The sequence below is a fragment of the Streptomyces sp. NPDC030222 genome (genome assembly GCF_055573115.1).
In genome coordinates this window covers 220,030-274,926 of the sequence record NZ_JBVICA010000004.1, presented here as the reverse complement: position 1 = coordinate 274,926, position 54,897 = coordinate 220,030, and the positions used below count along the sequence as shown (strand labels likewise).

At 71.6% G+C, this 54,897-nt stretch carries 53 protein-coding genes, 1 pseudogene and 1 riboswitch (1 of these 55 only partly in view); of the genes and pseudogenes, 26 read left to right on the top strand and 28 right to left on the bottom strand.

Annotation, left to right across the window (positions count from 1 at the left end; translation table 11 throughout):
* From ACZ4Z5_RS08180 to ACZ4Z5_RS08150, 7 genes and pseudogenes are all read left to right on the top strand, one after another.
* Nucleotides 1-897, top strand: partial view of a LacI family DNA-binding transcriptional regulator gene (locus tag ACZ4Z5_RS08180; RefSeq protein ID WP_468258756.1) — the 3' portion only. The gene continues 168 nt to the left of window position 1, outside the view; 897 of the gene's 1,065 nt are visible here — the last part of the coding sequence; its start codon lies beyond the left edge, outside the window; the stop codon is at nt 895-897.
* Between the two features lie 123 nt (nt 898-1,020).
* Nucleotides 1,021-2,265 (top strand): sugar ABC transporter substrate-binding protein, encoded by a 1,245-nt coding sequence (locus ACZ4Z5_RS08175; RefSeq protein ID WP_468258368.1) that lies wholly within the window; start codon nt 1,021-1,023, stop codon nt 2,263-2,265.
* Nucleotides 2,266-2,466: 201 nt separating this feature from the next.
* A complete protein-coding gene (locus ACZ4Z5_RS08170; protein ID WP_468258753.1) occupies nt 2,467-3,453 on the top strand; it encodes a carbohydrate ABC transporter permease in 987 nt (328 codons plus the stop codon).
* Nucleotides 3,450-4,349, top strand: a complete 900-nt coding sequence (locus ACZ4Z5_RS08165) for a carbohydrate ABC transporter permease (RefSeq protein ID WP_468258366.1) — start codon at nt 3,450-3,452, stop codon at nt 4,347-4,349. The genes ACZ4Z5_RS08170 and ACZ4Z5_RS08165 overlap by 4 nt, the downstream gene beginning before the upstream one ends.
* 740 nt (nt 4,350-5,089) lie before the next feature.
* A complete protein-coding gene (locus ACZ4Z5_RS08160; protein ID WP_468258364.1) occupies nt 5,090-5,626 on the top strand; it encodes a glyoxalase superfamily protein in 537 nt (178 codons plus the stop codon).
* A gap of 327 nt (nt 5,627-5,953) precedes the next feature.
* Complete coding sequence (locus ACZ4Z5_RS08155) at nt 5,954-6,280, top strand: hypothetical protein (RefSeq protein ID WP_468258361.1); 327 nt, start codon at nt 5,954-5,956, stop codon at nt 6,278-6,280.
* A 43-nt stretch (nt 6,281-6,323) separates the two neighbouring features.
* A pseudogene (locus ACZ4Z5_RS08150) lies at nt 6,324-6,560 on the top strand (transposase); the annotation flags it as partial.
* Nucleotides 6,561-6,633: 73 nt separating this feature from the next.
* On the opposite strand, the gene ACZ4Z5_RS08145 reads toward ACZ4Z5_RS08150, so the two are convergent.
* Both ACZ4Z5_RS08145 and ACZ4Z5_RS08140 read right to left on the bottom strand, forming a co-directional pair.
* Nucleotides 6,634-8,037, bottom strand: a complete 1,404-nt coding sequence (locus ACZ4Z5_RS08145; RefSeq protein ID WP_468258358.1) for an NADP-dependent succinic semialdehyde dehydrogenase — start codon at nt 8,035-8,037, stop codon at nt 6,634-6,636.
* 165 nt (nt 8,038-8,202) lie between these two features.
* Nucleotides 8,203-8,703 carry a MarR family winged helix-turn-helix transcriptional regulator gene (locus tag ACZ4Z5_RS08140; RefSeq protein WP_468258355.1) on the bottom strand — a complete coding sequence of 167 codons (501 nt, stop codon included), beginning with the start codon at nt 8,701-8,703 and terminating at the stop codon, nt 8,203-8,205.
* A gap of 100 nt (nt 8,704-8,803) precedes the next feature.
* Between ACZ4Z5_RS08140 and ACZ4Z5_RS08135 the strand changes: the two genes are divergently transcribed.
* From ACZ4Z5_RS08135 to ACZ4Z5_RS08125, 3 genes are all read left to right on the top strand, one after another.
* Complete coding sequence (locus ACZ4Z5_RS08135; protein ID WP_468258353.1) at nt 8,804-9,217, top strand: organic hydroperoxide resistance protein; 414 nt, start codon at nt 8,804-8,806, stop codon at nt 9,215-9,217.
* A 280-nt stretch (nt 9,218-9,497) separates the two neighbouring features.
* Nucleotides 9,498-9,965 (top strand): DUF3574 domain-containing protein, encoded by a 468-nt coding sequence (locus tag ACZ4Z5_RS08130; RefSeq protein ID WP_468258350.1) that lies wholly within the window; start codon nt 9,498-9,500, stop codon nt 9,963-9,965.
* 13 nt (nt 9,966-9,978) lie between these two features.
* Complete coding sequence (locus ACZ4Z5_RS08125; protein WP_468258348.1) at nt 9,979-10,689, top strand: YoaK family protein; 711 nt, start codon at nt 9,979-9,981, stop codon at nt 10,687-10,689.
* 544 nt (nt 10,690-11,233) lie between these two features.
* On the opposite strand, the gene ACZ4Z5_RS08120 is transcribed toward ACZ4Z5_RS08125, so the two are convergent.
* From ACZ4Z5_RS08120 to ACZ4Z5_RS08110, 3 genes are read right to left on the bottom strand one after another with little or no spacing between them, the layout of a single operon-like run.
* Nucleotides 11,234-12,460 carry an FAD-dependent oxidoreductase gene (locus ACZ4Z5_RS08120; RefSeq protein WP_468258345.1) on the bottom strand — a complete coding sequence of 409 codons (1,227 nt, stop codon included), beginning with the start codon at nt 12,458-12,460 and terminating at the stop codon, nt 11,234-11,236.
* Entirely contained in the window at nt 12,457-13,866 is a 1,410-nt protein-coding gene (locus tag ACZ4Z5_RS08115) for an FAD-dependent oxidoreductase (protein WP_468258342.1), read from the bottom strand. The genes ACZ4Z5_RS08120 and ACZ4Z5_RS08115 overlap by 4 nt, the downstream gene beginning before the upstream one ends.
* On the bottom strand, nt 13,863-15,317 hold the full coding sequence (locus ACZ4Z5_RS08110; RefSeq protein WP_468258339.1) for an FGGY family carbohydrate kinase: 1,455 nt from the start codon (nt 15,315-15,317) through the stop codon (nt 13,863-13,865). Before ACZ4Z5_RS08110 ends, ACZ4Z5_RS08115 begins: the two co-directional genes overlap by 4 nt.
* 468 nt (nt 15,318-15,785) lie before the next feature.
* On the opposite strand from ACZ4Z5_RS08110, the gene ACZ4Z5_RS08105 reads away from it, so the two are divergent.
* Entirely contained in the window at nt 15,786-16,775 is a 990-nt protein-coding gene (locus tag ACZ4Z5_RS08105; protein WP_468258751.1) for a hypothetical protein, read from the top strand.
* Nucleotides 16,776-17,013: 238 nt separating this feature from the next.
* The gene (locus ACZ4Z5_RS08100) at nt 17,014-18,630 is read left to right on the top strand and encodes an amino acid permease (RefSeq protein WP_468258337.1); all 1,617 of its coding nucleotides are present in this window, start codon (nt 17,014-17,016) and stop codon (nt 18,628-18,630) included.
* A 57-nt stretch (nt 18,631-18,687) separates the two neighbouring features.
* Here the strand turns inward: ACZ4Z5_RS08100 and ACZ4Z5_RS08095 are convergent, their stop codons facing one another.
* The 5 genes from ACZ4Z5_RS08095 to ACZ4Z5_RS08075 all read right to left on the bottom strand — a co-directional run bounded on the left by ACZ4Z5_RS08095 (nt 18,688) and on the right by ACZ4Z5_RS08075 (nt 21,818).
* A complete protein-coding gene (locus tag ACZ4Z5_RS08095) occupies nt 18,688-19,470 on the bottom strand; it encodes a metallophosphoesterase family protein (protein WP_468258334.1) in 783 nt (260 codons plus the stop codon).
* Nucleotides 19,467-19,724, bottom strand: coding sequence for a hypothetical protein (locus ACZ4Z5_RS08090; protein ID WP_468258332.1), 258 nt, complete (start codon nt 19,722-19,724; stop codon nt 19,467-19,469). The genes ACZ4Z5_RS08095 and ACZ4Z5_RS08090 overlap by 4 nt, the downstream gene beginning before the upstream one ends.
* Nucleotides 19,721-20,422 carry a nucleotidyltransferase family protein gene (locus ACZ4Z5_RS08085; protein WP_468258329.1) on the bottom strand — a complete coding sequence of 234 codons (702 nt, stop codon included), beginning with the start codon at nt 20,420-20,422 and terminating at the stop codon, nt 19,721-19,723. Before ACZ4Z5_RS08085 ends, ACZ4Z5_RS08090 begins: the two co-directional genes overlap by 4 nt.
* A gap of 151 nt (nt 20,423-20,573) precedes the next feature.
* Entirely contained in the window at nt 20,574-21,041 is a 468-nt protein-coding gene (locus tag ACZ4Z5_RS08080; RefSeq protein ID WP_468258327.1) for an NUDIX hydrolase, read from the bottom strand.
* 471 nt (nt 21,042-21,512) lie between these two features.
* On the bottom strand, nt 21,513-21,818 hold the full coding sequence (locus tag ACZ4Z5_RS08075) for a hypothetical protein (protein ID WP_468258325.1): 306 nt from the start codon (nt 21,816-21,818) through the stop codon (nt 21,513-21,515).
* A 451-nt stretch (nt 21,819-22,269) separates the two neighbouring features.
* On the opposite strand from ACZ4Z5_RS08075, the gene ACZ4Z5_RS08070 reads away from it, so the two are divergent.
* Nucleotides 22,270-24,291 carry an oxidoreductase gene (locus ACZ4Z5_RS08070; RefSeq protein WP_468258322.1) on the top strand — a complete coding sequence of 674 codons (2,022 nt, stop codon included), beginning with the start codon at nt 22,270-22,272 and terminating at the stop codon, nt 24,289-24,291.
* Between the two features lie 22 nt (nt 24,292-24,313).
* Nucleotides 24,314-24,946: a PadR family transcriptional regulator gene (locus ACZ4Z5_RS08065; protein ID WP_468258320.1), complete on the top strand. Its 633-nt coding sequence runs from the start codon at nt 24,314-24,316 to the stop codon at nt 24,944-24,946.
* Nucleotides 24,947-25,357: 411 nt separating this feature from the next.
* On the opposite strand, the gene ACZ4Z5_RS08060 is transcribed toward ACZ4Z5_RS08065, so the two are convergent.
* The 3 genes from ACZ4Z5_RS08060 to dhaK all read right to left on the bottom strand — a co-directional run bounded on the left by ACZ4Z5_RS08060 (nt 25,358) and on the right by dhaK (nt 27,491).
* Complete coding sequence (locus ACZ4Z5_RS08060; RefSeq protein WP_468258317.1) at nt 25,358-25,789, bottom strand: PTS-dependent dihydroxyacetone kinase phosphotransferase subunit DhaM; 432 nt, start codon at nt 25,787-25,789, stop codon at nt 25,358-25,360.
* A gap of 3 nt (nt 25,790-25,792) precedes the next feature.
* A complete protein-coding gene (gene dhaL / locus ACZ4Z5_RS08055) occupies nt 25,793-26,404 on the bottom strand; it encodes a dihydroxyacetone kinase subunit DhaL (RefSeq protein WP_468258315.1) in 612 nt (203 codons plus the stop codon).
* A gap of 94 nt (nt 26,405-26,498) precedes the next feature.
* Nucleotides 26,499-27,491 (bottom strand): dihydroxyacetone kinase subunit DhaK, encoded by a 993-nt coding sequence (gene dhaK, locus ACZ4Z5_RS08050; RefSeq protein WP_468258312.1) that lies wholly within the window; start codon nt 27,489-27,491, stop codon nt 26,499-26,501.
* A 150-nt stretch (nt 27,492-27,641) separates the two neighbouring features.
* Here dhaK and ACZ4Z5_RS08045 point away from each other — a divergent pair, with 150 nt between their 5' ends.
* The 3 genes from ACZ4Z5_RS08045 to ACZ4Z5_RS08035 all read left to right on the top strand — a co-directional run bounded on the left by ACZ4Z5_RS08045 (nt 27,642) and on the right by ACZ4Z5_RS08035 (nt 30,440).
* Nucleotides 27,642-27,941, top strand: coding sequence for a DUF1876 domain-containing protein (locus ACZ4Z5_RS08045; RefSeq protein ID WP_468258309.1), 300 nt, complete (start codon nt 27,642-27,644; stop codon nt 27,939-27,941).
* 353 nt (nt 27,942-28,294) lie between these two features.
* Entirely contained in the window at nt 28,295-29,353 is a 1,059-nt protein-coding gene (locus ACZ4Z5_RS08040; RefSeq protein ID WP_468258306.1) for a right-handed parallel beta-helix repeat-containing protein, read from the top strand.
* Nucleotides 29,354-29,411: 58 nt separating this feature from the next.
* A complete protein-coding gene (locus ACZ4Z5_RS08035) occupies nt 29,412-30,440 on the top strand; it encodes a methyltransferase (protein WP_468258303.1) in 1,029 nt (342 codons plus the stop codon).
* A 70-nt stretch (nt 30,441-30,510) separates the two neighbouring features.
* Here ACZ4Z5_RS08035 and ACZ4Z5_RS08030 read toward each other — a convergent pair whose 3' ends face one another.
* The 7 genes from ACZ4Z5_RS08030 to ACZ4Z5_RS08000 all read right to left on the bottom strand — a co-directional run bounded on the left by ACZ4Z5_RS08030 (nt 30,511) and on the right by ACZ4Z5_RS08000 (nt 35,752).
* A complete protein-coding gene (locus ACZ4Z5_RS08030; protein WP_468258301.1) occupies nt 30,511-30,843 on the bottom strand; it encodes a TcmI family type II polyketide cyclase in 333 nt (110 codons plus the stop codon).
* Nucleotides 30,844-30,867: 24 nt separating this feature from the next.
* Complete coding sequence (locus ACZ4Z5_RS08025; RefSeq protein WP_468258299.1) at nt 30,868-31,341, bottom strand: SRPBCC family protein; 474 nt, start codon at nt 31,339-31,341, stop codon at nt 30,868-30,870.
* A 1-nt stretch (nt 31,342) separates the two neighbouring features.
* Nucleotides 31,343-31,597 carry an acyl carrier protein gene (locus ACZ4Z5_RS08020; RefSeq protein ID WP_468258296.1) on the bottom strand — a complete coding sequence of 85 codons (255 nt, stop codon included), beginning with the start codon at nt 31,595-31,597 and terminating at the stop codon, nt 31,343-31,345.
* Nucleotides 31,598-31,614: 17 nt separating this feature from the next.
* Nucleotides 31,615-32,865 (bottom strand): ketosynthase chain-length factor, encoded by a 1,251-nt coding sequence (locus tag ACZ4Z5_RS08015; protein WP_468258293.1) that lies wholly within the window; start codon nt 32,863-32,865, stop codon nt 31,615-31,617.
* The gene (locus ACZ4Z5_RS08010) at nt 32,862-34,130 is read right to left on the bottom strand and encodes a beta-ketoacyl-[acyl-carrier-protein] synthase family protein (RefSeq protein ID WP_468258291.1); all 1,269 of its coding nucleotides are present in this window, start codon (nt 34,128-34,130) and stop codon (nt 32,862-32,864) included. The genes ACZ4Z5_RS08015 and ACZ4Z5_RS08010 overlap by 4 nt, the downstream gene beginning before the upstream one ends.
* The gene (locus ACZ4Z5_RS08005) at nt 34,127-34,570 is read right to left on the bottom strand and encodes a cupin domain-containing protein (RefSeq protein WP_468258289.1); all 444 of its coding nucleotides are present in this window, start codon (nt 34,568-34,570) and stop codon (nt 34,127-34,129) included. Before ACZ4Z5_RS08005 ends, ACZ4Z5_RS08010 begins: the two co-directional genes overlap by 4 nt.
* A 78-nt stretch (nt 34,571-34,648) precedes the next feature.
* Nucleotides 34,649-35,752, bottom strand: a complete 1,104-nt coding sequence (locus ACZ4Z5_RS08000; protein WP_468258286.1) for a TcmI family type II polyketide cyclase — start codon at nt 35,750-35,752, stop codon at nt 34,649-34,651.
* Between the two features lie 275 nt (nt 35,753-36,027).
* On the opposite strand from ACZ4Z5_RS08000, the gene ACZ4Z5_RS07995 reads away from it, so the two are divergent.
* Nucleotides 36,028-37,668 carry an FAD-dependent oxidoreductase gene (locus tag ACZ4Z5_RS07995; protein WP_468258284.1) on the top strand — a complete coding sequence of 547 codons (1,641 nt, stop codon included), beginning with the start codon at nt 36,028-36,030 and terminating at the stop codon, nt 37,666-37,668.
* A gap of 493 nt (nt 37,669-38,161) precedes the next feature.
* Here ACZ4Z5_RS07995 and ACZ4Z5_RS07990 read toward each other — a convergent pair whose 3' ends face one another.
* The 5 genes from ACZ4Z5_RS07990 to ACZ4Z5_RS07970 form a co-directional block, all read right to left on the bottom strand.
* Nucleotides 38,162-41,929 carry a hypothetical protein gene (locus ACZ4Z5_RS07990; protein WP_468258281.1) on the bottom strand — a complete coding sequence of 1,256 codons (3,768 nt, stop codon included), beginning with the start codon at nt 41,927-41,929 and terminating at the stop codon, nt 38,162-38,164.
* A 319-nt stretch (nt 41,930-42,248) separates the two neighbouring features.
* Nucleotides 42,249-43,103 carry an energy-coupling factor ABC transporter ATP-binding protein gene (locus ACZ4Z5_RS07985; RefSeq protein ID WP_468258278.1) on the bottom strand — a complete coding sequence of 285 codons (855 nt, stop codon included), beginning with the start codon at nt 43,101-43,103 and terminating at the stop codon, nt 42,249-42,251.
* Nucleotides 43,100-43,849 (bottom strand): cobalt ECF transporter T component CbiQ, encoded by a 750-nt coding sequence (gene cbiQ, locus ACZ4Z5_RS07980; protein ID WP_468258276.1) that lies wholly within the window; start codon nt 43,847-43,849, stop codon nt 43,100-43,102. Before cbiQ ends, ACZ4Z5_RS07985 begins: the two co-directional genes overlap by 4 nt.
* A gap of 6 nt (nt 43,850-43,855) precedes the next feature.
* Nucleotides 43,856-44,278 carry an energy-coupling factor ABC transporter substrate-binding protein gene (locus tag ACZ4Z5_RS07975; protein WP_468258273.1) on the bottom strand — a complete coding sequence of 141 codons (423 nt, stop codon included), beginning with the start codon at nt 44,276-44,278 and terminating at the stop codon, nt 43,856-43,858.
* Nucleotides 44,275-44,979 carry an energy-coupling factor ABC transporter permease gene (locus ACZ4Z5_RS07970; protein ID WP_468258748.1) on the bottom strand — a complete coding sequence of 235 codons (705 nt, stop codon included), beginning with the start codon at nt 44,977-44,979 and terminating at the stop codon, nt 44,275-44,277. Before ACZ4Z5_RS07970 ends, ACZ4Z5_RS07975 begins: the two co-directional genes overlap by 4 nt.
* 30 nt (nt 44,980-45,009) lie before the next feature.
* A riboswitch (cobalamin riboswitch) is annotated at nt 45,010-45,238 on the bottom strand.
* 154 nt (nt 45,239-45,392) lie between these two features.
* Here ACZ4Z5_RS07970 and ACZ4Z5_RS07965 point away from each other — a divergent pair.
* Nucleotides 45,393-45,596: a hypothetical protein gene (locus ACZ4Z5_RS07965; protein ID WP_468258270.1), complete on the top strand. Its 204-nt coding sequence runs from the start codon at nt 45,393-45,395 to the stop codon at nt 45,594-45,596.
* A gap of 320 nt (nt 45,597-45,916) precedes the next feature.
* Here ACZ4Z5_RS07965 and ACZ4Z5_RS07960 read toward each other — a convergent pair whose 3' ends face one another.
* The gene (locus ACZ4Z5_RS07960; RefSeq protein ID WP_468258267.1) at nt 45,917-46,336 is read right to left on the bottom strand and encodes a CBS domain-containing protein; all 420 of its coding nucleotides are present in this window, start codon (nt 46,334-46,336) and stop codon (nt 45,917-45,919) included.
* 233 nt (nt 46,337-46,569) lie between these two features.
* On the opposite strand from ACZ4Z5_RS07960, the gene ACZ4Z5_RS07955 reads away from it, so the two are divergent.
* Entirely contained in the window at nt 46,570-47,784 is a 1,215-nt protein-coding gene (locus tag ACZ4Z5_RS07955) for an acyl-CoA dehydrogenase family protein (RefSeq protein WP_468258264.1), read from the top strand.
* A gap of 418 nt (nt 47,785-48,202) precedes the next feature.
* Here the strand turns inward: ACZ4Z5_RS07955 and ACZ4Z5_RS07950 are convergent, their stop codons facing one another.
* Together ACZ4Z5_RS07950 and ACZ4Z5_RS07945 are read right to left on the bottom strand one after the other, a co-directional pair.
* Nucleotides 48,203-48,595: an archease gene (locus ACZ4Z5_RS07950; RefSeq protein WP_468258262.1), complete on the bottom strand. Its 393-nt coding sequence runs from the start codon at nt 48,593-48,595 to the stop codon at nt 48,203-48,205.
* Between the two features lie 171 nt (nt 48,596-48,766).
* Complete coding sequence (locus ACZ4Z5_RS07945) at nt 48,767-49,534, bottom strand: SpoIIAA family protein (protein ID WP_468258259.1); 768 nt, start codon at nt 49,532-49,534, stop codon at nt 48,767-48,769.
* Between the two features lie 511 nt (nt 49,535-50,045).
* On the opposite strand from ACZ4Z5_RS07945, the gene ACZ4Z5_RS07940 reads away from it, so the two are divergent.
* The 6 genes from ACZ4Z5_RS07940 (at nt 50,046) to ACZ4Z5_RS07915 (ending at nt 54,787) form a co-directional block, all read left to right on the top strand.
* Entirely contained in the window at nt 50,046-50,267 is a 222-nt protein-coding gene (locus ACZ4Z5_RS07940; protein ID WP_468258745.1) for an archease, read from the top strand.
* Nucleotides 50,264-50,626 carry a DUF5335 family protein gene (locus ACZ4Z5_RS07935; protein ID WP_468258256.1) on the top strand — a complete coding sequence of 121 codons (363 nt, stop codon included), beginning with the start codon at nt 50,264-50,266 and terminating at the stop codon, nt 50,624-50,626. Before ACZ4Z5_RS07940 ends, ACZ4Z5_RS07935 begins: the two co-directional genes overlap by 4 nt.
* A 373-nt stretch (nt 50,627-50,999) precedes the next feature.
* The gene (locus ACZ4Z5_RS07930; protein ID WP_468258254.1) at nt 51,000-52,424 is read left to right on the top strand and encodes an RtcB family protein; all 1,425 of its coding nucleotides are present in this window, start codon (nt 51,000-51,002) and stop codon (nt 52,422-52,424) included.
* A 261-nt stretch (nt 52,425-52,685) separates the two neighbouring features.
* Nucleotides 52,686-53,321 carry an MBL fold metallo-hydrolase gene (locus tag ACZ4Z5_RS07925; protein ID WP_468258251.1) on the top strand — a complete coding sequence of 212 codons (636 nt, stop codon included), beginning with the start codon at nt 52,686-52,688 and terminating at the stop codon, nt 53,319-53,321.
* Nucleotides 53,322-53,581: 260 nt separating this feature from the next.
* Nucleotides 53,582-54,049 (top strand): Hsp20/alpha crystallin family protein, encoded by a 468-nt coding sequence (locus ACZ4Z5_RS07920; RefSeq protein WP_468258248.1) that lies wholly within the window; start codon nt 53,582-53,584, stop codon nt 54,047-54,049.
* A 294-nt stretch (nt 54,050-54,343) separates the two neighbouring features.
* Nucleotides 54,344-54,787 carry an avidin/streptavidin family protein gene (locus ACZ4Z5_RS07915; RefSeq protein ID WP_468258245.1) on the top strand — a complete coding sequence of 148 codons (444 nt, stop codon included), beginning with the start codon at nt 54,344-54,346 and terminating at the stop codon, nt 54,785-54,787.
* The last annotated feature ends 110 nt before the right edge of the window (nt 54,788-54,897 follow it).

Here is a 54,897-nt window from a genome sequence, read left to right as displayed (position 1 = left end):
ATGGGCTACCGCCCCAGCCGCGCCGCACAGACGCTGCGCACCCGTTCCAGCAAGCTCATCGGCTACGGCATCCGGCCCACCCCGCCCGGCACCACGGCCCCGGTCATGGACCGATTCCTGCACGCCCTGTCCGAGGCCGCCGACGAGGCCGGTTACCGGATCTTGCTCTTCGCCGCACGCGCCGGCGGCGCGAGCCTCGAGGGCTACGAGGAACTGCTCGACAGCCATGATGTCGACGGCTTCGTGCTCAGTGACACCGAACGCAACGACCCGCGCCAGGCCTGGCTGGCCAAGCGGGGCGTGCCGTTCGTGGGCTTCGGCCGGATGTGGTCGGCGCGGCAGATCGGCGACTGGGTCGACGTGGACGGCGCTTCGGGCACCGACGCGGCGGTGGAGCACCTGGTCGCCCTCGGGCACCGCAGGATTGCGTTCCTCGGCTGGCCGCGCGGCTCCGGTGTCGGCGACGACCGCGCCGAGGGCTGGCAGCGGGCCATGCGCCGGCACGGACTGCCCACCCGCGGGCGGCGCGGGCAGAGCGTGAACGACATCGACGCGGCCCGCGCCGCTGCGAAACCGCTCCTGGACGCAGGCACGACCGCCGTGATCGCGGCCAGCGACATGCTGGCGCTTGGCTGCTATCAGACGCTGCGCGAGCGCGGCGCCCTCCCCGGGCGGGACGTCGCCGTGGTCGGCTTCGACGACTCGCCGACCGCCGAGATCCTCTCGCCCGCTCTGACCTCCGTCGCCCAGCCGCTGGAGGAAGCCGGCCGTCAGTGCGTGAGGCTGCTGCTGGCCCGCATGGCCTCCCCCGACGCCCCACCCGAGCGGCTCCTGCTGGAGCCGTCCCTAATCGTCCGCGACAGCACCACCACGTCAAGGTCCACCGTCGCCGAGTAGGCACCTGCCGCCGGCCGGTCCCTCACCCAGTTCCGCCCTCCTCGACCCCCACACCCCGGGCCCACGCCCCTGTGCCGCCCGGGTGGAGCCGCCTCGTACCACCCCGAACCCTCGGAGGAATCCATGGTCAACCGTACGGCCGCCGCCGCCCTCCTGGCCTGTGCGGCACTGCTGACCGCCACCGGCTGCTCGTCGAGTTTCGACAGCAGCAAGGAGACGGTGCAGAACACCAGCTCCAGCCAGCACCTCACCGTGCTGATAGCCACCTCGGGCGAGGCCGAGACCAGCGCCGTCAAGCAGGCGGCAGCCGCCTGGGCGAAGAAGTCCGGCAACACGGTGACCGTGGAAGTCGCCAAGGACATGAACCAGCAGCTCGCCCAGTCCTTCGCCGGACACAAGCCGCCGGACGTCTTCTACGTCAACTCCGACCAGTTCGCGAACTACGCCAAGGCCGGCTCCCTGTACGCGTACGGGGACGACATCAAGGACGCGGACGACTTCTCCGCCCAGCTGCGCGCCTCCTTCACCCACGACGGGAAGCTGGTGTGCCTGCCGAAGGACACCTCCACCCTCGCCCTCGCCGTCAACACCGGGCTGTGGAAGAAGGCCGGGCTGACCGCGAAGGACTACCCGAACACCTGGGCCCAGCTCAAAACGGTCGCCGCCAAGCTGACCAAGGGCGACGTCACCGGGCTGGTCATCAATGGCGAGTACGCGCGGGTCGGCGTCTTCATGAAGCAGGCAGGCGGCTGGATCACCAACCCCGACCAGACGAAGATGACCGCCGACAGTACGCCGAACACCGAGGCCCTGGACTACGTGCAGTCGCTGCTGGAGTCCGGCGCCCTGAAGTACGCCAAGCAGGTCGACACGGGCTGGGGCGGCGAGGCCCTCGGCAAGGGCAAGGCTGCCATGACCATCGAGGGCAACTGGCTCACCGGCGGGATGAAGGCCGACTACCCGGACGTGAAGTACACGGTGGTCCCGCTGCCCGCCGGTCCTGCCGGGAAGGGCACGCTCGCCTTCAGTACCTGCTGGGGCGTGGCCCAGGCAAGCGCCCACCGGTCGGCCGCCGTGGACCTGGTGAAGTACCTCACCACTGCCGCGCAGATGGTCAAGAACGCGGACGCCTTCGGCGTGATGCCCTCCCGTACCAGCGCCCTCGCCGAGTACGCGAAGAAGAACCCTTCCGCCGAGGCATGGGCCGAGGCCACCGCCTACGCGCAGGGCCCGGTGACCGTCGGCGGCTTCGACAAGGTCCTCACCCAGTTCAACACCGACCTCGCCGCACTGAGCACCGGCGACCCGAAGAAGATCCTCGCCGACCTGCAGCGCAACGGCGAACAGGCCCTGGCGAAGGGCAACTGAGCATCCATGTCCCCGCGTACGTCACAGCACCCCCGCCCGGCCCCGCGTTCCCGCGCGGGCGGGGGTCCCCGTACGGCCGTCTCGCCGGGCGCCCCTGACACGCCCGGCGAGACGGGCCCAGCCGCGGCGCCCCGCGCCAAGCCCGCCCCGCGCGTGGGGCGCCGCGCCGAAGCCGCATGGGGCTGGCTGTTCGTCAGCCCCATGGTGCTCATCCTCGGCCTGTTCCTGGTGCTGCCGATCCTGATGGCCCTGTGGGTGAGCCTGCTGGACTGGGACGGGCAGTCCAACCCGTTCAGCGGACAGACGGAGTTCGTCGGCCTGGACAACTACCGCACACTGTTCACCGAGGACGGCCTGGACCGCACACTGTTTGCGACCTCGCTGCGCAACAACGCCTACTACGTGCTGCTGACCGTGCCGATCCAAACAGGCCTCGCACTGACGCTGGCCCTGATCGTCAACCAGAGGCTACTGCGCGGCCGGAGCGCACTGCGCACCACGTTCTACTTCCCCTCGGTCACCAGCTCCATCGCCGTCTCCACCGTCTTCCTCTTCCTGTTCCAGGGCAGCGGCGCCGTCAACATGCTGCTGTCGTGGATCGGGGTGAAGGGCCCCAACTGGTTCGCCGACCCCCGCGGCGTGCTGTCACTACTCCTCGGCACCCTCGGAGTCTTCGACCCCGACAAGCCGTCGGGCCCTCTCGCCGACCACTCCTTCATGGGGCTGTCCTGGTACGAGTGGCTGTCCGGGCCCTCCGTCGCGATGTGCACGATCATCCTGCTCGCCGTGTGGACAACCTCCGGCACCTTCATGCTGATCTTCCTCGCGGCGCTTCAGAACATCCCGCGCGAGCTGGAGGAGTCGGCCGCGCTGGAAGGGGTGGGCCGCCTCCAGATGCTGCGGTATGTGACGCTGCCGGCACTGCGGCCCGTGCTCTTCCTCGTCCTGACCCTGGGCCTGATCTCCACCTGGCAGGTCTTCGACCAGGTGTACGTGATGAGCCAGGGCAGCCCGGGCAACACGACACTGACGCCGGCCTACCTGTCGTACTCGGCTGCCTTCGACGACGCCGATTTCGGGCAGGGCGCGGCCATCGCGTTCGTGCTGCTCGCGCTGATCCTCTGTATGACCGCCGTCCAGCGCTGGGCGCTGCGGGAGCGCGGCGTCCACTCCAGGAGGCACCGATGAACACGAACGCCGCGGCCCGACAGACGCAGGGGCGTCCTGTCCTCGGCCGATTTCCTCCGCTGCTACGGCTGCTGGGATACGCCCTGGTGGTGGCGCTCGGGTTGTTGTACCTGCTGCCGTTCGTGCTCCAGTTGGTGACCGGGTTCAAGACGGACCCGGACGCAGCCGCACATCCCCTCGGGCTGATCCCGACCACGCCGACGACGGCCGCCTACCAGCGGCTGTTCGGACTGGGCCGGGCCGGGGACGGGGTACCGTTCGTGCGCTGGCTGGGCAACTCGGCCTTCGTATCGGTCGTGGTGACGGCCGGCCGCGTGCTCTTCGCCTCGATGGCCGGGTACGCGCTGGCACGACTGCGCTTCCCGGGCCGTACGCTGCTGTTCGGCCTCGTGCTCACAGTGATGGCGGTGCCGGGCGTGGCCCTGCTCATCCCGAAGTTCCTCGTGCTGAACACCTTCGGGCTGTTCGACACCTACACCGGCATGATCCTGCCCCTGCTGGTGGATGCGGGGTGCATCTTCATCATGAAGCAGTTCTTCGAGTCCATCCCGCGGGAGGTCGAGGAGGCCGCGCGAGTGGACGGGGCCGGGGTGTGGCGCATCTTCCGGTCCGTGGTGCTCCCCATGGCCCGGCCCGCGCTGATCACCGTGACAATCCTGTCGTTCCAGGGCTCGTGGAACGAGTTCACCCACTTCCTGGTGGCCACCCAGTCCGGCCAGTACGAGACACTGACCACGGGGCTCGCGCGATTCGTCTCGGGCGGACTTGGCGGCGGTACGCAGTACCCGCTGAAGCTGGCGGCGGCCCTGCTGTCGACGCTGCCGGTGGCGGCGCTGTTCTTCTGCTTCCAGCGCTACTTCGTGCAGGGAGCCAACTCGGGGGCGGTCAAGGAGTAGCCGAGGGCAACGTGCCGCAGAACTCCACCTCCGGCCGGCGCCTCGCGCGGGCAGGGACGTGGGCGCCGACGGCACCCGTCCCGCGCGCACCTCGACTCATTCCCCACCGTCGACCGACACCCCTGCTCCGCCCCCAACACACCAGCGAAGGCCGCCCACCAAGCTCAAGCAGTGGCCGGCACAGCAGGAGGACCATGCCCGCACGCCGCATACTGAGCAGGTGGCGGACGGCCAGACCGGCGAACAGCAGCGCCCAGAAGCCGACCTCACAGGCCACGATCAGCGTGGCGATCACGATGAGGCCCTCCTTTCATTCGGATCCGGCCTGTCGGCCGGCGCGCGCCCGATCGTCGTCGTGAGTGACGAACCGCGGCTACATCCTTCGATGTAGCCGCAGCTCACTCCAGGCGAGGAGGCCACGGGCCCGCCCCAGAGTGTTTGATGGGGTGATGAACCTCCCCCGCGCCCCTACCGCGACGATTCCCGCTGATCCTGATCCGTTCGAGCCAGCTGCGAGGGCGGGATCGGGCTCACCTCCCAAGCCTCGCCGACACGAGGCTCGCCAAAGAGACTTCAGCTGTGCATATAGAGGTACAAGGTTCGATGTGGCCTGCCGCCCGCGCCGGTTCCCGGCTTGGTGAACACATCCTCATCTGGTCACCAGTCATGCCGCGACGCACGGTGCCCTCTTCAGTAACGCGGGCACTGACGACACGGCACCGGGACATGCAGGCGAACTCATGACCACGACACTGACCGACGCCAAGCGCGCAGCGCGTGTTCTGCGCGATGACCTGATCCGAATCGGCGTGGCGAACGTCACCCACAGCCAAGCGCTGGAATTCGTCGCCCACCAGCTGGGCCATCGGGACTGGAACACCGCCTCTGTAGCCCTCGGCAGCACCCCCGGCTCAGGTATGCACGGCCCCGTTCCGGTCCTGCGTATCCAAGGATGGACAGCTGCCCGAGAGTTCTACGTCGACTATCTCGGATGTGCCGTCGAGTGGGAGCACCGATTCGAGCCTGGTATGCCGCTGTACGCACGGCTTCGCCGCGAGCTGATGGTCCTCGACGTGTCCGAGCACCACGGGGACGGAACCCCCGGCTCGGTCCTCTGGGTTCCGGTCGACGACATCCGCAAGCTGCACCGGGAACTCTCCGGCAAATCCTACGGGCGGGTGCGACCGGGAATCGACAACGACGCGCCCGGTGGTCCGACCATGGAAATAACCGATCCCTTCGCCAACGTGATCAGGTTCTGCGAAGCAGCCGAATGAGTCCCCGGGTGTGACTACCCGGCAGCTGCACCAGGGTGCGCAGGAAGCGGTCCTCGCGACGGTCAACACCTGCCGAAGAACCGGATGACGCGTACGCGGCTTAAGGATCAAGCTGAGCGGTCGACTTGTGGGGCGGTGCCGGATTGCACAGGCCGCGGTCCGGGCGAGCGCGTACGGACGGCGACCGTTACGAGCACAGACCTGCGATTCCCGGGCAACGGCTGGGCGGACCGCCTGCGTCTTGGCTGATGTTGCAGGGCTCGGCGTCTGCTGCCGCCGGTGGCGGTAGTCCGCCAGCGGTGCATTGAATACTTGAGGATGAGGAACGTGAGCAACAAGGCCGACGAGACGGGCGCCAGGACTCCGCAACAGCAAGAGTCGCCGGCGGAGGGGGCCTGGGAATTCCTGTGGGGGTCGCCTGGCCTGTTCCTGCTGGTGTCGATGGCGCTGTTCATCGCGCGACGCAATGAGCAGCAGGTGCAGATGGCGTGGAACCTCTATCTTCTCGCCTGGGCTCCTCTGGTGGTGATGGGCATGGTGAGCCTGCTGATACGTAAGAAGCCGCACATGCCCAGCCTCAAACTCAGTCTGCTGCTGCTGGTGGCCCTGGGGGCATACAACCTGCTACGGCATCACGACGGCTTCCCGTACTGACCGATCGTTTCAGAATGAGTCCGAGCGTCGGGTCTTGTGTTCAATGATCTTGATGGGCAAGGTTCCAGGGGTGCCTGCTGATCTTGTTCCTGACGGCGTGTGGGAGCGGGTGGCTCCGCTGCTGCCACCCGTTCCCGAGCGGAGCCGCCGCTGTCCGGGGCGGCTGCGTGTTCCTGACCGTGCCGCCCTCGCCGGCATCCTGTACGTGTTGCGGACCGGTGTGGCCTGGAGTGACGCGGAGACCGTGGGCCGCTCCGGGGTGACGGCCTGGCGCCGGCTACGGGACGCCGATGCCCGCCTCGTCGTCGCGGCCGGCCGACTGCTGCCGGCGACCACGGCGACCGCGAGGAGCCTCAGGCGTCCGGCGTGGGACCGTGCCACACCGTCGTGGTGTTGCAGAACTCCCGGATGCCGTGCCCCGACAGCTCCCGTCCGTATCCCGAGCGCTTCACGCCCCCGAAGGGCAGCGCGGGGTGGGACGCGGTCATCCCGTTGAAGAAGACGCCCCCGGCCTGCAGATCCCGTACGAACCGGGACACCTCGGCCTCGTCGCGGGTCCATACGTTGGAACTCAGCCCGAACGGTGTGTCGTTGGCGAGGGCCACCGCCTCGTCCAGGTCGGCGACCCGGTACAGCGTGGCGACGGGGCCGAACGTCTCCTCCTGGTGGATGCGCATGTCGGGGGTGATCCCGGACAGCACCGTCGGCTCGTAGAACCAGCCGCCCTCCAGTCCCTCGGGCCGACGTCCGCCGCACAGGGCCCGGGCACCCTTGTCCAGCGCGTCGTCCACCAGTTCCTCCAGGTCGGCCCGCCCCCGCTCACTGGCCAGGGGGCCGACGTCCGTCGACTCCTCCATCGGGTCGCCGACGGTCAACTCCCGCATCCGGGCGGTGAACCGCTCGGTGAAGGCGTCGTACACGTCGGTGTGGACGATGAACCGCTTGGCCGCGATGCAGGACTGCCCGTTGTTCTGCACCCGTGCCGTCACCGCGGTCCGCGCGGCACCGTCGAGGTCGGCGGACGGCATCACCACGTACGGGTCGCTTCCGCCCAGCTCCAGCACGGTCTTCTTGACCTCGTCCCCGGCGATCGACGCGACGGAGCGGCCGGCGGGCTCGCTGCCGGTGAGCGTCGCGGCGGCCACCCGGGGGTCGCGCAGGATGCCCTCGACGGCGTCGGAACCCACCAGCAGCGTCTGGAAGCACCCCTCCGGATAGCCGGACCGGCGGAAGAGGTCCTCCAGATAGAGGGCCGTCTGCGGCACGTTCGACGCGTGCTTCAGCAGGCCCACGTTGCCTGCCATCAGCGCCGGTGCCGCGAAGCGGACGACCTGCCAGAGCGGGAAGTTCCAGGGCATGACCGCGAGCACCACACCGAGCGGCCGGTAGTGCACGGCCGCCCGGGACGCGCCGGAGTCCTTGACGTCGTCGGGCGACGGGTGCTCGTCGGAGAGCAGCTGCTCGGCGTTGCGTGCGTACCAGCGCATGGCCTTCACACACTTGGCCGCCTCCGCCCGCGCACCGGTGATCGGCTTGCCCATCTCGGTGGTCATCGTCCGCGCGATCTCCTGCTGGTCCTCCTCCAGCAGGTCGGCGGCGCGGTCGAGCAACCGTGCCCGTTCGCCGAAATCGGTGGTCCGGTACGACAGGAAGGCCGCGTATGCCGTGGCCAGGCGCTGTTCGATGTCCGCGGGACCCAGTGCCTCGAACGTGCGCAGCGTCTCGCCGTTCGCCGGATTGACCGTCGCGATGGGCATGGGTGCGTCCTCCTCGACTCGGTACTCCGACCCTGCCGCGCCCGGGGAAGGGCCGCAACGCGAGGCCCGCAGAGGGCTTACGGGCGGTGTTGCGCATCCCTCGCGCCGACAGCACCCTGCTGCGGCGGCAGCAGGTCTGACATCGGCCGTCGCCGTCGCGGGCGGTCAGTCTCCGGCGATGCAGCCGCCCGGTTCGAGCGCGGCGGCGTCCGCGGAGTCGAGTGCCGCGGTCAGCGCGTTCAACCGCTGTCGCAGGTCACCGAGCTCGTCCAGGGACAGACCGGTCGCGGTGCTGATCCTGCGCGGTACGTCCAGGGCCTGCTCCCGCAGGGCGACACCGGAGGCGGTGAGGCGCACCGTCACCGAGCGCTCGTCCTCGGGGCTGCGTCGCCGCTCCACGTGTCCCGCCGCTTCCAGACGCTTGAGCAGCGGGGACAGGGTCCCGGAGTCGAGCCGAAGGTGCTCGCCGATGGCCTTGACGGGCTGCTCGCCGTGTTCCCACAGGACGAGCATCACCAGGTACTGGGGGTAGGTGAGGCCGAGATCCCGCAGCGCGACCCGGTAGACGCCGTTGAAGGCACGCGAGGCGGCGTGCAGGGAGAAGCAGATCTGGTGGTCGAGGCGCAGGAAGTCCTCGCTGCGCACCTGGGTCGTCGGCTCCGTCATGCCGACCAGGATAACCGCAGCCCCATTTAGTTGCGCACAATTGAATCGTGTGCTCTAGTTGTTCTCGCAAGGTTCCGCATGGACGAGAGGGATGGAACTCATGGACGCTCTGTACACCGCGGTCGCCACCGCCAACGGCCGCGACGGCCGCACCGTCAGCTCCGACGGCCGGCTGGACCTCCCGCTGGCCATGCCCCCGGCGCTGGGCGGCAACGGTGAGGGCACCAACCCCGAGCAGCTGTTCGCGGCCGGATACGCGGCCTGCTTCGCGAGCGCCCTCGGCCTGGTCGGCCGCCAGGCCAAGGTCGACACCGGCGACATCTCGGTGACCGCGGAGGTCGGCATCGGCAAGGACGAGACCGGCGGCTTCGGTCTCAAGGCCACCCTCCGTGTCGAACTCCCCGCCTCCCTCGAGGGCGAGACCGGCCACCTCCTGGTGAAGCAGGCCCACGAGGTCTGCCCCTACTCCAAGGCCACCCGCGGCAACATCCCGGTGGAGCTCGTCGTCGAGTAGGCGACGAGCAAGCACGGACGCGCCGCACACGGGACCGCCCAGCACCGCCGGGCGGTCCCGTCGCGCGTGCGGGGTCGGCCCGACAGCACGCTCCCCCCCGTAGTTCCCTTCCGGGCGGCTTCGTCAGGGGCGGGGCGGCTTCGTTCCACGACGGCCCGTCCCGGGGCTGTCACCCGAACGTGTGGGCATCGGGACCTTGGCGAATGTCCACGCGGACGCGGGTCACGGAACTTGCCAGAGTGAGCGTCGGCCCGCCGGGCCGGTGAACCAGGGGAGTTCCATGCCGATCATGAACAGCCGCGCCCGCCTCGCCGCCTTCGGCGCCACCGTGGTCCTCACCGTCGCGGCGCCGGCCCACGCGGCGCTCGACACGGGTGCCCCGGCCGCCGCCCCCGGCAGCGCCCCCCAAGCGCGCGGCGCGGGTCATGTCGAGACCCGGCTGTTCTTCGGCACCGAACGCCCGGACGGCGGCCCCGCCGTCACCGACCAGCAGTTCCGTGCCTTCATCGACGAGCAGGTCACCCCGCGCTTCCCCGCCGGGCTCACCGTCCAGGAGGGGCGCGGGCAGTGGCGTGACGCCACGGGCACGATCGAGCGCGAGCGTTCCTACGAACTCGTCCTGCTCTATCCGTCGGCCGAGGCCGCGCGGCGCGACGGGCAGATCGAAGCGGTCCGGGACGCGTACGAGCACGCCTTCGCGCAGGAGTCGGTGGCCCGGCTCGACCACCCCGTACTCGTCGACTTCTGAGCCCGGAACACGCGTGGAAGCGAAGCCGACACCGCTCCTCACCGCGGTCATGGCGGGCCTCACCCTCATCACCGGGATCATCGAGGCGGTCAGTGTCCTGGCGCTCGGCCCCGCCTTCACCTCGACGCAGACCGGAAACGTGCTCTTCCTCGGATTCGCGGTGATGCGCGAAGGACACCTCTCCGTCCTCGCGCCCGCGGTGTCCCTCGGAGCGTTCATGGTCGGAGCGCTCGTCGGCGCCCGCATCGAATCCGGCGTGGACGCACGCCGCCGCCGATGGTTCGTGGCGGGCCTGGTCGTCGAAGCCGGGCTGATCGCACTGGCGGCGCTGGCGGCACGGGGCGTCGAACCGGCAGAGGGCGAGCCGAAGACCCCTCACATCGCAGCCATGACCGTCCTGGCCTTCACCATGGGCGTCCGGAACGTCACCACACTCCGGGCCAATGTGCCGGACATGCCCACCACGCTGGTCACCCGAGGGGTGACCGCCCTGGTCGGCGGCTCGGCGCTCGGCCACGACACGGTCCTGGGCCGTGGGGCCTCCGCGACGCGACGGCGGTTCCTCGCGGTCCTCGCCATGTTCGCCGGAGCGGCCGTCGGCGCCGGACTTCTGCACGCCCACGTCTCCGCGACGGCCGTCCTCCTCCTGGCAGGATCGTTCGTCCTCGCCCTCGCCACCATGTGCGCGGCCACGCCCGGTTTCCGTCCGCCCGCACCTGCGTAGGCCCACCGCGCGGACGCCTGGCGGCGGTACCCGGCCACCGCAAGGGCCGGTAGGCCAAGGTCCGGCCTGCCTTCGGGCGGAACCACCTCGCCCATGCCCCCTTCCGGGTCACCCGAAGGGGACGCTGCCGCCCCGCCGACAGCGGCGCGGGGCCGCCGCGAGCACTCCGCGGAGGGCACCGCCCGACAGCAGGCGACCCCGGCAGAGTGGCCGGCCCTGGCGGTGGGGACGAGGCCGGGCTCGTCGGCGTCGGCCCTTCGACGCAAGCCCTACCGCTTGCCCCTCCTTGGATCCGCCCACCCGGTGGCGGGCACCACCGTCATGACCGCCCTCTTCGACAAGGCCCCCTCTCGGACAGGGCGGATTCTCGACGAGGCGGGCAGTGCGCAGCGGGAACGGTTCCTCGCCCGGGCGCCGCCGGGTGACGCCAAACGCCGCCGTTCGGCCGGGCAGGGCGCTCGGCGGGCACCTCACCGCGCGTGCCGCGCGCCGGGGCCCGCAACCCGACTTCGTACGACTCCCTCTCGCTCCGAAGGACCGACGGTCACCCGCGCACCGCGACGCGTACCGGGCCCGCGGCCGGGTCCACCGCGGAGGTCCAGGCAGAGGGCAGGACGAAGGAGCGGCCTGGGAAGGCCGTGCGGACGGACCGGTGGCGACGGAGCAGCCGGCCGTCCTGGTGGACCGTGAGGACCGGCCGGACCAGGACGTCCGCGGGGCGGAGCAGGAAGCGGCCGGACGGTGGGTGGAGGGCGTCGGCGGCGAGCAGGTTCGGGGAGATCCAGTGCAGGGGCGCGTCCACCAGCACCGGTGTCCGCTCGGCCGGCCAGGGCGCACCCGCGAGATGGCGGAGGACCGCGTCCGCCGCGGTCGCGCCGCCGCGCGCCGCGGTGTCGGCCGTCTCGCCGGGGTGGAGCATGTTGCCGGCCGCGAAGACGCCCGGCCGGGACGTACGGCACGCCGCGTCGACAGCCGGTCCGCGGGTACCGGCATCCCGGAACAGCCCGCCCGCCCGGGTGAGTTCGTCGTCGGGAACCCAGTCGCCGGTGAAGACGACCGTCTCGCAGCCGATCGTCCCCGCCCGGCCGTCGTCGTGCCGCACCGCCACCCCCGACAGCCGGCCCCGGCCCAGGAGTTCCGTCAAGGTGGTGCCCGTGAGGACCGGGACGTTCCGCCACGGCCCGTAGGCCGTCCGGTGCGGCAGTCCGCTGACGACGGCGACCACGTCCGCACCCGCCAGTCGCAGCACCCGGACCGCGACGCGGCTCACCGGTTCGGCTCCCACCACCACCGCACGGCCGGGGACGCGGTGGCGGTACGTGTGGACCCACTGCTGCAGCTCACCCGTCGTGAACACCCCGGACGGCCGGGTGCCGGGCACCAGCCGGGCGGTGCGCGGGCGTTCCCGTGCCCCGGTGGCGAGCACCACGGCGCGCGCGCCGATCCGTTCGAGTCCTGCCGGGCCGGTGGTGTCCAGGGTGAGCGGCCCCGCCCAGCCGGTCACGGTGACCCCGGTGCGCAGCGCCGCCCCGGCGCGTACCGCCCGGTCGGCCGAGCACTGCGCGTACTCCGGGCCGGTCATCGGCCGGCGCAGGTCACGGAGCCCGAACCCGCCGCGACGGCAGTGCCGGGGAACGCCGCCCGCCACCGGGTCACGCTCCAGCACCTCCACCCGGCCCGCCCCACCCGCGGCGAGCCGCGCCGCGGCCGCGAGTCCGGCAGGGCCCGCACCGACGATGAGGACGTCCACGGAGCGCTCGGCCCCCCTCACCGGCGTCCTCCTTCGGCCCGTTCGAACAGATCGCGTACGGCCGCCCCGCAGTGGAAGCCCTGACATCGTCCGCCGCGCGCCCGGGTGCGTCGGCGCAGCGCCTCCGGGGTTCGCGGTGGGATCGGTCCGGCCAGGGCGTCGCGGATCTCGCCGCGGCTCACCCGCTCGCAGTGGCAGAGGAGGATCCCGTACTCCGGGTCGGAGGCGATCAGTTCGGCCTGCCGGTACGGGCGGGGGGACGCCTCGCCGAGGTTCGGCATCCGCACCGGCACCGTAGGGCCCGCCCGCCCCGGCTCCAGTCCGGCCTCGACGAGCAGGTCCACGACGTGCGCGGCGATCGCCATGGAGGCCGTCAGCCCGGTGGAACGGATGCCGCCGACGCACACATAGCGGTGTTCGGGCCGGACACGGATGCGGTAGTCGTCGTGCTCGGTGGCGGCACGCAGACCGGCGTAGACCGCGGTCACCTCCTCGTCCAGGAGTTCCGGCACGATCCGCCGGCCCTTGTCCAGGAGCGCGGCCAGCCCCTCGGCGGTCGACTCCGTGGCGTCCCTGTCGTCCAGGTCCTCGGCGGTCGGGCCGAGCAGGACGTTGCCGTAGACGGTGGGTGCCACCAGCACCCCCTTGCCGCTCGCGGTGGGCACCGGCAGCAGGATGTGCCGGACCAGCCCGCGGGCGAACTTGTCGAACACGATGAACTGGCCGCGGCGCGGAGCGACCGTGAAGTCGTCGTGGCCCAGTTGCCGGTCCAGGACGTCCGCGTGCAGACCGGCGGCGTTGACCAGCCGGCGGGCCCGCAACAGGCCTCGTACGGTGGTCAGTTCGTGCGCCGCGCCGCCGTCCGTGACGCGTTCCACCCGGCAGTTCAGATGCAGGTCCGCGCCGCCGAGCACGGCCTGGGTGGCGTAGGCGAGCGTCGTCGTCCACGGGCAGACGATGCTCTCTCCGGGTACGTCGAGCGCGCCGAGCGCGCCCGGTCCCAGGTGCGGTTCCCTGGCCCGGAGCTCCTCGGCACCGATGAGACGTGCTGCGTGGTACTCGTTGCGCCGGGCCTTCGCCGCCAGGCCCGGCAGCGCGGCCAGTTGTTCCTCGTCCCAGGCGACGAGCAGCGCGCCGACGGGTTCCACGGGAACGCCGGTCTCGGCGGCGTAGGCGATGAGCCTGCGCTGTCCCTCCCGGACGAGACGGGCCTCGAGCGAGCCGGGCACGGCGTCGAAACCCGTGTGCAGAATCGCCGTGTTGGCCTTGGAGGTGCCGTCGCCGACGTCGTCGGAGGCCTCGACGAGGGCGATCCGCAGCCGGTACCGGGACAGTTCGCGGGCGATGGCCGTGCCCACCACTCCTGCGCCCACGACCGCCACGTCGTACAGCTCGTCGGGCAGCGGGCCGCCCGCGGTGACGGTCATGGTGCCGCCGGGGAGCGGTCGAGCAGACCCGCGACGGCGTCCCGGAAGACCGCGCGGCGCTCGGCCGCCTCGTCGGTGGAGATCCGCGGTTCGTAGACGGCCGACGGAGGCCGCACCGTAACCACTTGGTCCACCGTGGCGCCGGGGTCCACGCCCAGCCGGGCGAGCGCGCCCACACCGATCGCCGTCGCATCGGGCACCGCGGAGACCTCCACGGGCCGCTGCAGCAGATCCGCCTGCGTCTGCATCAGCAGCACCGACCGGGTCAGCCCGCCGTCCACCCGCAGCGCACCCGACAGCGGCCCGCCGAGGTCCGCGGCGGCCGCGTCGGCCAGCTCCGCGACCTGGGCGGCGATGCCCTCGCACAGGGCGCGCACCAGATGGCCGGCGGTCGTGTCCAGGCCGAGCCCCGTCAGCGAACCCCGCAGATCGCCGCGCCACCAGGGCGCGGCGAGCCCCGCGAGGGCCGGTACGAACGTCACCCCGCCCGCATCGGGGACACCGGAGCCGACCCGGTCGAGGTCCTCGGCGCCGGAGACGACTCCCAGGTCGCTGAGCCAGCGCACCGCGGAAGCCGCGGTGTACACCTGTCCGTCCAGGCAGTAGCTGGTCCGCCCGGCGAGCCGCCAGGCCACACAGGCGACCAGCCCTGAGCCGCTGCGGCGGGGCAGTGGTCCGGTCTGCGCGAGCAGGAAGGCGCCCGTGCCGTAGGTGCACTTGGCAGTGCCGGCCGCGGTCAGGTTCTGGGCGAACAGGGCGGCCTGCTGGTCGACGATCAGCCCGGTGAGCGGGATCTCCGCGCCGAAGGCGGTGGTGGTGCCGACCGGGCCCGCCGCGTCGACGATCCGCGGCAGCCGTTCACCGTCGAGACCGAACAGGGCGAGGGCGCGCGGCGACCACGCCACGGTGTCCAGATCCATCAGCTGGGTGCGCCCCGCCGTGGCCGCGTCCGTGACGAAGGCACCCGTGAGCCGGTGCACCAGCCAGACGTCGCTGGTCGTCACCACGCCCTCGCGGGTGAGACGGCCGCGGACCCACGCCATCTTCGGGGCGGCGAAGTACGGATCGAGCGGCAGCCCGGTGAGCTGCCGCAACTCCTCCGCCTCGGCGGAGAGTCCGGCGCACACCGATTCCGCCCGGCGGTCCTGCCACACGATCGCGTCGGTCAGCGGTGTGCCCGTCGCGGGGTCCCAGGCGAGGACCGTCTCGCCCTGGTTGGCCAGGCCGACCGCGGCGACCGGCTCCCCGGCCTCGGCGAGCGCCTGCCGCCCGGCGTCCAGGACCGACGCGAGGAGCCCGGCGGGATCGGTCTCGACGGCCCCGCCCGCGGAGTGCCGGGGCCGCACCGGTGCGAAGCCCGTGCCGATCACTCCCCGTTCCGGGCAGACGACCAGCGCCTTGGTCCCCGAGGTGCCCTGGTCCACGGCGAGGACCGGGCGGTCGCCCGTCATGCGGCACCCCGCGGCGGAGTCCCGCGCCGCGCCGGCTGTACGGAGGGCGACGTCGCGAGCCGGGCGCGATGCGGCGACGGCGGGGCGGGAACGGTGAGGAGAGCGCGAGACGCTGTGCACGGGCAACGCTTTGCAGTCAGCATGTCCAGTTCTTCGGTCGGGGGAGCGGACGACTGGAGACGATCACCGAGGGCCAGCCTGAACCAGCAGGCTGTCGACCGTCAAGGCCGTGCCCCGACCCCCGGCGGCGGAGCGGTCAACTTCCCTCCGTGATCGAATGGTTGCAGAAAGATTCGGCAACCGATCACCTCCGGGCTGATCTCGCTCTAGACTGATCGCCGACCAACTGCCGTTCCGTACAGGGAACTTCGTTCCGGCCACGACGCCGGACCGTCCGGACCCTGTTCCGTACCCCGCTGCCGAAGGATTCATGACAACGATGCCATGTACTGCGCAGGCGGCTGTCTGATGCCTCCCCGGGAGTTCCGGCCCGTCTACCATCCGGCGGGCCATGACGACGGGCTGCGCGCGGCCGTTCAGGACGTCCGGACCGGACGCTGGATTGCGATGCGGAACCTGCTGGTCGCGACACCCTCATGGGCGCAGTGGACGCAGCGGACCCAGGTGCTCGCGACGGTCGCCGCCGGATCGGACGTCGTGGAGACCTGGCGGACCGAGGAACCGCGCAGCGCGATCGCCGCGATGATGCACACCCGTGTCGTCGTCGAACGCACCGTCCGCGCCCATCGCGAACGGCACCCGCGCACCGGGGAGTTATGGCACGAGGCCCGGGAGGCCTGCCGGATCGCCGCGGAGGGCGCTCCCGCCGACCCGGTGCCCTGGGTGTGCCTGCTGGCCCTGGCCCGGCTGGACGAGCGGCAGCACGCGGAGGAGCACCGGCAGCTCCCGCCGTCACCGATGCTGCCGCCCGGCCCCTGGGGCCTGCTCACCGAAGCCGACAAGCGCGACCCGCACAACCGTGAGGCCCACCACCGCATGCTGCAGTTCGTGTACGGCAGGCCCGCCACGGTCGCGATGACCGAGGCCGCCCACTTCGCCCGGTGGTCCGCCGCGTCCGCCCCCGCGGGATCGGCCCTGCACGCCCTGCCCCTCTACGCCAGGGCGGAGCGCTACCGGCGCGAGCGGGGCCACGAGCGGGCCCTCGACCTCCACTGGATCGGCCGGGACGCCACACGCGAGGCACTGCGCGCCCTCACCGCGTGGTTCGAGCCCGCATCCCCCGCCGACCGTTCCCTGCTCGACCTCAACCACCTGGCGCACGCCCTGTGGGGCGCCCTCCGCTTCCCCGAAGCGGCCCGGGTGTTCGAGGCGCTCGGGCCGTACTACACCCCGCTTCCGTGGGCCTACCGCACCCGGCGGCCCGGTGAACAGGGCGCCGCCCTGGAGGTGTTCCTCCGCGCCCGGGCCCGCTCTCTCACCACCGCGCACGATCCGTGACGCGAGCGGGCCGGCGCGGTGCTCCCCGTGCCGCCGGCGGCCGCCGATGGGGACGCGCGCCGGCACACACGTCGGCGGAGACACCTCCACCGGCCCGCCCCGACCATCGCGCGCTGCCCACGGAGCCCGCGCCGGGTGCCCGTGACGCGTCCCGATCGCCGTCCTCGTCTCCCTCGGGCATGGCCCCGCCCCACCGGGTCACGCCCGTCGTCATGTCCCGTCGTCACGTCCCGTCCGCATGTCCCCGTCCTTCACGTCCCCAGGAGGTTCCACGGTGTCCCGTACGGCTCGGCCGAGTTCCGGCCGGCTCCCGGCCCGGCAGCACGCCCCCCACCAGGGCCGCACACCCCACCAGGACCGCCCCCCGCAGCGGGACGAGGAGCAGCGGCTGCGCGACCTCGGCTACCAGCCGGTCCTGGCCCGCCGTATGGGCGGCTTCGGCAACTTCGCCATCAGCTTCTCGGTCATCTCCGTCCTGTCCGGCTGCATGACGCTGTACGGCTTCGGACTCGGCACGGGCGGACCGGCCGTGATGATGTGGGGCTGGGCGGGCGTCGGGCTCTTCGTGCTGTGCGTCGGCCTGGCGCTGGCGGAGGTCACCAGCGCGTACCCGACCTCGGGCGCCCTCTACTACATGGCCGACCGGCTCGGCGGACGCCGTTGGGGCTGGTACACGGGCTGGCTCAACCTCCTCGGCCTCCTGGGCGCGATCGCCGGTATCGACTACGGCGCCGCCCTCTTCATCGGCGCGTTCCTGAACCTCCAGTGGGGATTCGACCCGACACCCGCCTCCACCATGGTCGTCTTCGTCGTCATCCTGCTGCTCCACGCCGTGCTGAACCTCTACGGCGTGCGGCTCGTCAGCGTGCTCAACTCCGTGAGCGTCTGGTGGCACCTCGGCGGGGTCACCGTGATCGTCGGGGCGCTCGCCCTCGTCCCGGACCACCACCAGTCCCCGTCGTTCGTCTTCACCGAGTTCGTCAACGACACCGGCTGGGCGAATCCGTTCTACGTCGCCGCGATCGGACTCCTCCTCGCCCAGTACACGTTCTCCGGATACGACGCCTCGGCGCACCTCTCCGAGGAGACCTCGAACGCCTCCGTCGCCGCGGCCCGCGGGATCGTACGGTCCATCTGGGTGTCGTGGATCGCCGGTTTCGTCCTGCTGACCGGACTCACCTTCGCCATCCAGGACTACGCCGGGACCCGCGGCACCGAGACCGGGGTGCCGCCCGCGCAGATCTTCCTCGACGCCCTCGGCACGGTCGGCGCGAGCGTCCTGCTCCTCGTCGTCATCGTCGCCCAGCTGTTCTGCGGCAACGCCGAAGTCGCGGCCGCCAGCCGGATGGTGTTCGCCTTCAGCCGGGACAACGCCCTGCCGGGCTCGGCTCTCTGGCGCCGCGTCAGCAGCCGCACCCAGACACCCGTCCCAGCGGTGTGGCTCGCGGTCACCGTCGCCTGCGTCCTCGCCCTGCCGTCCCTCTACTCGCCGACCGCCTACGGCGCCGTCACCGCCATCAACGTCATCGGTATCACCCCCGCCTACGCGATCCCCGTGTTCCTCCGGCTGCGCGCCGGCGACCGGTTCACGCCCGGGCCCTGGCACCTGGGCCGCTGGAGCAGGCCGGTCGGATGGATCGCGGTCGGCTGGGTGGCGGTGGTCACGGTGCTCTTCTGTCTTCCCCAGTCAGCCCCGGTGACCGTCGACTCCATGAACTACGCGTCGGTCGCCCTCGTGGTCGTGCTCGTCCTGGCGACCGTCTGGTGGTACGCCGCCCGGCGCTCGTACGGCATCCCGCCCACCGCGTACGGAAACGAGCGCGAACAGGCGGAGATCGCGGGCGGCATCGTCTGAGTCCGTGCGTACGGCACCTGTCGGCCGGGGCACGGGGAGGATTCCTGTGGCCCCGGCTCAGGCCGAGCGGGCCGGACGGACCGAGCGGGGCTCCTCCCGGCCGAACGCCCGGCCGTCGCTGACCGGGATGTGGTAGATCGCGAAGGCGTGGCCGATCACCGGCTGGGCCACGTTGCGCACCCAGACTCCGCCACTGGTCATGCCGTGCTCGGTGCCGAGATGGGCGTGGCCGTGTACCGCGAGGTCCGCCCCGGCCCCGTCCACCGCCTCGGCCAGTAGATAGCTGCCGAGGAACGGATAGATCTCGATCGGCTCGCCGGCCAGGGTGTCGGGGACGGGCGAGTAGTGGGTGAGCGCGATCCGCACCCCGCAGTCCGCCTTCGCCAGTTCCTCCAGGGACCGCCGCAGGGCGTCCGCGGACCGCCGGGTGACCTGTACGAAGGCCTTCATCTCGGGCTCGCCGAACTCCCCGGCGCTGCCCCCGGCGAAGCCTCCGCAGAATCCCTTCACGCCGGCCACCCCGACCCGAGTCCCGTCGACGTCCACCGTCGCCGTCCCGCCCTCCAGGACCCTCACCCCGGCGTCCCGCAGCGCAGCGGCGACTTCCTCCTCCTGGCCGCTCTGGTAGTCGTGGTTGCCGAGGACGGCGACCACCGGCACGCCCAGGCCTGCCACTTCGGCGGCCACCACCCGGCCCTCCTCGACGGTGCCCACGCGCGTGAGGTCGCCTGCGAGCAGGAGTACGTCCGCGCACTCGGGAAGGGTTTCGAAGGCCGGACGCAGCCGACCGGCACTGTCCTGGCCGAGATGGATGTCACCGACGGCCGCGACGCGGATCATGCCAGCTCCTCGGGGTGGTCGGGCACCGAGGCGTCCGCCACGACCAGGTCCGCGCGCAGCGGCATCCCCGCGAGTTCCTCTTCGGCGATGCGCAGGATCTCGTCCCGGCACGCGGCGGAGGACACGGTGCCGTGCAGCAGCACGTTCATCCCGCGCATCTCGATCCGGACGCCCAGCTCGGCGACCCGTTCGCCGGCGAGGCGTTCCCGCAGATGCGCGATGCGGTACTCGGAGGTCTCCGCCGAAGGGTTCACGATGCCGCCTCCCGGGGTTCGATCACGTCGAGCCGTTCGAGCAGGTACAGGAACGCGTCGGGCATGGGGGAACTGCCGTGTTCCCGACGGAGCCGGTTCCAGTCGACCCTCTCCCGCAGGGTCCTGGCCATCGGCAGCACTTGCCCGAAGTCGCAGTGGCGTTCGGAGAAGGCCGCGAGCTGACTGCCGACGAGGTCGGTCGGCGCCAGTACTGGCATGTGAACCGAATCGACCGGCAGCGTCTCGGCCCGGTCCAGGAGCTCCCGGTCCACCGGCCGGCCCCCCAGCGCGAAGATCAGGTCGATCTCCTCGCCCAGGCAGCGGGCCTTGACCAGCCAGTCCTCCGGAGGCGTCCGGACCTCGATGCCGGCCTCCTCCAGGGTGCCCGTCACCGCCTCGGCGTCCTCGCGCGGGATGCAGAAGTCGCTGTCGTGCTGGAGCCGGGCGGCTGCTCCGTACGCGTACGCGGCGACACTGCCCGCGAGTGCGAAGCGGTGACCGGCCGCCTTGAGCAACGCGCCGACCCGCTTCGTCGCCTCCAGGATCGCCTGCGTCCGGTCCGGGGGCAGGGGCCCGGCCCCCGTGTCCCGGTGGGTGCCGGCCGTGGCGGCACCCCGGCCGTCGTCGCCGGCCAGGAGCAGCCCGGCTGCCGGAGCCCGGCTGTCGCCGGGGCCGGTGACCGCCTCGGGCTGGGTCATGACTGGGCTCCGTTCTCCCTGCCGCCCCGCGGATCCGGCACGGACTCTCCCGGGAACGGCTCACCGGGCCGAATACCCGGGGGAGCGCATACCAGACATCCACGATATTCCGGAGCCCGCCCGACGGCGATGCCGCTCCGTGGGGCGGTGATCAGCCGGCCAGGTGCGCCGTCAGGCGTTCCAGGAACGCGGTCTGCGCCTGCACGATCCGTGTCGCTGCCTGTTCGACGGTGAACCAGGCGACCCGGTCGATCTCGGGGAACTCGCACATCACACCCGAGCCCTTGGGCCACTCCATGGTGAACGTGCCCGGGACGACGAGCGCCGGATCGAGGTCGCCCTCCAGCGCCCAGATCGTCACGATCTTGCCGTTGGCCTGGCGAACCTCGCCCAGCGGGACGACATCGCCCGCGGGTGGTGCGAGGCCCAGCTCCTCCGCGAACTCGCGCCGTGCGGCGTCGAGGGGCGCCTCGTCGTCCGGGTACTCGCCCTTCGGGATGGACCATGCTCCGGCGTCCCGCCGCTCCCAGAACGGCCCGCCCATGTGTCCGAGCAGCACTTCTGTACCGGAGGACGCCCCCCGGTACACCAGAAGCCCGGCGCTGCGCTTGTCCGGCATGGCTCCCAGTGTGGCCGCCAAGTGGCCGGATGACCATGGCGCGTGCGGGGCGCGATGGTCCATCACATGCCCCGCCGTGGCGTGGCGCGCCGTACTCGTCCGCCCGTCGGACTGTCGCCGAGGGGACCGCGAGCAGGTGGCAGAACCGCGGCCCGTGATAGGGGAGGGCCGGGGTTCCGCCAGGGCAGCGCCCAGGCAACCGCCGGCACAGGTGAGGGCCGGGCGCCCGCCCGAGTAGGGGAGGGCCGGGCGGCAGCGCGGTTGGTGGCCCGGGCGTCCTGCGGGACGGGTGAGGCCCGGGCGTCCGGCGGGGCGCGGCGGGCCCAGGTGCCCGCGGGGGTTCGGGCCGGGCGGGCGCCTGCCCGGGCAGGGGAGGGCTGGGCGTCGGCGCGGGCAGCGGTCCAGGCATTCGCCGGGGCACGGAGGCTCAGGTGTCCGCCGGGGCACGGGACGGCCAGGTGTCCGGGCCGGTCAGTGGCCGTAGGAGCGGCGGCAGACGGTGACCAGGGAGGGGTCGACGACGCCGTCGGCCAGTCGGCACATGAAGCCGGTGTCATAGGCGGACAGGGAGCGCGGCAGGGGCGCCCGCGTCGTGAGGCGCGGTCCCACCGTGCCCGGACGCGAAGGGTGCTTCGCCCGGAGGACCCGGCGGACGGACGGGCCCGCACTGTCGCCGTGGGCCGGGCGCACCCGGGCCTTCCGTGCCCTCGCCCTGCGCGCGTCCGGCGTGAACGCCCGTCCCGCGGCCCGTCGTTCCGTGGCGTTCGGTGCGGCCACGTCCCGCTTCCCCGCGCCCCGTGCGGGCGGCGCGGCCACCTGCGCCTCCCGGGCAGGTGCGGCTTGCGCCAGCTCCTCCCGGGCCGGGGCCTGGACCGGCGTCGGGTCTGCCGCCGGTCCGGGCGGCGGGCTTCCCGTCCGCGCCGGAGCCGGCGAGGCCGGCGCGGGTGCGGAATCCACCCCGGTGCACCCCGTGGCACCGGCGAGCAGAACGAGGGCGAGGACCATGCCTCGGCGCAGTGAGAACGGCACCCGCCCAGACTGCCGGGTGCGTTACGGCCCGCATGCCCCCGAACGGCAGGAACCACCGTCACGGGTGAACGCCCGCCGACTCCCGCAGAAGACCCAGGACGTCTCGCCGGCGGAGCGGAGGCGTGGCGAACACCACTCTGGCCCGCCTTATGCAACTCATTGCATAATCCTGGGGACGCCACCGCCGGAGGAGAATCCGATGAGCCAGTACCCCCGCCTCCTGACCCCCCTGGACCTGGGTTTCACGACCCTGCCCAACCGTGTACTGATGGGATCCATGCACGTGGGTCTCGAGGAGGCCGAGGACGGCTTCGCCCGCATGGCGGAGTTCTACGCGGCCCGCGCCCGCGGCGGCGTCGGACTGATCGTCACCGGTGGCATCGCCCCGAACGACCGCGGCCGCCCGTACCCCGGCGGGGCCAAGCTCACCACCGAGGCGGAGGCCGAGCAGCACAAGGTGGTCACCGAGGCCGTGCACCGCGAGGGCGGCAGGATCGCCCTCCAGCTCCTGCACTTCGGCCGGTACGCCTACCACCCGGAGCTCGTCGCGCCCAGCGCGGTCCAGGCGCCCATCAGCCCGTTCGTGCCCCACGCGCTCACCGACGACGAGGTCGAGGAGACCATCGAGGACTTCGTCCGCGCGGCCGCCCTCGCCCAGCAGGCCGGCTACGACGGAGTCGAGATCATGGGCTCCGAGGGCTACCTCATCAACGAGTTCATCGCCGCCGCCACCAACCACCGCACCGACCGCTGGGGCGGCTGCTACGAGAACCGCACCCGCTTCCCGCGCGAGATCGTCCGCCGCGTCCGCGAGCGCGTGGGGCCCGACTTCATCCTGATCTACCGGCTCTCCATGCTGGACCTGGTCCCCGGCGGTTCCACCTTCGACGAGGTCGTCACCCTCGCCAAGGAGATCGAGGCCGCGGGCGTCACCATCATCAACACCGGTATCGGCTGGCACGAGGCCCGTATCCCGACCATCGCGACGTCCGTGCCGCGCGGAGCGTTCGCCTGGGTCACCAAGAAGCTGATGGGCGCCGTCTCCGTACCGCTCGTGGCCACCAACCGCATCAACACGCCCGAGAAGGCCGAGCAGCTGCTCGCCGACGGCTACGCCGACATGGTCTCGATGGCCCGGCCGATGCTCGCCGACCCCGACTTCGTCACCAAGGCACGCGAGGGCCGGCCCGAGGCCATCAACACCTGCATCGGCTGCAACCAGGCCTGCCTGGACCACACCTTCAGCGGACGGCTCACCTCCTGCCTGGTGAATCCGCGGGCCTGCCACGAGACCGAGCTGGTCCTCGCGCCCACCCGGCTCGTCAAGCGCCTCGCCGTCGTCGGCGCCGGCCCGGCCGGTCTCGCCTTCGCCGTCTCGGCCGCCGAGCGTGGCCACCGGGTGACCCTGTTCGACGCGGCCGGCGAGATCGGTGGCCAGCTGAACGTCGCCGGGCGCATCCCCGGCAAGGAGGAGTTCCACGAGACCCTGCGTTACTTCCGCACCCAGCTGGAGCAGCACGGAGTCGACGTACGCCTGAACACCCCGGTCACCGCGGACACCTTCGCCTCCGGCGCGTACGACGAGATCGTCGTCGCCACCGGTGTCAGCCCCCGCACCCCCGACATCCCCGGCGTCGACCACCCCAGCGTCGTCGGCTACCTCGACGTGCTGCGCGACGGCGCCCACGTCGGCGAGTGGGTCGCGATCATCGGCGCGGGCGGCATCGGGTTCGACGTCGCGGAATACCTCACCGACGGCGGCGAGCAGGCGAGTCTCGATCCCGAGACCTACTTCCGCCAGTGGGGCGTCGACACCTCCTACGAGAACCCCGGCGGGCTCCGCAGGCCCGAACGGCCCGCCCCGCCCCGGACCGTCCACCTGCTCCAGCGCAAGGCCACCAAGGTCGGCGCCGGCCTCGGCAAGACCACGGGGTGGATCCACCGCACCGAACTCAAGCACCGCGGCGTCACCATGGTCGCCGGCGTCACCTACGACCGGATCGACGACGCGGGACTGCACATCACGGTCGACGGCGAGAGCCGCACCCTCGCCGTGGACACGGTCGTGCTGTGCGCCGGACAGGAATCCCGGCGCGGGCTCTACGACGAACTGAGCGGGCTCGGCCACTCCGTCCACCTCATCGGCGGCGCCGACGTGGCGGCCGAACTGGACGCCAAGCGGGCGATCGACCAGGGCACCCGACTCGCGGCCACGCTCTGAGGGCCGCCTCTAGGATGCCGTCATGTCCCTCCCGCACGCGATTCTCACCGCACTGCTCGAAAAGCCGTCGTCGGGACTGGAGCTGACCCGCAGATTCGACAGGTCGATCGGCTACTTCTGGTCGGCGACGCACCAGCAGATCTACCGCGAGCTGGGAAAACTGGAGCAGGCAGGGCTCATCCGGGCCCTGCCCTCCGAACAGCCCACCCGTGGGCAGAAGAAGGAGTACGAAGTCCTGCCCGCGGGACGGGACGAACTCACGTCCTGGACGTCGGAACGCCAGGACCCCAAGCCGATCCGCGACGCCCTGCTGCTGCGCATGCGTGCGGCGGCGGTCGTCGGGACGGCAGGGCTCGAAGCCGAACTGCGGCGCCACCTGGCACTGCACCGGCAGCAGCTCGCCGACTACACCGCGATCGAACAGCGGGACTTCCCGCCGGAGCGCGACACCCCGGAGGACCGGCTGCGCCACGTCGTCCTGCGGGGCGGCATCGAGCTGGAGAGCTTCTGGATCACCTGGCTGGAACAGGCCCTCGCCGCCATCGACGGTCCTGCCCGGCCGCCGGCCGGGCCGGGTGCCGACGGGGCCTCGCGTTCTCAGGGTTCCGGCGGGGCCGCGGGTGTCCAGAGCCCAGACCGGGCGGGCGGAGTCTGACCCGTACGGTCTGCGAGCAGCCCTGGCCCGCGGTCTCTTGCGGAATCTTGACCGGAGCCGGAGCCGGAGCCGGAGCCGCGGCCGGAACCGGAGCCGCGGCCCCGGGGGCGGCGGGCGTGGGGCCACGTGCGGTCCGGGCCGGGGCCGGCTCCGGCCCGGCCGTTTCCTCGGCGGGGACTCCCTCGGCGGGGACCCGGCAAGCGAGGGCGATGCCGTGGCCGATCGGGGCGCGGACGTCCTCCCGGAACGGGGCAGGGAGCGCACCACCCCTGCCCGGCGCTCCTGCCGGGACCCCGACGTGCACGGTCCGGCGAGCAGGGCCCCGGGCCTCACGTCCTGCCATGTCCCGTGACGAACGGCCGCGCCCACGAACTGAGTGACCCGCGGGCGCACCCTCATGGTGATCGCGGCTCATGTCTTGTGATACGTGTACGCCTCGGCCGCCGCCGCCTCCACCGCGTCGAGATCGCCGCCCGCCGACGCCGTCACCACCGCGGCGAGCGCACCTTCCACGAACGGCGCGTCCACCAGGCGGGTGCCCTCCGGCAGTTCGCCGCCCTCCGCGAGCAGGGCCTTCACGGTCAGCACGGCGCTGCCCAGATCGGCCAGCACCGCCACGCCCGCACCGCGGTCCACCGACCGGGCGGCCTCCGCGATCAGATCGGAACTCGTGCCAAGCCCGCCGTCCTCGGTCCCCCCGGCACCCATGACGGGAGCGGTCTCGCCCCCGCCCGCCAGCCCCCGCGCCATGTCGGCCACCGCCGTCGCCACCGGCCCGCTGTGCGACACCAGCACGATGCCGACCGTACCCGGGCGCTCACCCGTCGCGTTCACCGCACCCACCGGTCAGGCCCCTTCCTTCCGGTCCGCCGACTCCGCGAGCGCGGCGATCAGCAGAGCCGACGACGTCGCCCCGGGATCCTGGTGACCGATGCTCCGCTCGCCCAGATAGCTGGCCCTGCCCTTCCGCGCCAGCATGGGCACCGTGTCGAGGGCTCCCTGTTCCGCGGCGTCCCGTGCTGCTCCGAACGACGTCGCGAGCCCCTCCACGGCGGGCAGGAGCGCGTCCAGCATCGTCTTGTCGCCCGCAGCCGCACCGCCCAGCTGTGCCACCCCGGCAACGCCCTCGTGCAGCGCCTGTGCCAGCTGCTCCGGGGTGACCTCCGCCGAGTCGCCGAGCGCCTTGCCGGTCCGCCGCAGCAACGTTCCGTAGAGGGGCCCGGACGCACCGCCCACCGTGGAGATCAGCTGCCGCCCCGACAGCACGAGGACCTCTCCGGGCGTGGCGGGCTCCTCCTTGGCGAGGACCGCCGACACCGCGGCGAACCCGCGCTGCATGTTCGTGCCGTGATCGGCATCGCCGATGGCCGAGTCCAGCTCGGTGAGCCGGTCCGCCTCCCGGTCGACGGCGGCGGCCGTCAGCGACATCCATCGGCGGAAGAATGCGGCATCGAGCACAGCGCCTCCTCGGAGGGTACGGGTGATGGGGGTCCGGGCGGTCGTCCGGGCCGGCGGCCGCGGGCGCTGCACACGCCCGGGCCACCGGACACGCTCAGCAGCCCCAGCGCAGCGCCGGGGTGTTCACGGGTGCGTCCCACAGCCGCAGCAGCTCCTCGTCCGCCTGGCAGAGCGTCACCGAGCAGCCGGCCATGTCCAGCGACGTCACGTAGTTGCCGACGAGCGTGCGGGCCACCGGGACGCCCCGCTCCGACAGCACGCGGTGCACCTCGGCGGCGAATCCGTACAGCTCCAGCAGGGGCGTCCCACCCATGCCGTTGACCAGCGCGAGTACCGGAGCGTCGGGCCGCAGGTCCTCCAGAACGGCGTTCACGGCGAAGTCAGCGATCTCCCCGGACGTCATCATCGCGCGCCGCTCGCGCCCCGGTTCACCGTGGATGCCGATCCCCAACTCCAGTTCCCCCGGCGGGAGGTCGAAGGTCGGGCTGCCCTTGGCGGGTGTGGTGACGGCGGTGAGAGCCACCCCGAAACTCCGCGAACTCTCGTTCACCTGGCGGGCGATGGCCTCCACCCGCTCCAGCGGCGCCCCCTCGTCGGCGGCAGCGCCCGCGATCTTCTCCACGAAGAGCGTGGCACCGGTGCCGCGCCGACCGGCGGTGTACAGGCTGTCGGTCACGGCCACGTCGTCGTTGACGAGGACCTTCGCGACCTGCACGCCCTCGTCCTCGGCGAGTTCCGCGGCCATGTCGAAGTTGAGCACGTCCCCGGTGTAGTTCTTGACGACGAACAGCACTCCTGCGCCGCTGTCCACCGCTGCCGCGGCCCGTGCCATCTGGTCGGGAACGGGCGACGTGAAAACCTCCCCGGGGCAGGCCGCGGACAGCATGCCCCGTCCGACGAACCCGGCGTGCAGCGGTTCGTGTCCCGAGCCGCCGCCCGACACCAGGCCGACCTTCCCCGCCACCGGGGCGTCCCGGCGCACGACGACCCGGTTCTCCACATCGACGGTGAGTTCGGGGTGTGCTGCGGCCATACCCCGCAGACCATCGGTGACCACGGTCTCGGCCACATTGATGAGCATCTTCATGGGCACCTCCTGGGCAGTCACAAGTATCGAGCGGATCCTCGCGCCGTGCCATGGGCAGGAGGGCGAGCGACGCGCCGCGGACGGGTGGATCCTGAAGTCAGGCCGCGGTGCAGCGCCGCGCCGCGGCCGGGTGCGGCGAGGAGGCACGCCATGACGAGGACGCTGGAGTGGAAGGTCGGCCTGTACCTCTCCGAGGAGGACGGCACCACCCGGGCCCGGGTGGTGCTGGAGACCGGCTCCGCCACACTGACCGGGCACGGGAAGGCCCGGTGCAACCCCGAGGACGTCGACATCCCCGTGATCGGCGACGAGCTCGCCGCGAGCCGCGCCATGAACGACCTGGCCGGGCAACTGATGCGGGCCGCCGACCACGACCTGGAGTCGATGGGCGCCGGACCGTCCAGCGCGAGCCCGAGCCCCGGGTACGGCTGGCCCGAGGTGGCGCAGTAGGAATCCCCGGCGCGCTGCGCCGAACGCGTTCGCGCGCCGAGGGACGTCCGCGGCGAGGGATGTCTGCGCCGAGGTACGCACGTGCCGAGGGACATCGTGGCGAGGGACGTCTGCGCCGAGGTACGTACGTGCCGAGGGACATCCGCGGCGAGGGACGCCCGCGGCGAGGGACCTCCGCGCGGGCCGGGGACCGCCCGCCGGCGGGCCCGTGGAGGCACCGGCGCGGAGGCCCCGCGGATGTCCCCGCGACGGCGGCTCCGAATGGAGGAATCTGTGCCCGGCCGCTCGGCGACACGGGTGGGCCACGCGCTGGTATGTCCTGTTCTTGGGCTGATCACCCATAGCTTCGAGGTATGACGAAACGACAGATCACGTACCTGGGTTGTGCCGGTCTCATCGTGGCCTCCGGGATGTCCGCCGCCGTGCCGGCGCATGCAGCCGTCACTCATCAGGTACGCCCCGGGGAGTCGATCCAGGCGGCCGTGGACGCCGCGAAACCGGGCGACGTCATCGCCGTCGCGCCCGGGATCTACAAGGAACACGTGGTGATCACCAAGTCGGACCTGACCCTGCGCGGGTCCGGCCCGGCGACCGTGATCGGGCCGCCGGCCAGTGCCGGGTCGCACGCCTGCGCCAAGGCCGGCAACGGGATCTGCGTCCTCGGGACGGACGCGAAGCCCGTCGAACGCATCCAGATCCGTTCACTGACGGTGTCGGGATTCAAGAAGAACGGCGTCTGGGCCTCGCGCACCGACGGACTGCACGTCCGCGAGGTCACCTCCGAGAAGAACGGCAACTGGGGCATCGCCACGGAGCGCTCCGTCCGCGGCCTCCTCCGGGACAATACGGCCCGCGAGAACGCCGAGTCGGGCATCTTCCTGTCGAACACCACGGACACCGAGGCCGGCGCCCTGGACACCCAGGGAACCGTCGTCAGGGACAACACCCTGCTCGCCAACCGCATCGGCGTCACCGTCCGGCGGCTGCGGAACCTCTCCGTCGAGGACAACGACATCACCGGCAACTGCGCAGGGGTGTTCGTCGTGGGCGACGAGTCGACGCCGCGCACCGGGAACGTCGACGTCCGCGACAACCGGGTCTTCACCAACAACAAGTTCTGCCCGAAGACCCAGCGGCTCCCGGAGATCCAGGGCGCGGGCATCGTCCTCACCGGTGCCGAGGAGACCAACGTCGAGTCCAACATCATCGTGGGCAACGTCGGCGCCTCGCCGTTCTCCGGCGGGGTCGTGCTGTTCAAGAGCATCGTCGGCGCCCCCAACAGCCGCAACGCCGTCACCGACAACATCCTGATCGGCAACGGCTCCGCGGACCTCGCCAACCGCGACACCGGGCAGGGCAACACCTTCGAGGCCAATGTCTGCAAGGTCTCCGAACCGGCGGGACTGTGCTGACCCGCGCCGGTCGCGCCCCGGTCCCGCCCTCGGGACCCACCATCAGAATCGAGGCGGTATGACCACCGTAACCACCACCCCCGCGCCGTCCATGCAGCTGAGGGAGCTCGTGTTCGGGGCGGCCTGCGCCGCCGCGGTGCGCGCCGCGGCACGGCTCGGTGTCGCCGACGCGCTGGGGGAGACCCCCGCCACCGCCGAGGAACTGGCCGCCTCGGTGAAGACCGACCCCCGCGCCCTGCGGCGGATGCTGCGGGCCCTGACCTGCTACGGGATCTTCGAGGAGACCGAGGACGGCCGGTTCGCCCACACCGAGATGTCCCGGCTGCTGCGCGAGAACGACCCGCACAGCCTGCGGTACATCTCGCTGTGGTGCACCGAGCCCTGGACCTGGGACGCCTGGCCTTTGCTGGACGAGGCGGTGCGGTCCGGACGCAGCGTCTTCGGCGACCTCTACGGCAAGGGGTTCTTCGACTATCTGCACGAGGACGCGCATGAGTCGGCGCACGTCTTCAACCGCGCCATGACCACGTCCAGCATGCAGTCGGCACGGGACGTGGCGGAACTCCTCGACCTCGCCGGCGCGAAGACGGTCGCCGACATCGGCGGCGGCCAGGGACACGTGCTGGCGAGCCTCCTCGAGAAGTACCCGGACATCCGGGGGACCCTGCTCGACCTGCCCGCCGTGGTGGCGAAGGCGGACCCCCGGCTGCTCCCGGGCGGCGCACTCGCCGACCGCGTCCGGATCGTTCCCGGCGACTGCCGGGAGACCATGCCCGTGGACGTCGACGTCTACGTCATCAAGAACATCCTGGAGTGGGACGACGAGAGCACCCGCAGGACCCTGCGGAACGTGGTCTCGGCTGCCAGGCCGGGGGCCAGGGTGGTGGTCATCGAGAACCTCGTCGACGACACCCCGTCGATGAAGTTCACCACCTCCATGGACCTGCTGCTGCTCCTCAACGTCGGCGGCGCCAAGCACACCAAGCAGAGCATGATCAGCCGGATGGAGGACGCCGGCCTCGCCATCGGCGAGATCCGGCCGGTCAATGCCTATCTGCACGCCTTCGAAAGCGTGGTGCCCGGCTGACGGCCCGGCACACAAGCTCGCCGGCCCCCGCGCTCTGCTCGCGGGAGCCGGCGAGGCCCGGCGGAGCGCGTCACGACCTCGTGGCGCGCTCCCAGCGGTAGAACTCGCGAGCCATGGCGTCCTTCGGACTGCGCCAGGTCTGCGGGTCGTACGCGCTGACATAGGCGGAGAGCTTTTCGCTGACGTCCCTGAAGGCGGGGTGGTCCACAACCTTCGCGACTGCCGTTCCGGGCGGCCGGTCCGCCTCGATCAGATGCAGATAGACGTCATTGAACTGGAACAGGGTGCGCCGGGTGACCCCGACGAGCCCGGGTAGTTCGCCGCTGTCGGACTCCGCGAACACCTCGGCGATGTCCGAGGACGATCCCGGAGCCATACGAGCGACGATCAGTGCCTGATGCATCAGGAAGTGTCCCTTCGGCCGTGGTCAGTCGGCGGCGACCCGGGCCGTCTCCCGGGCGCGCTTCTCGATCTTGTCCCGGATCAGCTCCAGCTGGATGCGGGAGTTGCGGTTGATGTTGTCGGTCATCCACGCGTCGTCGACGGGGGCGTCCGGCCGCATAGCGAAGTCCTGCGTCCAGTGCATCAGGGTGCCGTCCGGCGTCTTCGCGTACTCCCAGCAGATGTTCATGTGCTGGAAGGGGCCGGGCTCGACCCGGCGGGCACGGACCGTCAGCGCCTTGCGGTCGGTCTCGCGCTCGGAGACCCAGCTCCACACCTTGCCGTTCTCGTCGGGGTGCATGGTGAGCCGGAACGTCGTCCGGTTGTCGGTGCGGTCCAGGATCTCTACCGACGCGTACTCGCTGAACAGCTGCGGCCAGCGCTCGATGTCGTTGGTCATGTCCCAGACCAGCTCGAGCGGGGCAGCGATGATGATCTTGTTCTCGGTGTGTCCGGCCACTTCAGGCTCCTGCCATGAGGGAGTTGTTGACGAGATCGAGGAAGTCACGCGGGGTCTTGCAGCGGTCCGCGTCGACCGGCAGCGGCCTGCCGTAGCGGTTCTCCAGTTCGCCGACGATGCCCAGCAGACCGAGCGAGTCGAGGCCGTAGTCGTCGAAACGCGCGTCGGGCCGGCTGCTCATCTCCACGGGGTCGACCGTGACTCCGGCGCCCTTCTTCATCAGAACGGCCAGCTCTTCGAAGGTCAGTGCGGTCATGGTGGACTTCTCCTTGCTCACGTGAGGGTGTCGGTGCCGTGCCGCAGCACGAGCGCCGCGTTCGAACCCATGAGTCCCCGGCTCAGCACGAGCGCGGTGCGCAGCTCGGCGGGGCGGGCCCCGCCGGTCACCACGGCCAGCTCGTGGCACACGTCGACGACATTGGGTGTGGGCGGGACGAGACCGTTCTCCAGCGCGAGCACCGCGGCCACCGTGTCGAGCACGGGCGCCCCGCAGTAGGCCCGGCCGATGCCGGTCTTCGGTGCCGTCACCGGGACGCGCCGGCCGTGCCGGCCCAGCGCATCGTTGATCGCCAGGGCTTCCGCCCGGTCGGCCTCCGGGATGCCGAGCGCGTCCGCGAAGACGACGTCGACCTCCTCGGGTGCGCAGCCGGCCTCGTCCAGGGCTCCGCGGATCGCCTGGGCCAGCCCCTCCCGGGACTGCTCCCACCGGGAGGCGCCGGTGAACGTCGCAGCGTGACCGGCCACCAGCGCCCGGACGGTGGCACCCCGGGCGCGCGCCACCGACTCCTCCTCGACGACCAGCATGCCGCCGCCTTCGGCGGGCACGAACCCGCAGGCGCTCGCCGTGAACGGCCGGTAGGCGCGCGCCGGGTCGTCGCAGGTGCTGAGTTCCCGGTAGCCGAGCTGGCACACCAGCGAGTACGGGGCCAGCGGCGCCTCCGCGGAGCCGATGACCACGGCGTCCGTGCCCCGCCCGACGGCCCGGGCCGCGTGCGCGACGGCGTCCAGACCGCCCGCCTCGTCACTGGCCACCACACCGCACGGGCCCTTGAACCCGCCGCGGATGGAGATCTGGCCGGTGCTCGCCGCGTAGAACCAGGCGATCGACTGGTACGGGCCGACGTACCGCGGCCCCTGGCCCCACAGGCGCTGCAGCTCCCGCTGGCCGAACTCGCCGCCCCCCGATCCGGCCGCGGTGACGACCCCCACCGAGTACGGTGAATCGTCGTACCCACCGATGGAGATCCCGGCATCGGCCAGCGCCATGTCGGCCGCCGCCATCGCGAAGTGCGTGAACCGGTCGGTCTGGACGAGGAACCGCTCCTCGATCAGGGACTCGGGATCGAAGCCGCGGATCTCGCCCGCGACCCGCAGCGGCAGATGCCCGCAGCCGTCCCGCGTGACGTGGTCGAGGACGGCTATGCCCTCCCGAGTCGATTTCCAGAAGGCGTCGACACCCACACCGTTGGGGGCGACGACACCGATTCCGGTGACGGCCGGACGCCGGACGTGCCGAGGGCTCATCGTGTCCTCCCACCTGCTTCGGTCAGAACCACCGCGGACTGGAACCCGCCGAACCCACTGCCGACCGACAGCACGTTGCGCAGCCTGAGGGGGCGCGCGGTACGCGGCACGTAGTCGAGGTCGCACTCGGGGTCCGGGGTCTCGTAGTTGGCCGTCGGCGGCACCACTTGGTTGGCCATGGCCAGGACGCAGGCGACGATCTCTATCGCGCCGATCGCGCCCAGCGAATGGCCCACCATGGACTTGATGGAGCTCATGGGGACCTCGAAGGCATGCGCCCCCAGCGACTCCTTCACCGCGGCGGTCTCGTGCCGGTCGTTCTGCTGGGTGCCCGACCCGTGCGCATTGACGTAGTCGACCTTCGAGCCGTCGAGACGGGCGTGGTCGAGCGCGTCGTTGATCGCCCGGGCCATCTCCAGGCCCTCCCGGGTGAGACCGGTCATGTGGTACGCATTGCCGAACGTCGCGTAGCCGCTTATCTCGCAGTACACCGTCGCACCGCGCCGACGCGCGTGCTCCAGCTCCTCGAGGACCAGCACGGCACCCCCCTCGCCCATGACGAAGCCGTCACGGTGGGCGTCGAAGGGCCGGGACGCGTGGGCCGGATCGTCGTTGTTCGGCGAGGTCGCCTTGATCGCGTCGAAACAGGCCACCGTGATGGGGGAGATCGGCGAGTCCGACGCACCGGCGACGCAGACGTCGACCCTGCCCTCCTCTATGGCATGGAAGGCATAGCCGATGGCGTCGAGACCGGAGGTGCAGCCCGTCGAGACGGTCTGCACCGGGCCGTGGGCGCCTATCTGCTCGGCCACCTCGGAGGCGAGAGCGCTCGGCGAGAACGCCCGGTGCAGATGGGGCGCGGCCTCGCTGTGGTCCACGTCCCAGCGCCGTCCGGTGCTGCTCACCTTGACGTAGTCGCGCTCCAGCCGGGTGGTGCCGCCGACCGCGGTGCCCAGGGACACCCCGACCCGCCACGGATCCTCCTTCTCCGGGTCCAGCCCGGCGTCCTGGAGGGCTTCCCTGGCGGCCACCATGGCGAACTGCACGTACCGGTCGGCGCGCTGTATCTGCTCCGCGTCGAGGCCGTGCTCCGCCGGGTCGAAATCGCACTCCGCGGCGATGCGCGAACGGAACCCGGCCGGATCGAACAGCGTGATGCCCCGTGTGGCGGTACGCCCGTGGGACAGGAGGTCCCAGAACGCCGGAGCGCCCACACCCCCCGGGGCCACTATGCCGACGCCGGTGACCGCTACCCGCCGGCTCACGAAGCGGTCCCGGCTCGTTCGGGCGGCCGGTGCCGCCCGGGGGCGCCCTCCGTGGCGGGCGTCTCCTCGGTGTCGACATGGCCCAGCTCCGGACGCGGGGCGAGCGGTCCGAGATGGAAGACCATCCGGGCCTCCACGTCCCCCACGTTGCGGAACCGGTGCCGGACGTACGGCGGGATCAGCAGTCCCTGGTCGGTGCGGATCGGGTGCGACTCGCCGTCCAGGTCCACTTCGAGTACGCCGCTGACGACGTACACGAACTCCTCGGAGTACGGGTGGTAGTGCTCAGCGATGCGATCGCCGGGCTGCACGATGGCAAGGCCCATGAACCCGCTCGTGGAACCCACCGCGGTGGGTGTGAGCATGGCGCGCAGATCGCCTCCCCGCCTGGTGTTCGGCTGGGTTTCGCTGAGGTCGACGATGCGATGAAGTGTGGTCATGACTGCTTCCTCCGGATGGCCGTACGGCGTGCTGCCGACCGTGTGGTGCCCGATCGACCGCTGAAGGGTGTGCGCTGGTCAGGAGGCCTGACGGTCGGTGATCAGACGCATGTCGGCGGCCGCCAGGAAACGCGAGACCTCCGCCTCGTCCGCCAGCCCGCCGCCGGCACCGACGGCGTCGGTGTCGAGCAGGCGCGCCATCTGCGCCGCCTTGCGCTGCCCGCTGGCACCGAGCGCCAGGAGGGGCGCCGACTCCAGCGGCCTGCGCACGTCCACGAGCCGCACGATGATGTCGTCCCGCTGGAAGATCGTGCTGCTGACGACCGGGTTCGCCGGGTCGTCGGCACCGGCCTCGTCCTGCTGGGCCAGCAGCTTCGCGAGGGCCATGCCGCAGTCGGTCTTGGCAGGGTAGAACAGCGCGTGCCGCTCGACCCTGACGCGTTCCTCCCCCTGGGCCGCGAGGTGGTGCACCGAGGGGAGGGCCGCACGGGTGAAGAAGACCCGCGCCGAGTCGGGATCGTTGAGGTCCCGGTCCTGCTCCAGATACGGGTTGATGGCCTCTTCCACGGCCCTGACCTCGGGCTGCCGGGCCACGTGGCGCAGCGCGGCGAGCAGGTCGCCCTGCACCTCGACCGCCCGTACCACACGGTTCCCGTGCATGAAGAGGGAGGTACGGCGCAACCGGGTGGTCTCGTCGACCTCGGACCTCGGGGAGTCGTAGCTCGCCAGGATCTTGGCCACGTCGGCCTCGCTCCCCGGCTTGACGGTGAAGGTGAGGGCGTGGCGGACCACACCGTCACCCACACGGGGTGCGGCCTGCAGCCGGGTGGGCGCGTGTGCCTTGCCCGTCTCCCGCAGGACGCTGAAGCGCAGGGACCGGGTGTCGCGGACGCAGTTGTGCAGCGGCCGTACCGTCTCGACGTGCTCCTCGCTGTTCACCCAGGCGAGGAAGGGCGGTGCGCTCTCCCATTCGCTGGTGATCAGCCACTGAGAGGGGTTCTCGATCGACTGGCACAGCTGGTCGCTGATGTGTCCGGGGACTGACGCCACCTGGTTGCGCATATGTTCATAGGCAGTGAGGAACCGCTGCTGGGCCCCGTCGTGAAGATCCAGCAGCAGTACGACTCGCAGCCTGGAGCCGTCGAAAGCCGACTGCGATACACGTTCGGACAGCGTCGTCATCTTTCGCACATCTCCTTCGGGACAGTGAGTCCGCCACGGCGTGTGGCACATACGCCGACCCACTCCGCTTCGGTGCGGGCGACCGGCGTGTCGTGCGCAGGTCCTCCACTGACGCGGTGTTAGCGGGTCCGGACTTCGATCCTGGGCCGCTACCACGGGTGGCGCGAGATGTGTGAACCAAGCGGGTGAAGGGGCGACGGAAGCCCTGTCGAAGCGGCTCCGTCAGGGCATGGAAATTCCAATCCCCTTACCGGTGGCTGGAACTGGAGCATCTGATGGAAGAGAAGTTCGACGACCGCGTACCGGTTCTCATTGTGGGCGGGTCCCTGGTGGGCCTGTCCGCATCGCTTTTCCTGGGCCGCCTCGGCGTGGGGCACATGCTGGTGGAGAAACACGCCGGCACCTCGGTTCATCCGCGCGGACGCGGCAACAACGTCCGCACCATGGAGGTGTTCCGCTCCGCCGGTGCCGAGCAGCTCATCCACGAGGCCGCTTCGGTCCTCGCCGGTAACCACGGCATCCTGCAGACTCCCTCGCTCACCGGTGACGACGGCGAATGGCTGTTCAAGGAGATCGACCCCGGTCACACGCTCGCGCGGTTCAGCCCGTCCGCATGGTGCGTGTGCAGCCAGAACGACCTCGAGCCGGTGCTGCTGGAGTGTGCCGTCAAGCACGGCGGCGACCTGCGGTTCTCGACCGAGCTGATGTCCTTCGAACAGGACGCCACGGGAGTCACCTGCGTGCTGCAGAGCCGGGAGAACGGCAGGCGCAGCACGGTCCGTGCCGACTACCTGATCGCCGCCGACGGGCCCCGCAGCCCCGTCCGGGAACGCCTCGGCATCGTCCACAGCGGCGCCGGCGACCTCTTCCACAACGTCAGCATGACGTTCCGGTCCCGCGCGCTCGCCGAGGTCGTCGGCGACCGGCGCTTCATCGTCTGCTACCTCACCAACCCCGACGCGGACGGTGCGCTGCTGCCGGTGGACAACGAGGAGAACTGGGTCTTCCACGCACCCTGGAAGCCGGACCTGGGCGAGACCCTCGAGGACTTCACCGACGAGCGCTGCGTCCAGCACATCCGCACCGCGGTCGGCGTACCCGACCTCGACGTCGAGATCACCGGAAAGGCTCCCTGGCACGCCGCAGAACGGGTCGCCCAGCGGTACGGGGAGGGCAGGGTCTTCCTCGCCGGGGACTCCGCCCACGAGATGTCGCCGACCGGCGCCTTCGGCTCCAACACGGGCATCCAGGACGCGCACAACCTCGCCTGGAAGCTCGCCGCGGTACTGGACGGCTCGGCGGGGCCCGCCCTGCTGGAGACGTACGAGGCCGAGCGGCTCCCGGTGGCCATGGCGACGAGTGCCCGTGCATCGGCCAGGTCCGCGGAGCACAGCCACCCGGGCTACGCGCCCGCGCCGGGCGTCGGCGGCGGACGGCAGAGCGGCATGCTCACCGTGGCCATGGGCTACCGGTACCCGCGCGGCGCCGTCCTGGGAACCGACCCCGGCGTTCCCGTCGTGCCCGAGCGGATGCAGCTGAACGGCGAGCCGGGCAGCCGCGCCCCGCACATGTGGCTGCGCCAGCCGGGTGCCGCGCGGATGCTGTCCACGCTGGACCTCTACGAGCGGTCCTTCGTCCTGCTCACCGGCACCCACGGCGCCGCATGGAAGGCGGCGGCGGCACGCGTCGCCGACCGGCTGTCCATTACGCTCGAGGCCTACCGGATCGGTGAAGCGTCCGAGGACGACCTGGCGCCCGAGACGACCGTCGACTGGGCCGAACTCCACGGCGCGACCCCCGCGGGAGCCGTGGTGGTGCGCCCCGACGGCTTCGTGGCCTGGCGGTCCGTGGACGCCGTGGCCGATCCCGAGACGACCCTCCACGAGGCCATGACCGCACTGCTGTGCCGCTCCTGACCTCGGTCCTTCCGAGGCGCGCCCGGTCCCGCTCGGCGGGTCCGGGCGCGGCCTTCGGCGCGGCTGGAGGCGTCGTGGGGTGCGTCCCATCCGCATACCGGAGTGCGTACGGTACGTCGGTCGCGTCCCCCTTCGAGCGTGGGGCCGCCGCCGGTCCGATCCACCCGACGGGGGCGGAGCCGGCGCCGGGGCGGTGGCCGCCACCTGTCGGGGGTGCGTGCGCCGAGCGGCCGCCTCCGTCCGGCAGGCGCACTCTGGAGCGGCCGCCGGTCCTGGTGGCCGGCTTCCTCGCGGTACTCGAACCGGGTGAACCATCCAGCAGCGAGGCCGAGGGCCGAGGTCGGGACCGCTGACCGAGGGCCGGACCGCTGAGCGCTGACCGAGGGCCGGGCCCCTGACCCCCGACCCGGACCGGAAGCCGATGCGGGGCGTCCTGCCGCGGCTCCTCGCCCTTCACTGCCTCCTTCTCTGTCACCCCTCCTCGCCTCCGCTGTCACCCCTCCCCGACGGTGAGAAGTGCGGCGACCGGCCTCATCGGGTCCCAGCCCGGCGCCCGCTCGGTGAGCCGGTCCGCCGCCAGCCGCCACGCTGCCGGGCTGTCCCCGAGCCGCTCGCGTACCAGATCGGTGACCAGTTCGACCGCGGCGCCGACCTCCGCGGGTGCGTCGTCGCGGCGGCGCGCGTCATTGAGATAGCGCAGGGCCACCGCGGCCGGAGCGCACTCCAGCACCAGGTCCTCCGCAGTCAGTTCCCCGGTGCCGAGCAGGTGGTCGAGCTGTGCCGGGGGAGTCTCGTGGAGTCTGCCGCCTATGCCGTGACGAGTGCCTCCGATTCCATGCCGCAGCCGGGCCACGGTCAGTTCCCGCCCCAGGGGCACGGCTTCCCGCGAGGGCGCCTGCAGCAGCTGGGCGTACCTCAGTTTGAGGCCGTTGGGCGCGTCGGGGTGCTGGGCGACGGCTTCCCAGAGCGGTATCGGGTCCGTTCCGTGCTCCTTCTCCAGGCCGTCCCAGTCCGGCCCGCCCGGTGCGCCGTGGAGCGCGACGCCGACCGCCCAGGTGTTCCGCCGGCCGCGCAGTCGTCTGGCGAGCTTGGCCGCCGTCAGCTCGCGCTCCGCGCGGGCTTCGAGTACTGCTGCCGGGTCACTGGAGGCCAGCGCCTTCTGACACAGCCGCGTCACGGCCGCCCCGAGCACGTCACTGGCCACCAGCGCCGCCAGACGGCGACGTCCTCCATGACGGTGCAGATTGAGGCAGCCGACCACTTGCTGTGCGAGATCGAGGTCCTCCGCCTGGCGGGCGAAGACCAGCTCGATCATGTCGGGTTCGGCCGACTCGAGCCAAAGGGCGCCACCGGGGACCCGTGCCCCCGGGGCCGCACGCAACTCCTGGGCGAGCCGCGTCCCGATCGGCCCCGCCCGCATGACGATGCGCCGCTGGATGTGACCGGAGAGACATGCCCGCAGCAAATTGAGGTCGGTGTCCGGGTCGTGGAGACCGACCAGCCGGCTCGTCAGACCTCTGCTCAGCCACCTGTCCTGCGAGGCAAGGATCCGCAGAGCGTCGGGATCACGTGACTGCAGCACGTGGTCGAACACCGCGGGGGGCGTGCGGCCGTGCCGGAGCATGTATGCGGCCAGCAGCCACTGCCCGTGCGGGCCGATCCGGGCAAGTACCGCCGTCAGCGCCTCCGGGCGTGCCAGGCACAGCAGGAAGCCCAGCGGCCACATCCATCGGTGGTCGCTGCGCCGGAGCAGGTCGACGGCCTCATCAGGGGAAACCGGGGCCGCCATGGAGACCCCGTGCCCCCAGGGGACACCGGCGCCCACCGCTTCGATCTCGCGAGCGCGCAGAGCGTCCCTCGTGCGGGCCGTGTCGAGGAGCTCGGGCCAGGTCGCCCCGTCCGTGCGCTCCGCGGTCCTCGCGTGCGTCTCGTCCCGTGCGACGGCGGCGAGCCGCAGCCATGCCTCCGGATCGGCGCCCAGCTCACGGTCGAGCAGGTCCGCCAGGGCACGCTCCCACGCGATGGTCACGGTCAGCCGCCAGGCTTCGTGCGGCACCTTGATCAGCTGGCAGGCCGGGAAGGCGTCCAGTACGTCCCCCGCTTGCAGGACGCCGCACTGGTACGCCGTCTCGGCGAACTGCCACGGTGTCCCGGAAGCATGCGGCCGGGCGATGGTGACCAGTGCCCTGGCCCGGTCCGGGGCCGCGTACCAGCCGGCCGACGGCTGCACTCCCGACCTCACGCAGGCGTCGATCAGCCAGTCCGGTGTCTCCCAGCCCGGGGAGTCCTCGGACCTGTGAGCGGCGAGGAAACCGAGGCTTCCCCGGTCGGCGGGCAGCTTCGCCGTGCCCGGCGCGGCGACCGAGACCAGAAGGTCCAGCGCACTCAGCACCGCCCGCTGCCGGTCGTTGGACGGCTTGCTCGGCGGAGCCGTGGTCGGGCGGTCGGGCTGCGGGGGCGCGGCGGGCCGGTGTCGTGCCGTCCTGCCGGGGTCTTCCGGTTGCGCGTCGGGCGCCCCGGTCACCGGGCTCGCTGCGGCTGCGGTGGGCCGGGGACCGGCGACCCGGGCGGCCGTAGTGACCAGCTCCGCCAGGGAGCCGACGAAGTCCGGGAGGACCTGCGTCAGAACGGCCCAGGCCTCCGGGTGTCCGGCAAGGTGCTCCTGTACAAGCTCGTGGAGCACGGCGCGGGTGTCCTCGCCCAGCAGCCCCTCCCGGTCGAGGGCCGTGAGAGCCCGGACGGCCGTGGACGCGGGGCGGGCCACCCGCACCAGCTCCGCCGGGTCGAGCTCACCCGCCCTGACCACCCCGAGCGCCCATTCGACGGCACGGTGATCGAGGGACTCCTCGGGCAGCCGCTCGGCCGGGGGAGTGAGGTTGCCCGCGATCCGGCCGTCCTTGCGCCAGGGCTCGTTGAGCAGCGTCAGCTGGAAGTCACGCCGGTCGGCGTCCGTCGCGTCCTCGTGCCGGATCAGCTCCTCGGCGGCCTTCGGCATGAACGGGTTCTCCCGGTTGGCCGCGGCGAGAGCCGGGAAGTCGTGGACGTACGGCTCGCCGAGCAGAGCCTTCAGAGTGCTCGTGCCCCGCGCGGTCCGGAGCAGCCGCGGCAGCGTCTTCGGATCCTCGTACGCCTCGCCGGCGGCGCGCAGCCGTGCGAGGCCGCCCGGCTTGTCGAGCGCGTCCGTGGCCCGGGCCCGGACGTCGGGGTGGAAGTACGTCTCGTCCGACGGGTGCGAAAGGAGTTCGCGTACCGCGTCCGGTCCGCACCGCTGCCAGACCCGGACCAGGGCGTACTGCTGCGCCACCATCCGTACGCCCCAGGTGACGGCTTTGGCCACCAGTTCGGGGTCTCCGCAGCCCAGCAGCGGAGCAGTCCAGGTGCCCGGTACCTTGCCGGACAGGAGGTCCGCCCTCAGTTCGTCGTCGAGGGGAATCGTGTCCGCGTTGTGCACGATCGCCCGGCGCAGGGAGGGAGTGCAGCGGGGGTTCCGGTAGACGACGGCGTTGACCACTGGGTCGCCGGCTGCCACCAGACGTTTCAGCACCCGGGCGTCGAGCCGTGGATGACCGGCGAGAGCGGTCCTGGACCGGGCGTCGCCGAGATCCGCGACGACCGTGCGCAGCCCCGGACCGGGCATGGATCCGCCGGCGAGCAGCTCCTTGACGGTGCTGTCCGGGAGAGCGGGCAGCGCGGCGGCCGTGTGTTCCGGGGCGGCGTACTCCATGAGCAGCCCCAGGGCGGCCGGCACTGTCCGCGGCGGCAGCGGGATCGGGCCCGTGGCCGGTTCCGGTTCCGCCGCCAGCAGCTCGGGCAGTGTGCCCCGGTGCTTCTCCAGCGCGTCGTGCAGCCCCCGCCAGCGCGCTGGATCGTCCGCGAGATGCCGGTCCGTCAGTTCCCGCAGCCGCTTGCCCACCGGCCCGTCGGCGGCCGGTCCGGCGGCGTCCCCGAGCAGGCCCGCCACCGCACGTGCCGGGCGGGCGCGCTCGACGATCTCGAGGGCCAGCGCCGAGTCCAACTCTCCGGCGTCCCGCGCTGCGGCCGCGAGGCGTGTGAGCCCGGAGGCGCGCGGCGCCGTGAGCGCCGCCCGAAGGGCTTCGGCGGCCGCGCCGCGTACCGGGGCGTGCTCCGTTGTGTTCCGTTCCGGGAACGGCTCTCCCAGACGCTGCCGGACCGTTGCCACGTCCCCTGCGGCCAGCCCCGGCACCAGCAATCCGAGTGCCTGCTCGCGCAGTCGCGCGGACTCCAACCGATCAGCCGTCATAGTTCCGCCCCCGTTCTCCGCCGGCCCTCGACCGGCATGCGCCATCTCATCACAGACCACTGACAACGCCGCCGGGATGCTCACCCGGCACCGCGCTGCGGGTGGGCGTCCCGGCGGCCGGAGTCCACATGAACCCGGGCGACGCGTGGGCGGTCCGGGGCGGCACCGTCGGCGTCGGCTGCCCGTCTCCCGGAACCGTGCCGTACGTTCCGGTGGAACGGAACGTCGCGGACCGGCGGTTGGTGTGGTCCGGGGCCGGACGGACCGCGGGCCGACGCCGGACGGCGTCCGAAGGCGACGAGAGGCCGGTGCCGGGTCGTCAGCCGCTGCGGGCGGTGAGCAGGGCGTCCAGTTCCTCGGGAGTGCGTGGGCCCGTCGCGTCGTGGGGCAGCAGGCCGTGCGCACGGAGGAAGGCGGTGACGCTGATGCTCCAGGGGGTGCGCAGCCGCGCAGCACTCAGCAGTTCGGGACGGGCGAGCAGTTCGCCGGGCGGACCGGTGTGCAGGCCCTGGGCCGTGAGGACCGCGGCGTCGTCGGCCCAGCGCAGCGCCAGGTCCACGTCGTGAGTGGCCATCACCACGGTCGTTCCCGCGGCGCGGAGCCTCCCCAGCACGTCGAGCAGCTGCTCCTGACCGTGGGGGTCGAGTCCCGCGGTGGGCTCGTCGAGGATCAGCACCCGGGGACGCATTGCTACCGCGCCCGCGATCGCCGCACGCTTGCGCTGCCCGTACGACAGCAGGTGTGTCGGCCGGTCGCGCAGCGCGGAGATGCCCAGCGCCTCCAGTGACGCGTCGACGCGCGACCGCACTTCGGCCTCCGGGAGGCCCAGGTTCATGGGACCGAAGGACACGTCCTGGCCGACGGAGGCGGCGAACAGCTGGTCGTCCGGGTCCTGCACGACCAGTTGGACGGAGGTGCGGAGCCGGGTGAGCCCCGCGCGGTCGTAGGTCACGGGCTCGCCGTCCAGCCGCACGACGCCGGTGCCGCAGCGCAGTCCGCCGCTCAGGAGCCGCAGCAGGGTCGTCTTGCCGCTGCCGTTGTGCCCGAGCAGGACGAGCGAGCGGCCCTCCGGGATCCCGAATGTGACTCCGTGGAGGACCCGGGGACCGTCCTCGTACGCGTACCCCGCGTCGACGAGTTCCACGACGGGCTGCGCGGCGGGATCCGCGGTCATACGACGAACCTTTCGAGCGTGAGGGTGAGTGCCGCGATGCCCGTCAGCAGGGCCGCGGTGGCGGCGAGGAAGCGGCCCGAGATCCTGGCCTCGGGAACGAGGACGCGCAGCGTTCCGTCGTAGCCGCGTCCCGCGAGCCCCGTCTGGAGCCGGGAGGCCCGGTCGAAGGCGCGGACGAACGCGGTCGCGCCGAGCCCCGACAGGGCGCGCCAGGCCGCGGCGCGCGTGGTGTGGCCGAGCCGGGCCGCCTGCGCCTGCCGGATGCTGCTGATCGCGTCCAGCAGCAGGAAACCGATCCGGTACATCACGAGCGCGACGTCCACGACCGGCGCGGGCACACCGGCCCGCACCAGGCGGGGCAGCAGGTCCGAGACGGGTGTGGTGAACGCGAACAGCAGCACGCCGAGGGATGCGGCCGAGGTCCGCAGCAGCAGGTTCCCCGCGGCCTCGGGGCCGTGCGGGGCGAGCGACACGAGTCCCTCCGGACCGCCGACCCGGATGAGCAGCGGCACGGCCCCGGTGAAGCAGAAGCCGAGCGGGATGCGGAACGCCCGCCAGAGCTGCCGGGACGCCACTCCGGCCGGGCCGAGGAGCAGGGCGAGCGTCGCGACGGCGACCAGGGGCGCGCCGGGCCACGGCGGCAGTGAGATAGCGGAGACGGTGAGTCCCAGGCCCAGGCACGCCTTGTCCACGGGATGGCGGCGGCGCCAGCGACTGCTGTGCGCCGCCACGTCGATGGGCAGCACCGGGCGCTACGCCTGGGTGTCGTCGGCGCGGGCGGCTCCGGCGTCCGCCGGGACCGGTCCGTCGGCCGGGCCGGGCCGGTCCGTGGCCGGGGCGCCGTCCTCGCCGGTGCCGGCAGTCGTGGCGCGGGCCCGTGCCACGCCCTGCCTGCGGCCCTTGCGCAGACCGAAGTAGTAGGCCAGCACACCGGCGCCGAGGGCGGCTTGCAGGGCGAACAGCGCGGACTCGATCTCGCCGGACGGCGGTTCGTAGAGCGGGGTGAACCAGGGCTCGTAGCCGGGGTCGAGTTCCGCGATCGCCGATTCCGCCTGGGCGTCGGCGCCCGTGAACGGCTCCTCCTTGCCCTCGCCGAGCCCCAGGGCCAGGGGCAGCACGGCCAGGGCGGCCACGATCAGCAGCAGCAGGGCGTTGATCTTCGCGTTGCGGCTCATCGGGCCACGGCCTCCGTCGTGTCGTCGTCCTTCCGGCGCGGCGTCAGCAGCACTCCCAGCCGGGTGAGATCGGCTTTGCTGGACTGCGCGAGCAGGCGCATCACCAGTACCGTCAGCAGTCCCTCGCTGACGGCGAGCGGGATCTGCGTGACGGCGAATATGCCGCCGAACTTGGCGAGCGCGCCCAGGATTCCGCTCGCCGGGTCGGGGAAGGCGAGCGCCAGCTGGACACTCGTGACGCAGTACGTGCACAGGTCCGCGACGAACGCCCCGAAGAACACGCTCACCATCAGCGGTGTGTCGAACCTCCGCAGCAGCCGGTAGATCCCGTAGCCCGCCCAGGGACCGGCGATCGCCATCGAGAAGGCGTTGGCGCCCAGCGTGGTGAGGCCGCCGTGCGCCAGCAACAGCGCCTGGAACAGCAGGGTGATGGTGCCCAGCACCGCCATGATGGGCGGCCGGAACAGGATCGCACCCAGGCCCGTTCCGGTCGGATGGGAGCAACTGCCGGTCACGGACGGGATCTTCAGTGCGGAGAGTACGAACGTGAAGGCGCCGGAGGCTCCCAGCAGCAGTGTGCTCTCGGGATTCGCCTTCACCTCCCGGGTGAGCGTACGGACACCGTGGACGACGAAGGGGGCGGACGCGGCGCTCCAGGCGACCGCGTGCAACGGGGGCAGATAACCCTCGGCTATGTGCATGAGTCGGAAGACCCTCTCCAGCACCTCGTGGATGGACAACGCGCCCCGGCCGGTCTCCTGGCTGACGGGTCATGCCGCTCGGGCTCCGCCTTCCCGGGCCGGCCGCGGTCCTCCGCGGCGCCCCAGTGGCTTCCCCCGTTCCCCTGGGGAGTGGAGCCGAACTTCCCGATCACAGTGGCGAGGGCCGCACCGGTTCTGCACCGGTTTCCCGTTCACCAAGGCTCTGTGACCTTAGTGGTCCGGGGTGAACCGTCACAAGCGGCGCACAGGTGTGCGGATCGCCTTGCGCCGGAGATCACAACCCGGTCGTCGGCCCCCCTGTCCCTTACTGGCAAGTAGCTTCGACGTGACGGATGCGGATGGAGGCACAATGGGCCCAGAATGGTGCAAAGCCGCACGACCGAGGAGGTCGCATGAACGCTGAATCCGAGTCGAAGCGGGGACGGCTGGGCGGGATCACGCCCGACAGTCTTCTCCACACGGGTGCCAGTGACGATTGCACCGCGGAAGATCTGGTGCTCGCCTCGGGGCGTGACATCACTCCCAAGACCATGGAGTGGGCCAAGCGGCGTCTGGCCGCCGAGGGGCGCGCGGCGATCGACAAACAGCTCCCCTGATCAGCATCTTCCTCTTCACGTCAACTCTGTACGAGGTCGCGGCGCGTGCCGCCGCCCGGAGCGGGCAGACGGTACGCGCCTCGTGTTCTCCGGGCTGCCTTTCCCGCGCGGCTGATCCGGCTCGCGGTGCACCGCCGTGGTGGCGCGCCGGTGCCCGTCCCCGCTCGGCTTCGTCGCGGCCCGGCTCCGGCGGCATTCACCGGTGGTACGCGGCGGCGACGTGACGCCCGCCTCGCGGCGGAGCGCGTATGCCGGGCGCACGCACGGACCGCGAGTCGTCCTTGCCCCGGTCCTCCTCGCCCCGGTCCACCCCTTCCTCCTCACCCCGTCCCGTAGACGCCCTCCGCGAAGGCGGCGAGCTGATTGGCGGGGAGCTTTCTGACCAGGTCGGCCTCGGTGATCATGCCGACCGGCTGTCCGTTGTCCAGCACCAGCAGCCGCCGCACCCGTGCCTCGCCCATCACCCTGACCGCCTCGCCAGCGGGGGCGGCGGCGTCCACGGAGAGCGGCGGGCCCTCGGCAAGGTCCCCGGCTGTGACCTTCGCCGGATCGTGTCCCGCCGCCAGGCACTTCACCACGATGTCCCGGTCGGTCACGATCCCCGCCAGGCCGCCCGCGCTGCTCGTCACCGGCAGTGCGCCCACGTCGTGGTCGCGCATCACCTGCGCCGCGCGGTCGAGCGTCTCGGTCGCCGGAACGGTCAGCAGATCGCTCGTCATCAGGTCGCGTGCGGTGAGCATGGGGACCTCCATAGGCGGTGGGGAGGAGGGGCGCCACCGCCATGCTGTCCGGGCCGCGGTCCGTGTGCGAGCCACCCGGGCCGTACGGGTGAGCTCACGGCGCACCGTCGGGGCCGGCGTCTCCCGCCCTGCGCGAGTCTTCCGGATTCCTGCAACACGTTCTACTGTGTGCCCCGCCTCGAGCCGCGGCCACGTGCGGCCCCAGGACCGACCGCGACACTCCGGGAGGGACCGTGCACCTCGCCTACACACCCGAGCAGCAGCGGCTGCGCGCCGAGCTTCGCGCGTACTTCGCCGAGCTGGTCCCGGGCGGCAGCGCCCACGGCCACCCGGACGGCACCCGAGGCAGGGGAGCGTCCGCCGACGCGGATCCGGTCGCCCGGAAGCGGTTCTACCGGGAGACCATCCGCCGGCTCGGCGCCGACGGGCGCCTCGGCATCGGCTGGCCCGTGGAGTACGGCGGCAGCGGGATGACCCCCATCGAGCAGTTCATCTTCTTCGACGAGGCCGCCCAGGCCGGAGTGCCCCTGCCGCTGATGGCGCTGAACACCGTGGGGCCCACGATCATGCAGTACGGCACCGAGGAGCAGAAGCGGTATTTCCTGCCGAAGATCCTCTCCGGGGAGATCGACTTCGCCATCGGCTACAGCGAACCCGACGCCGGCACCGACCTGGCCTCCCTGAAGACCCGCGCGGTACGCGACGGCGACACCTACGTGGTGAACGGGCAGAAGATCTGGACCACCAACGGCGACACCGCCGACTGGGTCTGGCTGGCCGTCCGTACCGACCCGGAGGCCCCGCCGCACAAGGGCATCACCATGCTCCTCGTCCCCACCACCGATCCCGGGTACTCCTGCACCCTCATCAACACGCTGGCCTCGCACGACACCACGGCCAGCTACTACGAGAACGTCCGGGTGCCCGTCGCGCACCGCGTCGGCGAGGAGAACCAGGGCTGGCGGCTGATCACGAACCAGCTCAACCACGAGCGGGTGACCCTGGCCGCCCACGGCACCATGGCCATCCGCGCGCTCCACGACGTCCAGCGCTGGGCCGCCGACACCAAACTCGCCGACGGCCGCCGGGTAGTCGACCTCGGCTGGGTGCGCGGCCGCCTGGCCCGCACCCACGCCAGGCTCGACGCGATGAAGCTCCTCAACTGGCAGATGGTGGCAGCCGTGCAGCACGGCACCCTCACCCCCCAGGACGCCTCGGCCGTCAAGGTCTACGGTTCCGAGGCCCGACGCGACGCCTACGCCTGGCTGATGGAGATCGTCGGCGCGGCCGGCCCCCTCAAGGAGGGCTCCGCGGGCGCGGTGCTCCACGGCGAACTGGAACGCGGCTACCGCACCGCCGTCATCTTCACCTTCGGCGGGGGCAACAACGAGATCCAGCGCGAGATCATCTCCTGGATCGGGCTGGGAATGCCGCGGGTACGGCGCTAGGTGTAGTGCCCTGAGAGGCCGGGGACGCGGCTGGCGGGTGGTTGCCCCTTCAGCGCGGTGTGTCCGCGGTGGTGATTGCCCTCCTCAGGGGGCCGGCGCCCGGTGTGCAGCCGGCCCGGGAAGGCGTCGGGACCGTGCCAGGCCCCGTTGGTCAGCACCTGGTCGCGCCGAGCGGTGCGAGCCGGGCGGGCTGCGGCACGGTCCGGCGCCCTCGGTGGCTGCTACGGCGCATCGATGCCGTTGTACGCCTGGGGTGCCTCCCAAGCGAGCTCTCACGCCGCGTTCCATGATGCCGCTGTCCTCAAGGGCGCGGAACAGAACGCCGGCGTCGACCTCTCGGATTGCCGCGTGGCGGCTTCGGACACGCCCGGCGTCGTGGCAGGCGGACAAGGAACGGCACGTCGTGGCGCCCGGGAGCTCACACGTCGAGCGTCACCGAACACGTCCAGCCGTCGGGACCGTGCTCGAGGTTCAGCCCGTGCCAGGTCACGGCTTTCGGAGCCGCGCCGATGACCGGGTACGCCCTGGCGTCGCCCATGAAGAGTGCTGCGTGCGGGCCGTCCGCTGCATCGGTCACATCGACGTCGAGGGGGACCTCGTCTGCGACGTCGAGCCAGTACACGACTTCCTCCAGGAGCGCCACGAGCAGGTCCTCGTCCGTCTCGCCCCGCAGCACGACGTCCCTCCTGCGCGCCACCGAGGCTGCGCCGAGCTCCAGGAAGGATTCGCAGACGCCACGTACGGCCTCGGTGAAACACTCGGCACGCGTGGCACCCCACGCCTCCACACGGAGGTCCGCAGTGTGGGGCACTGTACGACGGCCACCGGGTCGGTCAGGATGCACCTGCCGCCTCCACCTCGTCTCCTCGGCTCGGAGCCGGAACAACTCGAACCGGTGCGCAAGAACGTCTCCAGCACCGTCACCGAGAGGTGACGGGCCGACTGCCGACTGCCAGGAGAAGAGAGAAGGCCGGCTGCTGCGTCACCCGGCGTCGACTGCGTGCTGCTCCGGAGGACTTGCGGCCCATCCGATGGCGTCCTCGAGGTCGTCGTAACCGAACCGTCGCACTTCGGCCTGGATGAAGTGGTTCGCCAGACGGGGCACCAGGCCGGCGAGCTTGGAGTCGGCCGCCAGCGCGACCTTCCTGACCTTCCGGTGGTGGTCACGGACGAAGCGCACATGTCGAAGCAGGCTTCCAACGTTCTCCCAGCCGGGGAATTCGCGAGCGTGCACCACGACACCGGCCAACTCCTCGTGCGTTTCGAGCCAGCTGTCCGCGCTGAGCCCCAGGGCGTCGAAGTCCTGGGTGCGCAGGGGCAGTTCGACCTCGACCACGAGGACGTGGGACTCGGGCAGGAGGTAGTGGGAGACACCCGGGCCTTCGGGCAGCGAGGCCAGCCACTGGAGCGCCTCTGCGCGCTCCTGGCTGCCGAAGACGCGTACCGGGCAGGGCATCAGGAAGCCCGCCAGCCGGGTCGATTCACGAATCCAGCCGATGTCGCTGACCAGTGCGCAACCCTCGAACAACCGCATGGATCCGAGGCCGACTTTCAGGTCCTCCCACCCGGCTCCCGGGGTGAACGACCGGAACTCGGGGCCGAACTCGTACAGGAACCGGATACGACGGCCTTCTCTGCGGGCCTCGTCAATGAGCGGTTCGATCACCGTCTCGTAATCGTTCTTCGACACGGTTCCGATCGCTTTCACCGCGTCGACCCCAGGAGAAACGTCCTGGATTCTCTCGAGCATGTCGTTCCTCAGCGTTTCTCGTTGCTGCACCGATCCGCCTGCAACGGCAACAACTACGAGTGTGGCATTGACGGCGACCCCAGTCACATTGAATGCGGCCGGTGCATCAGCCGAGGCAACGGCGACGGAATCCGCCGCGGTCGTGCACTGCCTCGAAGGTGACATCCAGGGCCAGCGGGCCCGAAGCTCTTGTAGGGGCCATGACTGATCCGATCGTCGTCGGAGCAGACGGCTCTGGGCGTAGGCTTCCGGCCCCGATACGGGACGGAACGAGGCAGAGTTGCATCACTGCCCGCGCAGGTCGTCCATGTGCTGTCGGAAGACCGGGAATATGCGGTGCCGACGCCACCACATCCTTTTTCGACCAGCGCGGATCGTGGACGAGGCTGCCGGCCTCCAATCGACCGACGCGCACACCCGGCCCCGCGCTGGGACGATGGAGACACGTCGCTCGTGTGGTGAGGGATCAGGAGTGTGACGCGTCCGGAAAGTCCTCCGCAGCGCACGGAACATCCTGGCGCTTCCGCATACCGCGGGCCTGTGGGCAGCGGCGTGGGCCATGACCCGTGAGGAGTGCCTGGCGCAGGCGGTGCGGGGTGTCTGCGAGCCGTTCCTGGACGTGGCAGGGGCAGTCCGTCTCCGCAGGCGGGACATCGTCGTACGGGCGGCCAGGAACGAGGATGTGCTGGTCGCCGGAATCACCGGAAGCATCCGGAGGAGGAGCGAGGGATGAGCGGCACCACGATGCTCGACCGCAGTGAATGGCGATCCGCACTCGACGAGGTTACGTCCAGTCACGAAGGGGAACTGGTCTCCATTGAAGTACTGGACCCGTCAGTCGGGCACCAGTACGAGGCCGAGCGGCTGCCCTTCGCCTACCTCGACTATGACCCGAGAGACGACGTGGTGATCGTCGCCGTTGGCGGACAGGGGCCGCGCTACCCAGTCGTCCTGCGGCACATGGTGCCGCACCCTCAGGAGATCGATCTTGCCACGCTGCACGTCCCGGAGGCGGCCGTCCAGGTCATCGCTGCCGACGGCACCCCCCATCTGATCACTTTCTACCCGGCCGAATCCGGAGCCGGGTCCTGAGACCGCCGCGGCCGGCGTACGAGCCCCGCGCCGTACCCTGCTGCACGACCACCGCTCGGGACTCGACGCCCTCGCCGCACGCCTCGTCGCCCGCGGGGCCGACAAGGGTGCGCTACCAGGCTTCAGCGTCCACGAGGCTCGTGAGCCGCATCGTCCAGGCAGCCGAGGTCATCACCGTGAAAGTTCCCAGGATCCCTGCCGCGATCAAAGCCCCCCTGCGCTGGCACGTCGCGCCAGGACCGCTGGAGGGCTCACTTGAGCAGTCGCCCCCGCGGGCCCCGCACCCTGCTCCCCCTGCCCGCCTCCTGACCGTGGCCGCCCGCTCGTGCGGGTCGGCAGCGGGAGAGCGCCCCAGGCGCGGGGGGTGACGAAGGTGGACATCACGCTGGTGGAAGCAGGTCCGTTCCGGTTCCGTATCGAGCGGCAGGGCCCGATGCGCGTGCCCGGGGTCGTCTTCGCGACGCGGGAGCTCCTGCCGCAGGCTGCCGGGGACAAGGCGCTGGAGCAAGTGGCGAACGTGGCGACGCTGCCCGGCATCGTCCGCGCCTCCTTCGCCATGCCGGACGTGCACTGGGGGTACGGCTTCCCGATCGGCGGGGTGGCCGCCACTGACATCGACGACGGCGGTGTGGTCTCGCCCGGCGGTGTCGGGTTCGACATCTCCTGTGGCGTCAGACTGCTCGCCGCCGACACCGACAGAGACCGGCTCGCCCCCCGATTCCGGTCGCTCATGGACATCCTCGACGACACGATCCCGCGCGGCATGGGGCGCGGCGGCCTGTGGAAGCTGTCCGGACGCCCGCAGATGGAGAAGCTGCTCATCGGCGGGGCCGAATACGCGGTCGAACACGGTCACGGCGTGCCACGGGATCTGGCGCGCTGCGAGGACCACGGCGCGTTGGCGGAGGCCGACCCCTCACAGGTCGGGCAGCGGGCTGTGGACCGGGGCCTCGAGCAGGTGGGCAGCCTCGGCTCGGGCAACCACTTCTTGGAGGTGCAGGTAGTGGACGAGGTGTTCGACACGGGCACCGCCGCCGCCTTCGGCCTGCGCCCCGGCCAGGTGTGCGTGATGATCCACTGCGGTTCGCGCGGCCTGGGGCACCAGGTGTGCACCGACCATGTCCGGGTCATGGACCACTCGCTGCGCGCCTACGGTATCTCCGTCCCCGACCGGCAGCTGGCCTGCACTCCCGTCGTCTCCCCGCCGGGCCGCGACTACCTCGGCGCGATGGCCGCGGCAGCGAACTACGGCAGGGCCAACCGGCAACTGCTCACCCAGGCGACGCGGCACGCGTTCGCCGTCACGGCCGGAGTGGGCCTGGACCTGGTGTATGACGTCTCGCACAACACCGCCAAGATCGAGACCCACAAGGTGGACGGCGCCCCGCGCCGACTATGTGTCCACCGCAAGGGCGCCACCCTGGCCCTCCCGCCCGGCCACCCGAGCCTGCCGGCCGACCTCATCGAGGCCGGGCAGCCCGTGCTGGTCCCCGGCACCATGGGCACCGCCTCGTACGTGATGGTCGGCACCCCGGAGAACGACGCGTTCTTCTCCGCCTGCCACGGCGCCGGACGGGTGTGGAGCCGCCACCAAGCGCTCCGCCGGGTCCGCGGCGAGCAACTGCGTGGCGAGCTGGAGGCCCACGGCATCGCCGTCCGGCCGTCGTCCTGGCGCGGGCTCGCCGAAGAAGCCCCCGGTGCCTACAAGGACGTCGACGCGGTGGCCGCCGCCACCGAAGGGGCCGGTCTGGCCCGGCTGGTCGCCCGCCTGGTCCCGGTCGGCGTCGTCAAGGGGTGAACGACTGCACGGGTGTACATCGGGGGCCCTGTCCGGGCTTCGGCGAGACGGCACGGAATGCCGGATGCGGTCCAGCAGGGTTCCCAGCCCGGCACGAGCGTCCCGGGAACGAGCCGAACCCCCTCGCATCGCCCATTCGGCGCACTGCGACGGCCCGGAACGGGTCGTTGAACCAGGCGTGGCAAGTCGGACGCAGCCAGTCCTGAGCGAGGCCGGCAGGACGACCGCGCCCGCGGGGACGACGATTCCCATGGACAGGACGTGAACGCCGCCTCCGGACCCCGGAGTCTGCGGCTGACGTTGCTGGGTGTCGGGGCGATGAACTCACCGCGGTTCGCGCCCGCCGGACTCGTGGTGCAGTACGGCCGCTGCCGAGTCGCCTTCGACGGCGGGCCGGGCGCCGATCCGCCCCGGCACCTGGATGCCTGGCTCGTCACCGATGAACGGGCCGAACTTCGTTCGGAACTCCGACGCATGGCTGCCGACCGCGGCCTGGTACCGCGCATCGGCGACCTCTTGCCGGGCGGTGGGCTGAGCGTGCGCGCGCGTCCGGTCGTCCACACGTCGCACCCCACATGTGGCTACCGAATCGAGCTGGGCAGCCTGCTGGTTGTGTGGGCACCGGAGTTCTGGCAGTTCCCGCCCTGGGCGGCAAACGCAGATCTGCTGTTCGCCGAAGCCGCATCCTGGAACCATCCAATCCGCTTCCGTGGCGGCGTAGGCGGCCACGCGAGCGTCCGCGAGGTCGGCATCCAAGCCACACGATATGGCGTACGCCGGCTGGTGTACGTCCACATCGGCCGGCCCACCATCCGCGCCATCGATGCGGGACTGACACCGGACGTAGGCGAATGGGGCCACGAAGGCCGCACCTACACACTCAGCACCGTAGGGTGACGGCGCACTCCGTCACCCGACGCTCTTCGCTCTGCCGAACCGACCGGCTCCACTACGACGTCGGGCAGCAGGAGACACCCCTCATGGTCGCCCGGCTCGAAGTCCGGGCCGCGCCGAGCAAGGTCGTCCTACCTGACCGGACCAATCCGGCGGCCTGGTCGAGCGACGCGGGTCACAAGCCTGTTTCAGGTGGCCGACCATGCAGAGCTCGCCCAGCATGGAGACGGGGGTTCCTACTGCCACTTCCGGAGATGAGCCGTATGACGCTTCCTGTACGACACCGGCCTGGTGGCCTGCTGGAGCGGGCCTTCCCCTGGCGCGAGCCCATTGCCGCCGAGTTCGACGAGCTGTTCCAGAGGATGACCCAGCTGCTGGAGACCTCGGCTCCCTCCTGGACCGAGGCGATGGCCTGGGCGCCGATGGCCGACCTGCACGAGACCGACGAGGCGTACGAGCTCGAGTGCGAGCTGCCCGGCATCAAGCGCGAGGACATCGACGTCGAGGTCAGTGAGCGCGAGCTGCGCATCACCGGGCAGCTGAAGGAGCGCGAGCGCAAAGGCGTGGTACGCCGCGCCACGCGACGCACAGGACGTTTCGAGTACCATGCGCTGCTGCCCACCGAGGTGAAGGCCGAGGACGTCCAGGCGTCTCTCGCCGACGGCATCCTCACGGTCACCATCCCCAAGACGCAGACCGCCAAGCCCCGCCATATAGAAATCCAGGGCTGACCCCGCCGCATGCGCCACTGGCCGCGGGTGCGGGAGGGCTCCGCCACCCGCACCCGCAACAGCGTCCGTGACACGCCGACAAGGCCAGCTCCCTGACGGCCAAAGGCGCATCCCCCTCCATCCGCGAGGAATTCCCTGATCGCGACGAGGGGAATTCCCGAATTCCCTGATCTCGACGAAAGGGGAGGGCCCGTCGTCGAGACGGGGCGCGGTGTCCTCCCGCGCGGACCCGCTCGTGGAGGGCAGCAGCGGACTCCACCGACCCTGAGGATCACTGTGCAAGGGAGAGAGGACATGTCGATCGCCGGAGACTGGTACAACGAGTTCGGCTCGCACATGGAGATCGCTCCTGGCCCCTCCGGGGAGATCACAGGGACCTTCGCCTCGGCCACGGGTCTCGCCGCCGGCGAGTACGCACTCGTGGGGCGCTACGACACCCTCGACCGGCCGGATCACGGCACAGCGATCGGTTGGACGGTGGCGTGGCACAACGAACAGAACAACGCCAACTGTGTGACCAGTTGGAGCGGGCTCTGTTTCGCCGACGACGACACGGAGCGGATCTGCGCCACCTGGCTGCTGACCACGTCGGCGACCGTCTCGGATGCCTGGGAGTCCACCACAGTCGGCAGGGACGTCTTCACCCGGGAGCCACCAGGCTCTGATCGGATCGAGGGCACCGCGCGGTCCATGCCGGCATCACACCCGACGGCCACGGGCGGCCCCCGCAGCCGCTGAGGGCGTACACGGTCCCCGTCCCGGGGGGGGGGGGGGGGGGGGGGGGGGGGGGGGAGAGGGGGGGGGGGGGGGGGGGTGGGGGGGGGGGGGGGGGGGGGGGGGGGGAAAGG

What these genes read in the sequence shown, in the direction of transcription:
- ACZ4Z5_RS08175 (WP_468258368.1), top strand. Translation starts at nt 1,021, where the DNA reads ATGGTCAACCGTACGGCCGCCGCCGCCCTCCTGGCCTGTGCGGCACTG.
- ACZ4Z5_RS08170 (WP_468258753.1), top strand. Translation starts at nt 2,467, where the DNA reads ATGGTGCTCATCCTCGGCCTGTTCCTGGTGCTGCCGATCCTGATGGCC.
- ACZ4Z5_RS08165 (WP_468258366.1), top strand. Translation starts at nt 3,450, where the DNA reads ATGAACACGAACGCCGCGGCCCGACAGACGCAGGGGCGTCCTGTCCTC.
- ACZ4Z5_RS08160 (WP_468258364.1), top strand. Translation starts at nt 5,090, where the DNA reads ATGACCACGACACTGACCGACGCCAAGCGCGCAGCGCGTGTTCTGCGC.
- ACZ4Z5_RS08145 (WP_468258358.1), bottom strand. Translation starts at nt 8,037, where the DNA reads ATGCCCATCGCGACGGTCAATCCGGCGAACGGCGAGACGCTGCGCACG.
- ACZ4Z5_RS08140 (WP_468258355.1), bottom strand. Translation starts at nt 8,703, where the DNA reads ATGACGGAGCCGACGACCCAGGTGCGCAGCGAGGACTTCCTGCGCCTC.
- ACZ4Z5_RS08135 (WP_468258353.1), top strand. Translation starts at nt 8,804, where the DNA reads ATGGACGCTCTGTACACCGCGGTCGCCACCGCCAACGGCCGCGACGGC.
- ACZ4Z5_RS08130 (WP_468258350.1), top strand. Translation starts at nt 9,498, where the DNA reads ATGCCGATCATGAACAGCCGCGCCCGCCTCGCCGCCTTCGGCGCCACC.
- ACZ4Z5_RS08115 (WP_468258342.1), bottom strand. Translation starts at nt 13,866, where the DNA reads ATGACCGTCACCGCGGGCGGCCCGCTGCCCGACGAGCTGTACGACGTG.
- ACZ4Z5_RS08110 (WP_468258339.1), bottom strand. Translation starts at nt 15,317, where the DNA reads ATGACGGGCGACCGCCCGGTCCTCGCCGTGGACCAGGGCACCTCGGGG.
- ACZ4Z5_RS08105 (WP_468258751.1), top strand. Translation starts at nt 15,786, where the DNA reads ATGCCTCCCCGGGAGTTCCGGCCCGTCTACCATCCGGCGGGCCATGAC.
- ACZ4Z5_RS08100 (WP_468258337.1), top strand. Translation starts at nt 17,014, where the DNA reads ATGTCCCCGTCCTTCACGTCCCCAGGAGGTTCCACGGTGTCCCGTACG.
- ACZ4Z5_RS08095 (WP_468258334.1), bottom strand. Translation starts at nt 19,470, where the DNA reads ATGATCCGCGTCGCGGCCGTCGGTGACATCCATCTCGGCCAGGACAGT.
- ACZ4Z5_RS08085 (WP_468258329.1), bottom strand. Translation starts at nt 20,422, where the DNA reads ATGACCCAGCCCGAGGCGGTCACCGGCCCCGGCGACAGCCGGGCTCCG.
- ACZ4Z5_RS08080 (WP_468258327.1), bottom strand. Translation starts at nt 21,041, where the DNA reads ATGCCGGACAAGCGCAGCGCCGGGCTTCTGGTGTACCGGGGGGCGTCC.
- ACZ4Z5_RS08070 (WP_468258322.1), top strand. Translation starts at nt 22,270, where the DNA reads ATGAGCCAGTACCCCCGCCTCCTGACCCCCCTGGACCTGGGTTTCACG.
- ACZ4Z5_RS08065 (WP_468258320.1), top strand. Translation starts at nt 24,314, where the DNA reads ATGTCCCTCCCGCACGCGATTCTCACCGCACTGCTCGAAAAGCCGTCG.
- dhaK (WP_468258312.1), bottom strand. Translation starts at nt 27,491, where the DNA reads ATGAAGATGCTCATCAATGTGGCCGAGACCGTGGTCACCGATGGTCTG.
- ACZ4Z5_RS08045 (WP_468258309.1), top strand. Translation starts at nt 27,642, where the DNA reads ATGACGAGGACGCTGGAGTGGAAGGTCGGCCTGTACCTCTCCGAGGAG.
- ACZ4Z5_RS08040 (WP_468258306.1), top strand. Translation starts at nt 28,295, where the DNA reads ATGACGAAACGACAGATCACGTACCTGGGTTGTGCCGGTCTCATCGTG.
- ACZ4Z5_RS08035 (WP_468258303.1), top strand. Translation starts at nt 29,412, where the DNA reads ATGACCACCGTAACCACCACCCCCGCGCCGTCCATGCAGCTGAGGGAG.
- ACZ4Z5_RS08030 (WP_468258301.1), bottom strand. Translation starts at nt 30,843, where the DNA reads ATGCATCAGGCACTGATCGTCGCTCGTATGGCTCCGGGATCGTCCTCG.
- ACZ4Z5_RS08020 (WP_468258296.1), bottom strand. Translation starts at nt 31,597, where the DNA reads ATGACCGCACTGACCTTCGAAGAGCTGGCCGTTCTGATGAAGAAGGGC.
- ACZ4Z5_RS08015 (WP_468258293.1), bottom strand. Translation starts at nt 32,865, where the DNA reads ATGAGCCCTCGGCACGTCCGGCGTCCGGCCGTCACCGGAATCGGTGTC.
- ACZ4Z5_RS08005 (WP_468258289.1), bottom strand. Translation starts at nt 34,570, where the DNA reads ATGACCACACTTCATCGCATCGTCGACCTCAGCGAAACCCAGCCGAAC.
- ACZ4Z5_RS08000 (WP_468258286.1), bottom strand. Translation starts at nt 35,752, where the DNA reads ATGACGACGCTGTCCGAACGTGTATCGCAGTCGGCTTTCGACGGCTCC.
- ACZ4Z5_RS07995 (WP_468258284.1), top strand. Translation starts at nt 36,028, where the DNA reads ATGGAAGAGAAGTTCGACGACCGCGTACCGGTTCTCATTGTGGGCGGG.
- ACZ4Z5_RS07990 (WP_468258281.1), bottom strand. Translation starts at nt 41,929, where the DNA reads ATGACGGCTGATCGGTTGGAGTCCGCGCGACTGCGCGAGCAGGCACTC.
- ACZ4Z5_RS07985 (WP_468258278.1), bottom strand. Translation starts at nt 43,103, where the DNA reads ATGACCGCGGATCCCGCCGCGCAGCCCGTCGTGGAACTCGTCGACGCG.
- ACZ4Z5_RS07975 (WP_468258273.1), bottom strand. Translation starts at nt 44,278, where the DNA reads ATGAGCCGCAACGCGAAGATCAACGCCCTGCTGCTGCTGATCGTGGCC.
- ACZ4Z5_RS07970 (WP_468258748.1), bottom strand. Translation starts at nt 44,979, where the DNA reads ATGCACATAGCCGAGGGTTATCTGCCCCCGTTGCACGCGGTCGCCTGG.
- ACZ4Z5_RS07965 (WP_468258270.1), top strand. Translation starts at nt 45,393, where the DNA reads ATGAACGCTGAATCCGAGTCGAAGCGGGGACGGCTGGGCGGGATCACG.
- ACZ4Z5_RS07960 (WP_468258267.1), bottom strand. Translation starts at nt 46,336, where the DNA reads ATGCTCACCGCACGCGACCTGATGACGAGCGATCTGCTGACCGTTCCG.
- ACZ4Z5_RS07945 (WP_468258259.1), bottom strand. Translation starts at nt 49,534, where the DNA reads ATGCTCGAGAGAATCCAGGACGTTTCTCCTGGGGTCGACGCGGTGAAA.
- ACZ4Z5_RS07935 (WP_468258256.1), top strand. Translation starts at nt 50,264, where the DNA reads ATGAGCGGCACCACGATGCTCGACCGCAGTGAATGGCGATCCGCACTC.
- ACZ4Z5_RS07920 (WP_468258248.1), top strand. Translation starts at nt 53,582, where the DNA reads ATGACGCTTCCTGTACGACACCGGCCTGGTGGCCTGCTGGAGCGGGCC.
- ACZ4Z5_RS07915 (WP_468258245.1), top strand. Translation starts at nt 54,344, where the DNA reads ATGTCGATCGCCGGAGACTGGTACAACGAGTTCGGCTCGCACATGGAG.